The 55,091-nt window shown below is 72.4% G+C and carries 56 protein-coding genes (1 of these 56 running past the window's edge); 17 read left to right on the top strand and 39 right to left on the bottom strand.

Annotated features, from left to right (window positions below; genetic code table 11):
• Positions 1-1,061, top strand: the 3' portion of a protein-coding gene (locus ACIRD7_RS39960) for a cytochrome P450 (protein ID WP_403460970.1). It extends 127 nt beyond the left edge of the window; the window shows 1,061 of its 1,188 coding nt (coding positions 128-1,188); its start codon lies off the left edge, out of view; the stop codon is at positions 1,059-1,061.
• Positions 1,062-1,154: 93 nt separating this feature from the next.
• Here the strand turns inward: ACIRD7_RS39960 and ACIRD7_RS39955 are convergent, their stop codons facing one another.
• On the bottom strand, positions 1,155-1,571 hold the full coding sequence (locus ACIRD7_RS39955) for an SsgA family sporulation/cell division regulator (RefSeq protein ID WP_403460969.1): 417 nt from the start codon (positions 1,569-1,571) through the stop codon (positions 1,155-1,157).
• 181 nt (positions 1,572-1,752) lie between these two features.
• Here ACIRD7_RS39955 and ACIRD7_RS39950 point away from each other — a divergent pair, with 181 nt between their 5' ends.
• Positions 1,753-2,589, top strand: coding sequence for a PhzF family phenazine biosynthesis protein (locus tag ACIRD7_RS39950; RefSeq protein WP_403460968.1), 837 nt, complete (start codon positions 1,753-1,755; stop codon positions 2,587-2,589).
• Between the two features lie 7 nt (positions 2,590-2,596).
• On the opposite strand, the gene ACIRD7_RS39945 is transcribed toward ACIRD7_RS39950, so the two are convergent.
• From ACIRD7_RS39945 to ACIRD7_RS39935, 3 genes are all read right to left on the bottom strand, one after another.
• Positions 2,597-3,259, bottom strand: a complete 663-nt coding sequence (locus tag ACIRD7_RS39945) for a DUF5063 domain-containing protein (RefSeq protein ID WP_403460967.1) — start codon at positions 3,257-3,259, stop codon at positions 2,597-2,599.
• The gene (gene recR / locus ACIRD7_RS39940) at positions 3,252-3,851 is read right to left on the bottom strand and encodes a recombination mediator RecR (protein WP_403460965.1); all 600 of its coding nucleotides are present in this window, start codon (positions 3,849-3,851) and stop codon (positions 3,252-3,254) included. Before recR ends, ACIRD7_RS39945 begins: the two co-directional genes overlap by 8 nt.
• Before the next feature lie 92 nt (positions 3,852-3,943).
• A complete protein-coding gene (locus tag ACIRD7_RS39935; RefSeq protein WP_351190772.1) occupies positions 3,944-4,288 on the bottom strand; it encodes a YbaB/EbfC family nucleoid-associated protein in 345 nt (114 codons plus the stop codon).
• A 259-nt stretch (positions 4,289-4,547) separates the two neighbouring features.
• Between ACIRD7_RS39935 and ACIRD7_RS39930 the strand changes: the two genes are divergently transcribed.
• The gene (locus tag ACIRD7_RS39930) at positions 4,548-5,300 is read left to right on the top strand and encodes an SLATT domain-containing protein (protein ID WP_403460964.1); all 753 of its coding nucleotides are present in this window, start codon (positions 4,548-4,550) and stop codon (positions 5,298-5,300) included.
• 57 nt (positions 5,301-5,357) lie between these two features.
• On the opposite strand, the gene ACIRD7_RS39925 is transcribed toward ACIRD7_RS39930, so the two are convergent.
• From ACIRD7_RS39925 to ACIRD7_RS39910, 4 genes are all read right to left on the bottom strand, one after another.
• Complete coding sequence (locus tag ACIRD7_RS39925; RefSeq protein ID WP_403460993.1) at positions 5,358-6,908, bottom strand: PstS family phosphate ABC transporter substrate-binding protein; 1,551 nt, start codon at positions 6,906-6,908, stop codon at positions 5,358-5,360.
• Positions 6,909-7,042: 134 nt separating this feature from the next.
• Positions 7,043-9,061 (bottom strand): protein kinase, encoded by a 2,019-nt coding sequence (locus ACIRD7_RS39920; protein ID WP_403460963.1) that lies wholly within the window; start codon positions 9,059-9,061, stop codon positions 7,043-7,045.
• Between the two features lie 78 nt (positions 9,062-9,139).
• A complete protein-coding gene (locus ACIRD7_RS39915; RefSeq protein WP_403460962.1) occupies positions 9,140-9,598 on the bottom strand; it encodes a MarR family winged helix-turn-helix transcriptional regulator in 459 nt (152 codons plus the stop codon).
• Entirely contained in the window at positions 9,595-10,200 is a 606-nt protein-coding gene (locus ACIRD7_RS39910; RefSeq protein WP_403460960.1) for a type 1 glutamine amidotransferase family protein, read from the bottom strand. Before ACIRD7_RS39910 ends, ACIRD7_RS39915 begins: the two co-directional genes overlap by 4 nt.
• Positions 10,201-10,372: 172 nt before the next feature.
• Between ACIRD7_RS39910 and ACIRD7_RS39905 the strand changes: the two genes are divergently transcribed.
• The 4 genes from ACIRD7_RS39905 to ACIRD7_RS39890 all read left to right on the top strand — a co-directional run bounded on the left by ACIRD7_RS39905 (position 10,373) and on the right by ACIRD7_RS39890 (position 15,740).
• Positions 10,373-11,728, top strand: coding sequence for an aspartate aminotransferase family protein (locus tag ACIRD7_RS39905; RefSeq protein ID WP_403460959.1), 1,356 nt, complete (start codon positions 10,373-10,375; stop codon positions 11,726-11,728).
• A gap of 125 nt (positions 11,729-11,853) precedes the next feature.
• Positions 11,854-12,555, top strand: a complete 702-nt coding sequence (locus tag ACIRD7_RS39900; protein ID WP_403460957.1) for a GntR family transcriptional regulator — start codon at positions 11,854-11,856, stop codon at positions 12,553-12,555.
• Positions 12,552-15,053, top strand: coding sequence for a dolichyl-phosphate beta-glucosyltransferase (locus ACIRD7_RS39895; protein WP_403460956.1), 2,502 nt, complete (start codon positions 12,552-12,554; stop codon positions 15,051-15,053). Before ACIRD7_RS39900 ends, ACIRD7_RS39895 begins: the two co-directional genes overlap by 4 nt.
• A 36-nt stretch (positions 15,054-15,089) precedes the next feature.
• On the top strand, positions 15,090-15,740 hold the full coding sequence (locus tag ACIRD7_RS39890) for a hypothetical protein (RefSeq protein ID WP_403460992.1): 651 nt from the start codon (positions 15,090-15,092) through the stop codon (positions 15,738-15,740).
• A 15-nt stretch (positions 15,741-15,755) separates the two neighbouring features.
• Here ACIRD7_RS39890 and ACIRD7_RS39885 read toward each other — a convergent pair whose 3' ends face one another.
• The 5 genes from ACIRD7_RS39885 to ACIRD7_RS39865 form a co-directional block, all read right to left on the bottom strand.
• A complete protein-coding gene (locus tag ACIRD7_RS39885) occupies positions 15,756-16,046 on the bottom strand; it encodes a hypothetical protein (protein ID WP_403460953.1) in 291 nt (96 codons plus the stop codon).
• A 127-nt stretch (positions 16,047-16,173) separates the two neighbouring features.
• Complete coding sequence (locus ACIRD7_RS39880) at positions 16,174-16,587, bottom strand: hypothetical protein (RefSeq protein ID WP_403460952.1); 414 nt, start codon at positions 16,585-16,587, stop codon at positions 16,174-16,176.
• Complete coding sequence (locus ACIRD7_RS39875) at positions 16,584-16,847, bottom strand: hypothetical protein (RefSeq protein ID WP_229915042.1); 264 nt, start codon at positions 16,845-16,847, stop codon at positions 16,584-16,586. The genes ACIRD7_RS39880 and ACIRD7_RS39875 overlap by 4 nt, the downstream gene beginning before the upstream one ends.
• 37 nt (positions 16,848-16,884) lie before the next feature.
• Positions 16,885-17,169: a hypothetical protein gene (locus tag ACIRD7_RS39870; RefSeq protein WP_403460950.1), complete on the bottom strand. Its 285-nt coding sequence runs from the start codon at positions 17,167-17,169 to the stop codon at positions 16,885-16,887.
• 465 nt (positions 17,170-17,634) lie between these two features.
• The gene (locus tag ACIRD7_RS39865) at positions 17,635-18,030 is read right to left on the bottom strand and encodes a hypothetical protein (protein ID WP_403460948.1); all 396 of its coding nucleotides are present in this window, start codon (positions 18,028-18,030) and stop codon (positions 17,635-17,637) included.
• Positions 18,031-18,155: 125 nt separating this feature from the next.
• On the opposite strand from ACIRD7_RS39865, the gene ACIRD7_RS39860 reads away from it, so the two are divergent.
• Both ACIRD7_RS39860 and ACIRD7_RS39855 read left to right on the top strand, forming a co-directional pair.
• Positions 18,156-18,992: a Scr1 family TA system antitoxin-like transcriptional regulator gene (locus tag ACIRD7_RS39860; protein ID WP_403460947.1), complete on the top strand. Its 837-nt coding sequence runs from the start codon at positions 18,156-18,158 to the stop codon at positions 18,990-18,992.
• Positions 18,989-19,186, top strand: a complete 198-nt coding sequence (locus ACIRD7_RS39855; protein ID WP_403460946.1) for a DUF397 domain-containing protein — start codon at positions 18,989-18,991, stop codon at positions 19,184-19,186. The genes ACIRD7_RS39860 and ACIRD7_RS39855 overlap by 4 nt, the downstream gene beginning before the upstream one ends.
• On the opposite strand, the gene ACIRD7_RS39850 is transcribed toward ACIRD7_RS39855, so the two are convergent.
• Both ACIRD7_RS39850 and ACIRD7_RS39845 read right to left on the bottom strand, forming a co-directional pair.
• Positions 19,161-19,838: a response regulator gene (locus ACIRD7_RS39850; protein WP_403460944.1), complete on the bottom strand. Its 678-nt coding sequence runs from the start codon at positions 19,836-19,838 to the stop codon at positions 19,161-19,163. The genes ACIRD7_RS39855 and ACIRD7_RS39850 overlap by 26 nt on opposite strands.
• Positions 19,835-21,157: a sensor histidine kinase gene (locus ACIRD7_RS39845; RefSeq protein WP_403460943.1), complete on the bottom strand. Its 1,323-nt coding sequence runs from the start codon at positions 21,155-21,157 to the stop codon at positions 19,835-19,837. Before ACIRD7_RS39845 ends, ACIRD7_RS39850 begins: the two co-directional genes overlap by 4 nt.
• A gap of 214 nt (positions 21,158-21,371) precedes the next feature.
• Between ACIRD7_RS39845 and ACIRD7_RS39840 the strand changes: the two genes are divergently transcribed.
• Positions 21,372-22,088, top strand: a complete 717-nt coding sequence (locus ACIRD7_RS39840) for an ABC transporter ATP-binding protein (RefSeq protein WP_403460941.1) — start codon at positions 21,372-21,374, stop codon at positions 22,086-22,088.
• The gene (locus ACIRD7_RS39835) at positions 22,085-24,469 is read left to right on the top strand and encodes an FtsX-like permease family protein (protein ID WP_403460939.1); all 2,385 of its coding nucleotides are present in this window, start codon (positions 22,085-22,087) and stop codon (positions 24,467-24,469) included. Before ACIRD7_RS39840 ends, ACIRD7_RS39835 begins: the two co-directional genes overlap by 4 nt.
• A 62-nt stretch (positions 24,470-24,531) precedes the next feature.
• Here the strand turns inward: ACIRD7_RS39835 and ACIRD7_RS39830 are convergent, their stop codons facing one another.
• Positions 24,532-25,815, bottom strand: a complete 1,284-nt coding sequence (locus ACIRD7_RS39830; protein WP_403460937.1) for an adenylosuccinate synthase — start codon at positions 25,813-25,815, stop codon at positions 24,532-24,534.
• Between the two features lie 195 nt (positions 25,816-26,010).
• Between ACIRD7_RS39830 and ACIRD7_RS39825 the strand changes: the two genes are divergently transcribed.
• Complete coding sequence (locus ACIRD7_RS39825; RefSeq protein ID WP_403460936.1) at positions 26,011-26,871, top strand: diacylglycerol kinase family protein; 861 nt, start codon at positions 26,011-26,013, stop codon at positions 26,869-26,871.
• A 12-nt stretch (positions 26,872-26,883) separates the two neighbouring features.
• On the opposite strand, the gene ACIRD7_RS39820 is transcribed toward ACIRD7_RS39825, so the two are convergent.
• A complete protein-coding gene (locus ACIRD7_RS39820; protein WP_403460934.1) occupies positions 26,884-27,381 on the bottom strand; it encodes a GbsR/MarR family transcriptional regulator in 498 nt (165 codons plus the stop codon).
• Between the two features lie 74 nt (positions 27,382-27,455).
• Between ACIRD7_RS39820 and ACIRD7_RS39815 the strand changes: the two genes are divergently transcribed.
• Both ACIRD7_RS39815 and ACIRD7_RS39810 read left to right on the top strand, forming a co-directional pair.
• Entirely contained in the window at positions 27,456-28,370 is a 915-nt protein-coding gene (locus tag ACIRD7_RS39815; RefSeq protein WP_403460932.1) for an ATP-binding cassette domain-containing protein, read from the top strand.
• On the top strand, positions 28,367-29,971 hold the full coding sequence (locus ACIRD7_RS39810) for an ABC transporter permease (protein WP_403460931.1): 1,605 nt from the start codon (positions 28,367-28,369) through the stop codon (positions 29,969-29,971). Before ACIRD7_RS39815 ends, ACIRD7_RS39810 begins: the two co-directional genes overlap by 4 nt.
• A 6-nt stretch (positions 29,972-29,977) precedes the next feature.
• On the opposite strand, the gene ACIRD7_RS39805 is transcribed toward ACIRD7_RS39810, so the two are convergent.
• From ACIRD7_RS39805 to ACIRD7_RS39760, 10 genes are all read right to left on the bottom strand, one after another.
• Entirely contained in the window at positions 29,978-30,574 is a 597-nt protein-coding gene (locus tag ACIRD7_RS39805) for a Uma2 family endonuclease (RefSeq protein ID WP_403460930.1), read from the bottom strand.
• Between the two features lie 88 nt (positions 30,575-30,662).
• Entirely contained in the window at positions 30,663-31,883 is a 1,221-nt protein-coding gene (locus ACIRD7_RS39800; protein ID WP_403460928.1) for a cytochrome P450, read from the bottom strand.
• Between the two features lie 42 nt (positions 31,884-31,925).
• A complete protein-coding gene (locus tag ACIRD7_RS39795) occupies positions 31,926-32,360 on the bottom strand; it encodes a VOC family protein (RefSeq protein ID WP_403460927.1) in 435 nt (144 codons plus the stop codon).
• 22 nt (positions 32,361-32,382) lie between these two features.
• The gene (locus ACIRD7_RS39790) at positions 32,383-33,048 is read right to left on the bottom strand and encodes a response regulator (protein WP_403460925.1); all 666 of its coding nucleotides are present in this window, start codon (positions 33,046-33,048) and stop codon (positions 32,383-32,385) included.
• Positions 33,045-34,385 (bottom strand): sensor histidine kinase, encoded by a 1,341-nt coding sequence (locus ACIRD7_RS39785; protein ID WP_403460922.1) that lies wholly within the window; start codon positions 34,383-34,385, stop codon positions 33,045-33,047. Before ACIRD7_RS39785 ends, ACIRD7_RS39790 begins: the two co-directional genes overlap by 4 nt.
• A 115-nt stretch (positions 34,386-34,500) precedes the next feature.
• The gene (locus ACIRD7_RS39780) at positions 34,501-35,178 is read right to left on the bottom strand and encodes a response regulator (RefSeq protein ID WP_403460921.1); all 678 of its coding nucleotides are present in this window, start codon (positions 35,176-35,178) and stop codon (positions 34,501-34,503) included.
• A 16-nt stretch (positions 35,179-35,194) separates the two neighbouring features.
• Positions 35,195-36,586 (bottom strand): sensor histidine kinase, encoded by a 1,392-nt coding sequence (locus ACIRD7_RS39775; protein WP_403460919.1) that lies wholly within the window; start codon positions 36,584-36,586, stop codon positions 35,195-35,197.
• A complete protein-coding gene (locus ACIRD7_RS39770; protein WP_403460917.1) occupies positions 36,579-37,811 on the bottom strand; it encodes an acyltransferase in 1,233 nt (410 codons plus the stop codon). The genes ACIRD7_RS39775 and ACIRD7_RS39770 overlap by 8 nt, the downstream gene beginning before the upstream one ends.
• The gene (locus ACIRD7_RS39765) at positions 37,804-38,820 is read right to left on the bottom strand and encodes an alpha/beta hydrolase (RefSeq protein WP_403460915.1); all 1,017 of its coding nucleotides are present in this window, start codon (positions 38,818-38,820) and stop codon (positions 37,804-37,806) included. The genes ACIRD7_RS39770 and ACIRD7_RS39765 overlap by 8 nt, the downstream gene beginning before the upstream one ends.
• A gap of 180 nt (positions 38,821-39,000) precedes the next feature.
• Positions 39,001-39,906, bottom strand: a complete 906-nt coding sequence (locus ACIRD7_RS39760) for an alpha/beta hydrolase family protein (protein WP_403460914.1) — start codon at positions 39,904-39,906, stop codon at positions 39,001-39,003.
• 233 nt (positions 39,907-40,139) lie between these two features.
• Here ACIRD7_RS39760 and ACIRD7_RS39755 point away from each other — a divergent pair, with 233 nt between their 5' ends.
• Positions 40,140-40,748 (top strand): TetR/AcrR family transcriptional regulator, encoded by a 609-nt coding sequence (locus ACIRD7_RS39755; protein ID WP_403460912.1) that lies wholly within the window; start codon positions 40,140-40,142, stop codon positions 40,746-40,748.
• 16 nt (positions 40,749-40,764) lie between these two features.
• On the opposite strand, the gene kynU is transcribed toward ACIRD7_RS39755, so the two are convergent.
• The 11 genes from kynU to ACIRD7_RS39700 all read right to left on the bottom strand — a co-directional run bounded on the left by kynU (position 40,765) and on the right by ACIRD7_RS39700 (position 52,236).
• Complete coding sequence (kynU, locus tag ACIRD7_RS39750; RefSeq protein WP_403460911.1) at positions 40,765-41,961, bottom strand: kynureninase; 1,197 nt, start codon at positions 41,959-41,961, stop codon at positions 40,765-40,767.
• Complete coding sequence (locus ACIRD7_RS39745) at positions 41,954-42,802, bottom strand: tryptophan 2,3-dioxygenase family protein (protein WP_403460910.1); 849 nt, start codon at positions 42,800-42,802, stop codon at positions 41,954-41,956. Before ACIRD7_RS39745 ends, kynU begins: the two co-directional genes overlap by 8 nt.
• A gap of 151 nt (positions 42,803-42,953) precedes the next feature.
• The gene (locus ACIRD7_RS39740) at positions 42,954-43,367 is read right to left on the bottom strand and encodes a DUF3151 domain-containing protein (protein WP_403460908.1); all 414 of its coding nucleotides are present in this window, start codon (positions 43,365-43,367) and stop codon (positions 42,954-42,956) included.
• A gap of 120 nt (positions 43,368-43,487) precedes the next feature.
• Positions 43,488-44,981 (bottom strand): MFS transporter, encoded by a 1,494-nt coding sequence (locus ACIRD7_RS39735; protein WP_403460906.1) that lies wholly within the window; start codon positions 44,979-44,981, stop codon positions 43,488-43,490.
• A gap of 59 nt (positions 44,982-45,040) precedes the next feature.
• Entirely contained in the window at positions 45,041-46,063 is a 1,023-nt protein-coding gene (gene fbaA / locus ACIRD7_RS39730; protein WP_403460904.1) for a class II fructose-bisphosphate aldolase, read from the bottom strand.
• Between the two features lie 150 nt (positions 46,064-46,213).
• Positions 46,214-46,762: an orotate phosphoribosyltransferase gene (gene pyrE / locus ACIRD7_RS39725; protein ID WP_403460903.1), complete on the bottom strand. Its 549-nt coding sequence runs from the start codon at positions 46,760-46,762 to the stop codon at positions 46,214-46,216.
• A 10-nt stretch (positions 46,763-46,772) separates the two neighbouring features.
• On the bottom strand, positions 46,773-47,570 hold the full coding sequence (locus ACIRD7_RS39720) for an aldose 1-epimerase (protein ID WP_403460901.1): 798 nt from the start codon (positions 47,568-47,570) through the stop codon (positions 46,773-46,775).
• Positions 47,571-47,627: 57 nt separating this feature from the next.
• A complete protein-coding gene (locus tag ACIRD7_RS39715) occupies positions 47,628-48,449 on the bottom strand; it encodes an SRPBCC domain-containing protein (protein ID WP_403460899.1) in 822 nt (273 codons plus the stop codon).
• Between the two features lie 117 nt (positions 48,450-48,566).
• On the bottom strand, positions 48,567-50,204 hold the full coding sequence (locus ACIRD7_RS39710) for a polyamine aminopropyltransferase (RefSeq protein WP_403460898.1): 1,638 nt from the start codon (positions 50,202-50,204) through the stop codon (positions 48,567-48,569).
• A 109-nt stretch (positions 50,205-50,313) separates the two neighbouring features.
• Positions 50,314-50,871: a DUF2617 family protein gene (locus ACIRD7_RS39705; protein ID WP_403460895.1), complete on the bottom strand. Its 558-nt coding sequence runs from the start codon at positions 50,869-50,871 to the stop codon at positions 50,314-50,316.
• Between the two features lie 840 nt (positions 50,872-51,711).
• Entirely contained in the window at positions 51,712-52,236 is a 525-nt protein-coding gene (locus ACIRD7_RS39700) for a hypothetical protein (RefSeq protein WP_403460894.1), read from the bottom strand.
• Positions 52,237-52,464: 228 nt separating this feature from the next.
• On the opposite strand from ACIRD7_RS39700, the gene ACIRD7_RS39695 reads away from it, so the two are divergent.
• A complete protein-coding gene (locus tag ACIRD7_RS39695) occupies positions 52,465-53,664 on the top strand; it encodes a pyridoxal phosphate-dependent aminotransferase (protein ID WP_403460893.1) in 1,200 nt (399 codons plus the stop codon).
• 113 nt (positions 53,665-53,777) lie between these two features.
• Here the strand turns inward: ACIRD7_RS39695 and ACIRD7_RS39690 are convergent, their stop codons facing one another.
• Positions 53,778-54,305, bottom strand: a complete 528-nt coding sequence (locus tag ACIRD7_RS39690; protein ID WP_403460892.1) for a YbjN domain-containing protein — start codon at positions 54,303-54,305, stop codon at positions 53,778-53,780.
• Between the two features lie 136 nt (positions 54,306-54,441).
• Here ACIRD7_RS39690 and ACIRD7_RS39685 point away from each other — a divergent pair, with 136 nt between their 5' ends.
• Complete coding sequence (locus tag ACIRD7_RS39685; protein ID WP_403460891.1) at positions 54,442-54,939, top strand: hypothetical protein; 498 nt, start codon at positions 54,442-54,444, stop codon at positions 54,937-54,939.
• The last annotated feature ends 152 nt before the right edge of the window (positions 54,940-55,091 follow it).

Here is a 55,091-nt window from a genome sequence, read left to right as displayed (position 1 = left end):
GGCTGGTGTCGTCGTACGAGCTGTGCAAGCAGGTCCTCGAAGATCCCCGCTTCAGCCTGAAGGACACCTCCGCGCCCGGGGTGCCCCGCCAGTACGCGCTGACGATCCCGCCCGAGGTCGTCAACAACATGGGGAACATCACGGGTGCGGGACTGCGCAAGGCCGTGCTCAAGGCGCTCAACCCGAAAAGCCCCGGGCTGGCGCGGTGGATGCGGTCGTACGCCGCCGAGCTCGTCGACGGGCTGATCGCCGAGGGCGCGCCGGCGGAGCTGCGGGGCGGCTTCGCCGATCCGTACTCGGCCGGGATGCACTGCCGCATCCTCGGCATCCCGCTCACGGACGCGCCCCGGCTGATGCGGAGCCTGGACATCGCGTTCATGAACTCGGCCTGCCCCGTCGCGGGCGCCCGGCTCAACTGGGACCGGGACATCGCGTACATGGCCGAGCGGCTCGACGACCCGGCGACGACGGGTCTGATGGCCGAGCTCGCCGCGTTGCGCGCGGACCCCGAATACGGCCATCTCACCGACGAGATGCTCGCGACGGTCGGGGTGACGATGTTCGGCGCGGGCGTGATCTCCACCTCCGGCTTCCTGACCATGGCCCTGGTGTCGCTGATCCAGCACCCGGACCTGCAGGCCGAGCTGGTCGCGGACCCCGGAAGGATCCCGGCGGCCGTGGACGAGCTCCTGCGGATCAACCTGTCCATCGGTGACGGCCTGCCGAGACTGGCGACGGCGGACGTACGCCTCGGGGACGTGGAGGTCGGCGCGGGCGACCTCGTCCTGGTCCTCGTCGAGGGCGCGAACTTCGACCCGGCCGCCTTCCCCGACCCGCACACGGTCGACCTCGGCCGCGCGAACGCCGGCGCCCATCTCTCCTTCGGCGGCGGCCGCCACTACTGCCCCGCCACCGCCCTCGGCCGCAGGCACGCCGAGATCGCCCTGGAGACGCTGCTGGAGCGGATGCCCCGGCTGCGGCTCGCGGTGCCGATCGAGCAACTGGTGTGGCGCACGGGCTTCATGAAGCGGATCCCGGAGCGGCTGCCGACCATGTGGTAGCTGCCGTTCCGCCCGGTCATGGGCTCCGGGCTCGGCCTCGCCGTCGTCAAGCAGTTGGTGACGGACGGCGGCGGGGCCGTGGCCCGCGGGGACTCAGACCCGCCCGCCGAACAGCGTCACCAGGCCCTGGTCCAGCTCCGCCGCCAAGGTCTCCTCGCCGGGGGCGATCACGGTGTAGGTGCGGGCGAGGAAGCGGTACAGGTCCGAGGTGGCGAACCGGAGCATCGCCACGCCCACCGGCGCGTGGAACTCGACGTCCGTGTGGGACGCCCCGCGCGGCCGGACGCGCACGGTCCCGGGCCCGGCGGGCGCGCGCAGGCCCTCGCTCAGCAGCGCCCGGGCGAACGTCCAGGTCACCGCCTCGCCGTCGACGGTGACATGGGACGGGAAGTCGATGTGCACGGCCAGCGGATCGCCCGCGGTGTAGCGCAGCGTGGCCGGGATGGCGATCTCCTGACCCGCGCCGGTGACCAGACGGGCGCCGGTCGGCTGCTCCAGTGTGACGTGCATGGGCGGGCTCCGATTCGAGGGCGGGGGGGCACCGGCCGGGTGACCGTTGCGCCTGAGAGACCGCCACGGGGGCGGTGGCATTACGCCACTTCAGAAGCCCTCTTCTGTAACGCGCGTCACACCGGCACGGGGTCCGGGTAATCCCCTCGTCGAGTTCCCGGCGCGCGACTAGGGTCCACGGATGGAGATTTCGCGTTACGTGGCCTTCAGCAGTGATCCCGCCGGCGGCAATCCGGCAGGTGTGGTGCTCGACGCCACGGGGGTCGACGAGAAGACGATGCAGGCGGCGGCGGCCGAGATCGGCTACTCGGAGTCCGCCTTCGTGGTGCCGTCCGGTGACGGCGCCCTGGACGTCCGGTACTTCAGCCCGCTCGCCGAGGTGCCGTTCTGCGGCCACGCCACCATCGCGACGGCCGTCGCACACGCGGAACGCCACGGCGTCGGCCGCCTGCTGCTGCGCACCCAGGCGGGCCCGGTCACCGTGACCACCGACCGGGCGGCGGACGGCACCCTCGTGGCGACCCTGGTGAGCGTGGCGCCGCACACGGCACCGCTCGCGCAGGTCGATCTGGCCGAACTGCTGGCGATCCTGGGCTGGTCCGCCGCGGATCTGGACCCGGCGCTGCCGCCGCGCGTGGCGTTCGCCGGAGCCCGGCATCCGGTGATCGCCGCCGCGAGCCGGGAGCGGCTGGCCGACCTGGACTACGACATGGCGTCACTGGCCGCCCTCATGGCGCGCGAGGACTGGACGACCGTCGACCTGGTCTGGCGGGAGTCCCCCACCGTGTTCCACGCCCGCAATCCGTTCCCGCCCGGCGGTGTCGTCGAGGACCCGGCCACCGGCGCCGCCGCGGCCGCGTTCGGCGGCTATCTGCGCGAGCTCGAACTCGTGGCCACGCCCGGCACTCTGACGATCCATCAGGGCGTGGACATGGGCCGGCCGAGCACGCTCACGGTGACGGTGCCGGCCGAGCCGGGCACGGGCATCGGCGTGACCGGCACGGCCGTACGGATCTGAGCGGCCGCTACTTCGCCGACCGCAGCCCCAACTGGTCCCCGATCTCCTGCTGCATGACCTTGCCGGCCTCGAACTCGAGCGTCTCGTCGCCCATCACGCCCTGGTCCGTGTCCAGACCGTCCAGCTCCTCCAGGGGCTGGTCCAGGCGGACGTGGGCCAGGACGGAGTGCAGCGCGCGCAGCGTCGCGGACGCCGTCGAGCCCCAGTTGGAGAAGTAGGAGAACTGCCACCACCACAGGGCCTCGGTGGTGCGGCCGGCGCGGTAGTGGGCCATGCCGTGGCGCAGATCGGTGATGACGTCGGTCAGGTCGTCGGAGATCCGGGCCGGGACCGGGGCCTTGCGGGGCTCGTAGGGGTCGAAGACCTCGGAGTAGACGTCGACCGGGTCGAGGAGGCGGGCGAGGTTCTCACGGAGCTCGTCCACGTCCGCCTCGGGGCCGAGGTCGGGCTCGTAGCGCTCGTCGGGGACGATGTCCTCGTGGGCGCCGAGGCGGCCGCCGGCCAGCAGGAGCTGTGAGACCTCAAGGAGGAGGAAGGGCACGGTCGAGCCCGGCTCGTCGCCCTTCGCGACCTCCGTGACGGCGACCAGGAAGCTCTCGATCTGGTCCGCGATCTGGACCGCGAAGTCGTCCGGGTTCTGCTCGGTCGCGTGCAGCGTGGCGTCAGACATCTAGGAGTCGTCTCCCCTCGAAGGCGCGGCCGAGGGTCACCTCGTCCGCGTATTCCAGGTCGCCACCCACCGGGAGGCCGCTGGCCAGGCGGGTGACCTTCAGGCCCATGGGCTTGATCATGCGCGCGAGGTACGTGGCCGTGGCCTCGCCCTCGAGATTCGGATCGGTGGCCAGGATCAGCTCCGTGACCGTACCGTCGGCCAACCGCGCGAGAAGTTCTCGTATACGCAGGTCGTCCGGTCCGACACCCTCGATCGGGCTGATCGCGCCGCCGAGGACGTGGTAACGGCCGCGGAACTCACGGGTCCGCTCGATCGCCACGACGTCCTTCGGCTCCTCGACCACGCAGATCACCGCCGGGTCGCGGCGTGGGTCGCGGCAGATGTTGCACAGCTCCTCCTGCGCGACGTTCCCGCACGTCGCGCAGAATCGGACCTTCGCCTTGACCTCCATCAGGGCCTGCGCGAGGCGCCGTACGTCCGTCGGTTCCGCCTGGAGGATGTGGAAGGCGATCCGCTGGGCGCTCTTGGGCCCGACGCCGGGCAGCCGACCCAGCTCGTCGATGAGGTCCTGAACCACGCCTTCGTACAACGGACTGCCGTCCTTCCTGGGGTTCCTTACGGTACGTACGGTAGTTGGCGGCGCCCCCTCTTAGAAAGGTGAGACGGGGAACGGCCGCCGGGTCAGAACGGCAGGCCGGGGATGCCGCTGCCGCCGCCCAGGCCCTGGGCCAGCGGGCCGAGCTTCTGCTGCTGCAGGTTCTGCGCGTTCTCGTTGGCGGCCTGTACCGCCGCGATGACCAGGTCGGCGAGGGTCTCGGTGTCCTCCGGGTCCACCGCCTTCGGGTCGATCTTCAGCGCGCGGAGCTCGCCGGCACCGGTCACGGTGGCCTTCACCAGACCGCCGCCCGCCTGGCCCTCGACCTCGGTCTGCGCCAGTTCTTCCTGCGCCCGCTGCAGATCCTGCTGCATCTTCTGCGCCTGCTGGAGCAGCTGCTGCATGTTGGGCTGGCCACCACCGGGGATCACGATCAGCTCCTTGCGTTTCGTCCGGGCATTCCCGCTCGGCTTTTCCCGTTCAGCACGAGCCTACGTGGTCTGGGTGGGCGTCGCCCCAGCACTCTTTCGAGTGAGAGGAACTGGCGTCCTATACCTGATCAAGACCCACTTCCGGGCGGAAAAGAGGCGAAAGGCATCTCTTCGCCACCCATTGGGCGGTAGGAAGGGTCCGGCGCGTCAGCCTCAGGTGTTGCGTGGTGTCACGCACCGTGACAGTAGGGAGTGCCGGGTGGGTCAGCCGGAGATGCAGCCCGAGAGGTTCCCGCAGGACGGGCGGGGCGGCGAAGGGGCGGCCTGGCTGCGGCCGGGCGATCTGACCGGGCGGGCCTTTCCGCACGGGGACTGGGGTGAGCCGGCGGCCCGGCTGGACGAGCTGTACCGGTGGGTGGAGCGCGGGGCGCTGGACACGGCGGCGTGGTATCTCGCGGACCGGGTCTGGAAACGGAGAGGGGCCCGGGCGCTGCGGGGCGGGGCCGCGGCGGGGGCGGTCGTCGGCGGCGCGCTGCCGCTGCTGGATCTGACGGGGGTGGCGAGCGGGGTGGCCCCGTGGGGGTACCTGGCGCTCCTGATGGCCGTGGCGTCCATGGCGGTCGACCGCTTCTTCGGTGTCACCTCCGGGTGGATAAGGGACGTCGCCACGGCGCAGGCGGTGCAGCGGCGGCTTCAGGTGCTCCAGTTCGACTGGGCGACGGAGAGTGTGCGCGAGGTGCTGGGGCCCGCCGAGGGAACCGCGAGCGAGGCCGCGGAGCGGTGTCTGGGGGTGCTGCGGCGGTTCTCGGAGGATGTGACCGAGCTGGTGCGGGCGGAGACGGCCGACTGGATGGTGGAGTTCCGGACGGGTTCGGCGCCGATGGGGATTCAGTCGGCGCTGGCCGGGGGGACCCGGCAGGACGCGGGGGTGGGGCAGGGGCGCTTCACCGTGCCACCGCCTAACGGGGCCCGGCCGAACATGCCCCGGCAGCGGCCGCCCGAGCCGCGGTGACATGTATGCCGTGACCCGCATGCCGTGCGGGCCCCCCGGGCGGGGCCGGGCGGTCCCTCAGTCGCCCGTGCCCGAGCACAGCTTCAGCCCCACCGGCGTCCCGCACGGCAGGTGGCCCTGGGTGCGGATCACCCGTCGGCTGCTCTCCTTGTCCAGGTAGGCGAGGAACCCGGCCGTGAGGGTGTCGTCGGGAGCGGTGCCGTAGGTGTAGGCGTACTCGATGTCGCGGTACGGGTAGGCGCTGTCGCCGCGTTCGATCGCGTCCACGTCGGCGCGGTCGCCGTCCAGGGCCACCGTCCGCACGCCCTTGTGCCGGGCGGCGACACTCAGCTCGCTGTATCCGATGGCCCCGGGCTGCCCGGCGATCCTGTCCAGCACGTCCCCGGTGCCCGCGAGTTCGCACCGCGTCACGACGGTGACGGCGCCCTTCGGCGGGCGGCAGTCCAGCGACGTGCTCTGCGCCTGCTCCCAGCCGCCGAGCACCCGGTCCTGGAACACCTGCCTCGTCCCGGAGGTGTCACTGCGGCTGACGAGGACGACCGGCAGGTCGGCGACCGCCTTCGGGGCCCCCGGGATCACCTCGCCCCACCGCTTGTACCTGCCCTTGTAGAGGTCCCGCACCTGCCGCACGGTCAGCCCGTCCGGCCCGAGGTCGATCCCGTCGTTGACCGCGAGCGTGAAGACGGACAGGGCGACCTTCTTCCCCTTCAGGCCCAGCCGCTCGCCCAGCGGACCGTCGGAGAACGCGATCACCGACCGCGCCTCGCCCTTCGAACGGCCGCCCAGCGCGGCGAGTTCGGCCACCCCGGCCTCGCTCCCCCGCGTCTCGACGTCGATCTCCGCGTCCGGGCACTTGCGCTCGTAGCTCTCGGCCAGCGTCGAGATCACCGGCTCGAACGCCGTCGAGCCGATCACCGTCAGCTCGCCCTGCTCGCACTCGATCGGATTGCCGTCGCGGAAGACGACGATGCCCGCGAGCGCCAGGACGGAGAGCGTGAGCAGCCCGGTGAAGAGCCGGGCCGGCAGGCTGAACACCGGTGCCGTGTCGTCCGGCGTCGCACTGCGGTTGGGGTGCACCTCGCCGTCCCTGATGCCGCCGCGCAGCCGGATGTCACTGCCCACGTCACCGCCCGACAGCAGCACCAGCAGCTTGAAGTGGTCGCCGGGATTGAGCGGGACACGCGGGATGCGCAGCCGGTTGCCCTCGTAGCCGAAGCCCCGCTGCTCGGTGAAGTGCTCCATCAGATGGTCGATGTCGGTCGGCTGGGTGACCGAGACACCCCGGATGGTGCGGTCCGTGAACACCGCGGTGAGGCCGTGGGGGCTGGGGCCCGTGTAGTCGTCGCGGTCGATGCTCTGCGAGCCGTCGTTCTCGACCCGCAGGAGGACGAGGGTCGCGTCGTCCATGTCCGCGTCGAAGAGGCCGATCCGGACGTTCGCCCGGCCCGAACGCACGTCGTCGCCTATCGGGTTGTCCATCTGGACGCGGTAGCCGATCCGCTTCCTGCGCGGTACGCGCCGCTCGTACCAGACCATGACGCCCGAGGCGACCACACCGAGCACCGCGGTGCCGACGGCCACGACGTTCTCCGCGCTCAGCCACTCCACCGTGGTGCCCCCGCCGCTCACTCACCAGAGCCGTAGTGTGGGGTCACCGTACGTCCGTTCGGGGCCGCCGTCGGCACGTGGACGGGGATGTTCGCCGGACGTTCAACTACCGCACAGGAAGCGTGACTTCACCCTCACTGCCTGGTGTAGGTCAGCTTCTCCCCGCTGCTGGTGTTCACACGCTCCAGCCGGCCGTCCGGCAACAGCCTGATCTCGGTGGCCTCGCCCGGCGAGCAGGAGGTGGCCGGCTCCCCGGAGGTCACGGTGGACGGGCCGATCCGCAACGGGCCGTCGCCGCCCGGATCTCCGGTCAGCGCCGCCTCGAACTCGCAGTGGTAGGTGCCGGTTCCGGCCGGTCCGTCGGCGACGAGGGCGAGCACGGTGTCGCCCACCTCGCCCTGCCGGATGGTGAGCCGGCGGGTGTTCTCACCGGTGGCGTTGTCGATCGAGGCCGTCCAGGTGCCCAGGTAACGCGCCGGGATCACGCCGTCCGCGGGCGTGGAGCCGGTCGGGGCCGGGGAGGTGGCGGGGGCCGTCGGGTCGGAGGTGGCGGGGCCGGGCGTGGTGGCCGTGGCGGTCGGGCCGGGGCGGGCCTCGTCGTCACCGCCGCCGTTCATGAGGGCGTACACCGAACCACCGGCGGCGAGCGCGACGACCAGCGCGACCAGGACGAGCGCCACGGTCGAACGCCCGCTCCGGCCGGACGCCTCGGGCGGGGGCCCGGGGATGTACGGCACGGGCGGGTCGTAGGCCGGGTTCGGGCCGTACGACGGGTTCGGGCCGTAGGGCCCGTTGGGGCCGTACGGCGGAGTGGACCCGTACGAGGAGCCGGGGCCGTAGGAGGGGCCGGGGCCGTGGGTGGGGCCGAAGCCGTAGGGCGGGTTTTGGCCGGGCGGCGTCGAGGGGGGCGGATAGCCGTACGCCGGTTGCTGCGGGTGCTGTCGCGGGTGCTGCTGAGGGGAGCCGTACGCCGGGTGGGCCGGGGTGTCGCCGGGGGCCGCGGCATCTCCGAAGGCGCCGCCGGGCGGGGTGCCCGGGCCCGGCGGCGGAGTGGGGCCGGTCTTGGTCGCGGCCACGGTGGGGAGCCGGTCGGCGGGCGTCGCCGGCGCGGCCGGGGCGTGCTCGGGAGAGGCGGCGGGAGTCGGCTCCTGGGGACCCGGCCCCGCGGAACCCGCCCGCTCGAAGTCGCCGTCCCGCGCCGGGGTTTCCGGCCCGGCCGGGCCGGCCGGCCCCTCCGGATCCTCCGTGTCCAGCAACCGCACGGCGTGCCGCCCGAGTTGGGCCACCAGCGCGCTCGGCAGCCAGGGATCGCGGGAGCGTCCGTCCGAGACGGTGTCCTCGGCGCCCGTGCGCTCCAGGATCCGGCCCAGCGTCGGCCGGGCGCCGGGGTCCTTGCGCAGACACTCCCGCACCAGCTCGGCGATCCCCTCGGGCACGCCCTCCAGGTCGGGTTCCTCCTGGGCGATCCGGAACATCAGGGCGTGCGCCCCGCTGTCGACGGAGCCGAAGGGCAGCCTGCCGGTCGCGGCGTACGCGAGGACCGAGCCCAGGCAGAACACGTCGCACGCGGGCGTGATTCGGTCGCCGCGCACCTGCTCGGGCGCCATGAACCCCGGCGACCCGACGAGCGCGCCGGTGCGGGTGAGCCCGCTCTCGTCGACGGTCTCCAGCGCACGGGCGATGCCGAAGTCGATGACGCGGGGCCCGTCGATGGTGACCAGGACGTTGGAGGGCTTGAGGTCGCGGTGCACGATCCCGGCGGCGTGGATGTCCTTGAGCGCGTGCGCCAGCCCGGCCGCCAGGATCCGTACCGACCGCTCGGGCAGCGCCCCGTGGTCGTGCCCGACGACCTGCTGGAGGCTGGGCCCGGCGACGTACCCGGTGGCGACCCAGGGCACCTCGGCCTCGGTGTCCGCGTCGAGCACCGGCGCGGTCCAGAACCCGCCGACCTGCCGCGCGGCCTGCACCTCCTGGCGGAAGCGGGCGCGGAACTCCTCCTGCGCGGCCAGCTCCCGCCGTACGAGCTTCACGGCGACGGTACGGCCCCGGTCCGACCGGGCGAGATAGACGTCCCCCATGCCGCCCGCGCCCAGCCGCGCCAGCAGCCGGTACACACCGATGTGCTGCGGATCCCCCGGCCCCAGCTTCTCCATCGCACGCCCCCAACCAGCCCCCGCCTATGCGTCGGCCCCACGATAGTGCGGCATACATGGAGGTGAGCGGGGCGGTGCCTACGGTTCCGTAACAGGAACGGCGAGGTCGTCGAGCACCTTCGACAACCGTTCCAGAATCCGTACCGCCTCGGCGAGTTCGCTCTCCCCGACGGCCTCGGCCAGCCGGTCCGCGAAGGCGGCGTGACCGGGGTCGATGCGGGCTATGGCCGCGCGGCCGTCGTCCGTCGGCGCGAGGAGCTTCGCGCGGCGGTGGGCCGGGTTCGGCCGGTACTCCGCGAGCCCCTTGTCCACCAGCAGGTCGGCGATGCGCTGCACGCTCTGCCGGGTGATGCCCATGGCGCGGGCGATGCCGGAGACGGGGAGGGGTTCGCCGAGCACCGCGCCCAGCACCTGCCACCAGGCCGCCGTCAGCCCGGACGGCCGGGCCAGTTCCTCGGCGACCCCGAGGAACTGGCCGTTGAGCCGGAAGACACCGAGCGCGCTGCGGCTGAGCAGGTCCTGCCGCTCCCGGCTCACGCGGCTCCCGCCTTCTCCAGTACGGCGTACGCGGCCGCGTCGGAGTCGTGGAACAGCCGGTACCAGGCGTCCAGCACCTCGCCCTCGTACACCCCGAGCAGCCGGAAGATCTCCCGGGCGAAGGCGACCGGCTCGGTCGGGCCGGCGGTGACCAGCCCGCCGTCGGTGACGGCGTCGGCGTCGACGTACCGCTCGCCGCCGCCGTAGCCGGTGGCCGCGAGGTAGAAGGAGACGGCGCTGGTGTGGGCGCGGTCGTCGAGCAGTCCCTCGCGGGCGAGGCCCGCGGTGGCACCGCAGATCGCGGCGACGGGCACCCCGGCGTCGAGGAACTCGCGGGCCTTGCGGGCGAAGGGCGCCAGCTCGTCGCCCGTGTCCCACAGGTCGGCGCCCGGGAGGATCAGCAGGGAGCCGTCCTCGGGCCGCACCTCGTGCAGCGCGAGGTCGGGCTGGACGCGCAGTCCGCCGATGCTGCGCACGGGCCGCGTGGAGGGGCCGACGGTGCGGATGCCGTGGCCGGCGCGGGCGAGGTGGGCGGTGGTATGCCCCGTCTCCCAGTCGGCGAGAGTGTCGTAGACGGCGAGGTACACGGGCTTGCTGCTCATGGCTTCCCCCTGGAGGCTCCGACGATTCTTTCTAGATGACAGCATCCTGACATGACGACAGCCTGCTGTCAATGGTGGGCGCACCCGCGTCGACAACCTGTCGCGGAAAGCTCCCGACCGCAGACAGGACGCCGATACCTCGCCCACCCCGCGCACTCCTACGCTCACCCGCATGACCCCTCAGCCAGATCCCGAGGTCGGCGTCGCCGTGAAGGCCGCGGACCGTGCGCACGTGTTCCACTCCTGGTCCGCACAGGAACTCATCGACCCGCTCGCCGTCGCCGGTGCGGAGGGGTCGTACTTCTGGGACTACGACGGCCGCCGCTATCTCGACTTCACCAGCGGGCTCGTCTTCACCAACATCGGCTACCAGCACCCCAAGGTCGTCGCCGCGATCCAGGAGCAGGCCGCGCGGATGACGACCTTCGCGCCCGCCTTCGCGGTCGAGGCGCGCTCCGAGGCGGCGCGCCTGATCGCCGAGCGGACGCCGGGCGACCTGGACAAGATCTTCTTCACCAACGGCGGAGCGGACGCCGTCGAGCACGCGGTGCGGATGGCCCGGCTGCACACCGGGCGGCCGAAGGTGCTGTCGGCCTACCGCTCGTACCACGGCGGTACCCAGCAGGCCGTGAACATCACCGGCGACCCGCGCCGCTGGGCCTCCGACAGTGCCGCGGCCGGCGTGGTCCACTTCTGGGCGCCCTTCCTCTACCGCTCCCGTTTCTACGCGGAGACCGAGGAGCAGGAGTGCGCGCGGGCGCTGGAGCACCTGGAGACGACGATCGCCTTCGAGGGGCCCTCGACGATCGCCGCGATCATCCTGGAGACGGTCCCGGGGACCGCCGGGATCATGGTCCCGCCGCCCGGCTACCTCGCCGGCGTCCGTGAGCTGTGCGACAAGTACGGGATCGTCTTCGTCCTGGACGAGGTGATGGCCGGGTTCGGGCGGACCGGCGAGTGGTTCGCGGCGGACCTCTTCGGCGTGACCCCGGACCTGATGACCTTCGCCAAGGGCGTGAACTCCGGGTATGTGCCGCTGGGCGGCGTGGCCATCTCGGGGGCCGTCGCGGAGACGTTCGCGAAGCGGCCGTACCCGGGCGGTCTGACGTATTCGGGCCATCCGCTGGCCTGCGCGGCCGCCGTCGCGACGATCAACGTCATGGCCGAGGAGGGCGTCGTCGAGAACGTCGCCCGGCTGGGTGCCGACGTGGTGGGGCCGGGGCTGCGGGAGCTGGCCGAGCGGCACCCCTGCGTCGGCGAGGTGCGCGGCGTCGGGATGTTCTGGGCGCTCGAGCTGGTGCGGAACCGGGAGACCCGGGAGCCGCTGGTCCCCTACAACGCGGCAGGCGAGGCGAACGCCCCCATGGCCGCGTTCGGCTCCGCCGCGAAGGCCGGCGGGCTGTGGCCGTTCGTGAACATGAACCGCACGCATGTCGTCCCGCCGTGCAACGCGACCGAGGCGGAGCTGAAGGAGGGCCTGGCCGCGCTGGACGCCGCGCTGGCCGTGGCGGACGAGTACACGGCGTAGGCGCCGGGGGCGAGGGAAGTCGGCCATCGCGGAAACGTCCCCCTCGGGCCGAACGCGTAAGGTGGCGTGCTCGTAGACATAGACGAGCACGCCACCTCATCGCGACGACGGGAGACGCCCTGACCATGCCCGGCACCGGCGGCAACGGCTCCGTGACGCGAAGCACCCTGCGCCAGCAGATCGCCGACGCGCTGCGCGACGAGGTGCTGGCCGGGCGGCTCCAGGCGGGCCGGGAGTTCACCGTCAAGGAGATCGCCGAGCAGTACGGCGTCTCCGCGACCCCGGTCCGCGAGGCGCTCGTCGACCTCTCCGCCCAGGGCCTGCTGGAGGCCGACCAGCACCGCGGCTTCCGCGTCCACGAGTACTCCGTGGCCGACTACCGCGCCATCGTCGAGGCCCGCGGCCTCGTCACCGCCGGCATGTTCCAGGTCCTCGCCACCGACCGCTCCAGCCACCGCGACCCGGACAACCCGCGCGTCGCCGCCGTCGTCGCCGGGGTGCGCCGCCGCGCCGAGGAGGCCCAGCGCGCCGCGACCGCCGGCGACCTCACCGTCCTCATCGGCTATGACCTGCGCTTCTGGCGCGAGCTCGCCACCCTCTTCGGCAACCCCTACCTGGCCGACTTCCTGCACCGGCTGCGGCTGGAGTCCTGGGTCTGCGCCGTCCAGTACCTGCGCGGCCTCGACGATCTGCGCGGCCGGCTGTGGGCCCGGCACACCGACCTGGTCGACGCCCTGATGCGCCGCGACCTGCCCGCGGCCCGTTCGATCATCGCCGCCCACGACGCGGACTCCATCGCCCTGATCGAGCGACTGGCGGCCGGGTGACCGTCGACCGGGAGCCGACGAAGGCCCTCGACCCGCCCGACGAACCCGACCTCCCGGCCCTCCCCGGCCTCTCCGTCGTCGTCCCCGCGTACAACGAACGGCACCGCCTCACCCCCACCCTCGACGCCCTCGTCGACCACCTCGACGCCGCGGACTCCCCCTGGGGCAGCTGGGAGATCATCGTCGCCGACGACGGTTCGACCGACGGCACCGGCGACCTGGTCACCGCCCGCCGGGACCCCCGCGTCCAGCTGGTCACCGGCACCCGCAACCGCGGCAAGGGCCACGCCCTGCGGCTCGGCGTCGCCGCCTCGCGCGGGCGTCGGGTGCTGGTCACCGACGCGGATCTCGCGACGCCGGTCGAGGAGCTGGAGCGGCTCGACAAGGCGCTGGCCGAGGGCCACTCGGCGGCGATCGGCTCCCGCCGGACCCCGGGCGCCACGATCGGCGACCGTCAGCACCGGGTGCGCGAGCTGCTCGGCCGGGCCGGGAACCTGCTGATCCGCCGGACCGCCCTGCCCGGCGTCCACGACACCCAGTGCGGCTTCAAGCTCTACGACGGCGACCACGCCCGCGAGGCCTACGCAGCCTCCCGCGTCAACGGCTGGGGCATCGACGTCGAGGTGTTACGGCATCTACGCCGCGCCGGCCTGTCCATCGCCGAGGTCCCCGTCCGCTGGTCCCACCGGCCCGGCTCGAAGGTCGGCCCGCTCGACTACGCCCGCGCCTTCACGGAGATAGCGCGCATCGCCGCCCGCTCGCTGCGCCCGGCCGACCTCTTCGCCGCCCTCCTCTTCCTGCTGATGTCGGTGGCCCTCTACTCCGGCCGCTTCTTCGACCCGGCCCACCGCTACCTCCCGGACTCCCTGCGCGACCAGAACCAGTGGGAGTGGTTCTTCGCGGTCACCGCCGACAACGTCGCCCAGCTGCGCAACCCCCTGTTCACCGACCTCCAGGGCTTCCCCGACGGCGTCAACCTCATGGCGAACACGGTCATGCTCGGCCTGTCCGTCCCCCTCGCACCCCTCACCCTGACCGCCGGCCCCGCCGTCACCCTCAGCCTGGTCATGACGCTGGGTCTCGCCGCGACCGCGGCCGCCTGGTACTGGCTGATCGTCAAGCACGTCGTGCCGGGCCGGACGGCGGCCTTCCTGGGCGCTTCCCTGGCCGCCTTCGCGCCGCCGATGGTCAGCCACGCCCACGCCCACCCGAACTTCGTGGTCCTGTTCATGATCCCGCTGATCATCGACCGCGCCCTGCGGCTGTGCGCGGGCACCCGGGTCGTACGGAACGGGGTGGTGCTCGGCCTGATGGCGGCGTACCAGGTCTTCCTCGGCGAGGAGCCGCTGCTGCTCGCGGCCCTGGGCATGCTGCTGTTCGCCGCCGCCTACGCCGTCGTACGCCGGGACGCGGCCCGCGCGTCGTGGCGTCCGCTCCTGCGGGGCCTTTTCATCGGCGCCGCCGTCTGCCTCCCGCTGGTCGTGTATCCCCTGGTCTGGCAGTTCGCCGGTCCGCAGAGCTACACCGACATCGAGCACAACCCGCGCTCCTTCAACAGCCCCCTCGCCCTGCTCTCCTTCGCCGAGCGCTCCTGGCTCGCGGGCGACGCCGAGGCGGCGAACGCGCTCGCCTTCAACATCACCGAGCAGAACGCCTTCTACGGCTGGCCGCTGGTCCTGCTCGCCTTCGCGGTCCTCGTACGGCTGTGGGAGCGGGCCCTGGTCCGGGCGCTGGCGTGCACGGCGGTGGCCGCGGCCGTCCTGTCCCTGGGGCGGGAGTTCCGTGTCCCGCTCACCGGCCTCACCGTCCCCGGTCCCTGGGAACTCCTCGCCGGCCTGCCGCTGTTCGAGGCGGTCATCGAGAGCCGGGTCGCGATGATCTGCGCGCCGGTGCTGGGGATGCTGCTCGCCGTGGCCGTGCACCGACTGCTCGCGGTGCGCCCCCTGTCCACCCGGTACGTGGGCCTGCTGGGGGTCGCCCTCGCCCTGCTCCCGCTGATCCCGGCCCCGCTCAGGGCCGTGGAACGCGTCGACGTGCCCGCCTTCATCGCGGACGGCACCTGGAAGTCGTACGTCCGCGAGGGCGAGTCGCTCGTGCCGGTGCCGCTGCCCGACCCCGCCGACGCGGAGGCGCTGCACTGGCAGACCAAGGCCGGCCTCGGCTTCAGACTGCCCGGCGGCTACTTCAACGGCCCCTACGGCGAGGAACGGACCGGCATCTACGGCGCCGAGCCCCGCTTCACCTCCAACCTGCTGCGTGACGTCCGCGACTCGGGCGACGTGCCGCCCGTCAACGAGTCATGGCGGGCGCAGGCGCGGACGGACCTGGCCTACTGGAAGGCGGGCGTGCTGGTGCTGGCACCGCAGCCGAACGACGGTCCGCTGCGGGCGACCGTCGAGAAGCTGGTGGGCGCGCCGGGTAAGTGGGTCGGCGGAGTATGGGTATGGGACCTGCACGAGGGGGGCCGCTCCCGCGGTGCACCGATTAACCTGCCCTGACCAATGTGTGACGACTGCTGCATGAGGAGCCCTCTTTTGGCCTGTGACCTGTGGCTGGTACCGCTCGTCGACGTGTTGTGCCACACCCCCGACAACCCGTTCGCCGAAGAACTCGCGCAATACAACAAGGTGCTCGCCGAGGCCGGGCTGCCACCGGTGCCGGTGTACCAGTACATGCCGGGCCTCTCCGGCGACGTCGCGCCGGTCGCCGGCTTCGACTACGACGCGCTGCACTTCCTGCGCCGGGCCTATCTGCTCCAGGTCTGCGGGCTCGCGGTCACCCCGGTCGACGAGCTGGGCGGTGACTACGAGCAGCTGCTGGAGATGTTCGAGTCGACGGCCAAGCAGTCGCACCTGGTCTGGCACTACGACCACGCGGGCGCCTACGTCCCGGTCGACTTCGCCGGACCGCTCTCCAACGACGAACTCCTCGCGGGTGGCGGCCCCTTGGGCTCCTCCCAGGCGCTGCTGCGCGAGCTGGAGTTCGTGGCCCCTGTCATCGGCATCGACCCGGCCAACCCGCCGGCCGCCCCGCAGCCCCCGCTCGCGCCCACCGCGTTGGAGGAGCCGGCCGTCCCCGCCCCCTACGACCCGAGCCCGTTCGCCCGCGAACGGCATGTGTGGCTGGGGCTGCACGCGGCGGCGACGCGGAGTCTCGCGCAGGGGTCGATGATCGTCTTCAGCTGACCTGCTTCAGCCGGCCTACTTCAACTGGGCCAGCCCCTTCTGCAGGTCTTCCTGGTTCATCACCGGCGTGTAGTCCACGGTGGCACCGAACTTCTGGAAGAGCTGCTCGGTGATGGGCGGAATCTGGGAGGTGTCCTGCATGTCGAAGACGAGGAACATCGAGCGGACGCCGCCGTCGGGGCCGAAGTAGGCGGCCTCCGGCTTGAAGGCCCCCATGACCTCCTGCATCACCTGGGGCATCTTGCCGCTGCGGATGACTTCGTTCGTCTTCTCGGTGTCGAGATGGGCCTGGAGCAGCACACGCATGACGTTCACCTTCCTTCGGTCGCCCCCTGTGACCTCACGCTAGGGGCACGGCGCGTACGTCGCCCGCTCACTGCTCCATCGGACGGACCGGAACGGGGAGGGCACCCCCGGGTGCCCTCCCCCCGCGTTATAGCTGGCGCGGCAACCTGATGGTCCGTACCAGGGGCATCTCCGCGTACAGGTCGGGGTCGGTGGTCAGCACACGACGCCCGTCCGGCCAGTCCGGCGTCGGCCGGGAGAGATGGATCGCGTGGCCGAGCCGCCACTCCACCCCGTCGCGCAACAGCGCCCCCACGGTGGACGCCCCCGAGAAGTCCAACTCCACGATCTCAACGGCGGGCAGCGCTCCGACATGCTCGGCGAGCCCCTTGCGCATTCCGTCGGCAGCGGCCAGGCACAGCGCCGGTACGTACACGTGCCGCGTGGGCCCGTGCTCGGTGTTCGCGACGAACTGAGAGGCCAGTGAGTTCCCCGAGCCGAGCGCCAGCAGGGCCGACTCGTCGAATACGACGCCGGTCGACCCGGCCCCGGTGGCTCTCACAGACTGTCCACGGGCCGGCCGGCCTCAAGGTCCTGCCAGACCTTCTCCACCCTGTCGTGGTCCTCGTCCGTGAGTGTCACACCGAAGTGCGTCTCGCAGTACGCCTTGGTCGCCTCGTACCGCTTCCGCAGCTCTTCCTTGGTCGGGGTGGCCCCCGCCAGTTCGGCGATCAGGTCACGCATGGTCATCCCGCGCTCGCGGGCAAGGACCATGAGGCGGTCACGGACGGCGGGATCGACCTTGACGGTGGTGTCAGCCATAACCGCAGTATACCCGCGGTATACCACGTCGGGCCGCTCAAGACGGCACCCCACTTGGCGGCCCCGACGGACGCAGCCCACCCCGCAGCCGAGCCTCGATGTGACCGGAGGCTGACCGCACTCGCTCCGGCGCACCCCACGTCACCGCTGCCCGCACCTCGGCACTGCTCGCCCCGCGCCGCCACCACTCCTCCACCAGCGGCGCGAGCCGCAGCGCCTCGACGCCGTCGAGGGTGAGGCGCCGGTCGTAGTCCCCGAGGGTGAGCAGCAGACGCGCCGCCGCGGCGGCACCCACTCCCGACGACGCACGCCGACCCGCCACTTTTTCGGTTTCACCCGTTCGTGGCACGGCTTCGTACGGTGCGTCGAACACCTCGTAGGCAACGCGGAGTTGGCCCGCCGCTTCCCTCTCGCATGTCACTCGCCGCAGATACCGGAGTTCCTCCAGCTCACGCAGAGCGACAGCGATCCGCGACCGCCCTCCGGCACGCGCCCTGGCGAGCGCGCGAAGGGTGACACGGGCATGGTTCGGGAGGGCAAGCAAGTACGTCAGTACGCTCACCGCGCACCACGAGATGCTCCGGTCGCGGAGCAGGGCGGCCGACAGGCCTGAAAAGACGCGCGCAGGCGTCGTACGATGAGAACGCATCCGGAGGTACTGCTCCTGGTGTCGAGCCCCCGGGTGTTGGCGCACCGCGGGGGCATTCCTGTTGGCGTGACTCTAAGGCCACGCAGAGCGACGATTGCAAGTCGGAACATCCTTTTCCCAGACGGGAGTTCGCGTTCTTCACTCCTGCGAGTGAAGGGCGGTGCACAGCAGCAGTGCGTGGACGAGGCGGTCGGGCGCCGTGGGGCGGTAGCGCCAGCTCAAAGGCCAGGTGGAGCCGTTGAGAGCGGGCACCGGGATGTACGAGACATGTCCCGGGCCGGCGACGAAACGGGTCACTCCGTCGGGCCAGGCCCGGTGGGACGTACTGCCGACGGGCACGAGGAAGTACACCCCGCGGCGCCCCGTCGCCGACTCGACGATCGGCCCCGGATCACCGCCGGTCATGCGGGCGAGCCGGTCGGCGACGTCCCGCCCCTCCTCGCCGTCGACTCTGATCGCGTCGAACTGGACACCCGCCTTGCGGAGTTGAACACCGGTTGCAGGGAGCCAGGTCAGGTCACTTTGCGCATTCACGGGGTCAGCTTGCGGGTGCGGAGCTAGCTTGATCCATGACTCTGCGTCGTCGGTTGAACACGGTTGATTACCGGCATCCGCGAGTTGTGACCGGTTGAGTTCGGTTGAGTTCGGAGGTGACCGCAATGGCGCGGGCGGAGAACAAGACGGAGGCAGGCGGTACGGCCCATTTGGTCGCCGCCCTGGCGAAGGCGTTGCGGGAGCAACACGGACTGACCCAGCCACAGTTGGGCGACAAGCTCGGGTACACGGCGGCGGCGGTGAGCGCGATGGAGACGTGCGCGCAGCCCGCGAGCGATCAGATGCTGGTGAAGCTGGAGGCGGAGATCGGGGGTGGGCTGGGGGTCTTCGAGAAGGCCCGCAAATGGATACTGCTTGAGAAATACCCGGCCCGTTTCCGGGGGTTCTCGGAGCTGGAGGCCGGTGCCGTCACCATCTGTTCCTACGAGACGCTGGTGGTCGACGGGTTGTTCCAGACGGAGGATTACGCGCGGGCGTTGATCGGCGGTGGTTATCCGCCAGTGTCTGAGCAGAAGCGAGAGGAACTGGTCGAGGCGCGGGTGGCTCGCCGGGCTCTCTTCGACCGGGATCCCCCTCCGATGATCGAGCTGATCCTTGAAGAGAGCGTGCTGCGGCGGCCGTTCGGTAGCTGGGAGATTCTGCGCGAGCAACTACGCTCGCTCGCCGAGGACGCCCAGCGGGACAATGTCTGCGTGCAGGTGTTACCTCTGGAGCGGGGGCTTCGTGGAACGTACGCAGGCGCTCGCGGTCCCATGCACCTCGTGGAGACTGCGGACCACCAAGACGTCGTCTATCTGGAGATCGAGGACCAGGGGATTCTGGTCAGTGATCCCGCCGAGGTGTCCCAACTGGCGCACCGCTATGCAAAGATCCGCTCGCAGGCCCTTGGCCCCGACGAATCACTGAGTTTCATCGAACGGTTGGCGGGAGAGGAACGATGACTGGCACCGAAACCCTCCACTGGTTCAAGTCGAGCTACAGCGACGATGGCGGCGGCGCCTGCCTAGAAGTCGCCCCTTGCCCCAACGCCACCCCCACCCTCCACATACGCGACTCCAAGAACCCCGACGGCCCGAACCTCACCGTCTCCGGTCGGGCCTGGGCCGCCTTCACCTCGGGTCTCCCCCAGGGGTGACCAGCCCCGTCTCGTAGGCCACCACCACCGCCTGCGCGCGGTCCCGCAGGCGGAGCTTGGACAGGATGCGGGCCACGTGGGTCTTCACCGTGGCCTCGCTCAGGGTGAACCGGGAGGCGAGTTCGGCGTTGCTGAGGCCCGTGCCCAGTGACTGGAGGACCTGTCGTTCGCGGGGAGTCAGGACCGCCAGGTCCCGGTGCAGGGCGGCGGTCGCCGTGTCCTGGGTGACGAAGCGTTCGACCAGGCGGCGGGTGATGGCCGGGGCGAGCAGCGCGTCGCCGGAGCGGGCCAGCCGGACGGCGGCGACGAGGTGCTCCGGGGTGACGTCCTTCAGCAGGAAGCCGCTGGCGCCCGCCGTGAGGGCGGCGTAGACGTAGCGGTCGAGGTCGTAGGTGGTGAGGATCAGGACCCGGGGCGGGTCGGGGATCATGCCGGAGAGGATGCGCCGGGTGGCCTCAAGACCGTCGAGGCCCGGCATCCGGATGTCCATGAGGACGAGGTGGGGGCGGGTGCGCTCGACGGCCGCCACCGCCTGCTCGCCGTCTGCCGCCTCGGCCACCACGTCGATGCCGTCGGCGGTCAGGATCATGCTGAAGCCGGTGCGGACGAGGGCCTGGTCGTCAGCGATCACCACGCGGGGCGCGTCGGTCATGACGCCCCCTCGGTCGGGTGGTCCGCCTTCGTCTCCACGGGTACGACCGCGCGCACCCGGAAACCTCCCGTGGGCCGTGCGCCCGCCTCCAGCGTGCCGCCGTAGACGGCGAGTCGTTCGCGCAGGCCGAGCAGGCCCCGGCCGCCCCCGGGACCGGCCGGGGTCGCGGCCGTGCCGCCGGTGTCGGAGACCTCCACGTGCACGGCGTCGGGCATGTGGCCGACGGACACCCACACCCTCGCACCGGCGGCGTGCTTCACGACGTTCGTCAGCGCCTCCTGCACCACCCGGTACGCGGCCAGGTCGGCGCCGGCGACCAGCGGTGCCGGCGCGCCCGTGACGGTCAGCTCGACGGGGACGCCGGTGGCGCGGACCCGGTCCACGAGTACGGTCACCTGGGCGAGGCCCGGCTGCGGGGCGAGGTCGACGTCCGCGGCCGGGTCCGCGCCGGGGTCCCCGTCCATGGTCAACAGGCCCATCACATGGCGCAGTTCGGCCATCGCGGTGCGCCCGCCCGCCTCGACGGCCAGCAGCGCCTCGCGGGCCCGGTCGGGCGCGGCGTCCATCACCTTGCGGGCCGCGCCCGCCTGGATCACCATCACGCTCACATTGTGGGTGACGACGTCGTGCAACTCCCGGGCGATCCGGGCGCGTTCGCGCTCGACCGCGAGGCGGGTGGCGGTCTCCTGCCGTGCCTGGAGGTCGCGGACGCGCTGCTGCCAGGTGTGGATCGCGTTCGCCCCGAGGCCGACCCCGAGCAGTACCAGGAACGGCACGAAGCCCGGTGTGAAGTACGGGAAGTACTCCTCGTGGAACACCGCCATCAGCACCGCGCCGAGCAGCACGCCGACCAGCGCCGGAACGCGGCGCGGGCTGTGCACGGCGGCGCTGTAGGCGGCGACCACGCACGAAAGGAACGTGTACACGGTCGCGCCCGTCGCGCCGGAGCGCTGGCCGAACACCAGGGTCAGCCCGAGCACGGCCCAGAACGCGGCCAGCGGATACCGCCGGCGCACGATCAGGGGCAGCGCGGTCAACGCGGCGAGGACCAGCTCCCCGGGGTCGGCCGCGGGCCCCGCGAGTACGCCCGGCGGCCCGGGCGGCGGCGGGACCGGCTCCCCCACGCCGAACGGCGGCACGTTCATCGCGGCGTCCTGATCCAGCGAGGCGCTCACCGTGCTCACGGCAAGGACGAGGGCGAGGATCGCGTCGGCCGTCCACATCCACCGCGACGGCCGCGGCAGCGCCGTGACGACGGCCCTCCACCGCCGTACGCCTGCCCGCCCGACCACCCCGGCTGTACCGGCCGCCCCGCTCATGGGGCCAGTCTCGCAAGAGCCCCGCGCGGCCACATCCCTCCCGCCGTGGACCGCCGCGGACGGGCCGTACATCCTCCTCGTACATCTCAGGGATGACGTTCCCGCCATGTCGCCCCGGCACGGCAGTCGTTCTCGCCGCCGCGGGCGACGCCCCGGACCCGGCCCCGCCCCTAGCGTCGCGCCGAACCGTCAAACCAGCAGCCGGGGAGGGCCCATGACCACGACCGCACCGCCCGTGATCGACATCCGCGACGTGAGCAGGACGTACGGGGAAGGACCGCCGGCGCTGGCCGGCGTGAGCCTGAGCGTGCGGGCCGGGGAGGCGCTGGCCGTCCTCGGACCGTCGGGCAGCGGCAAGTCGACGCTGCTCAACCTGATCGCGGGCCTGGACCGGCCGAGCGGCGGAAGCGTCACCGTCGACGGGCTGCGGGTGGACCGGCTCGGCGAGGCCGCGTCGGCGAGGTACCGCAGGGCGCGGATCGGCATGGTCTTCCAGTTCTTCAACCTGCTGGAGGACCTGACGGTCGCCGACAACGTCCTGCTGCCGGCCCAGCTCGCCGGCACGCCCCGCGCCGAGGCCCGCCGCCGCGCCGCCGGTCTGCTGGCCCACCTCGGCATCGAGCGGCACGCGGACGCCCACCCCGGCAGACTGTCCGGCGGGGAACGGCAACGGGTGGCGGTCGCCCGCGCCCTGATGAACCGTCCGGCGCTGCTGCTGGCCGACGAGCCCACCGGCGCACTGGACACCGCCTCCGGCGAGGACGTACGGCAGCTGCTGGCCGCGCTCAACGCGGACGGGCAGACGATCGTGCTGGTCACCCATGACCTGGGGCTCGCCGAGTCCTGTGCGACCCGGACCATAGAGCTGGTCGACGGGCGGATCGTCCGGGACACCCAGGACGTCCGGAGCACACCGGCGGTGGCCGGGTGAGCGCCCTGAGCAAAGTGGTGCGCGCGGGCGTCGGGCGGCGCCGGATCCAGACCGCGGTGATGATCCTGACCACGCTCGTCGCGGTCACCGCGTCCGTAGTGGCCGCCGGGGTGCTCACGGCGTCCCGGGCGCCGTTCGAGCATGCGATGGCCGAGCAGCGGGGCGCCCAGCTTGCCGCGCAGTTCGACGGCGGCAAGGTCACCGAGCCGGAACTCGCAGCCACCGCACGCGCGTCCGGCGTGACGGCCGCGGCCGGGCCCTTCCGGACCCTTGAACTGCGCCCGCGCACGGTCTCGGCATCCGCCCCGATCCCGGCAGGAGTCACGCTGCCCGCGCTGACCGTGGCCGGACGCGCGGACCGGCAAGGGCCGGTGGACCGGCTGCGGCTCGTCGCGGGCGACTGGGCGACCCGGCCCGGCCAGATCGTGCTGGCGGAGGCCGAGTCACCACTGCGGCCGGGCGCCCGGCTGACCTTCCCCGACCTGCCGGGCAGCCCCACGCTGACCGTGGTCGGACTGGCCCGGTCGGTCACCGGCACCGCCGACGCGTGGGTGACCCCCGCCCAGGCCGAGGCGCTGACCGCGAAGTCCGGCGCCCCCACGTACGAGATGCTCTACCGCTTCCGGCACGCCGGCACCGACGCACAGATGGCCACGGCACGCGCCGCGATCGCCGCCGCCGTGCCCTCCGGTGCGCTGACCGCGACGCGGTCCCACCTCGTCGTCCAGCAGGAACAGCTCGCCAACGCGCTGGCGTTCGTGCCCTTCGTGGCCGCCTTCGGTGTGCTCGGGCTGGCCATGTCGGTGCTGATCATCGGCATCGTCGTCAGCGGCGCGGTGGGCGCCGCCACCCGGCGCATCGGCATCCTCAAGTCCCTCGGCCTCACCCCGGCCCAGGTGGTGTGGGCGTACGTCGCCCAGGCACTGGTCCCGGCCGCGCTCGGCTGCGCCCTGGGCGTGGCCCTCGGCAACGTGCTGGCGGGCCCGGTCCTGGGAGACGTCGAGGACGTCTACAGCGGCGCGCCCGCCTCGGTGCCCTGGTGGGTCGACGTGGCGGCACCCGCCGTCGCCCTCGCGCTGGTCGCCGTCGCCGCTCTCGTGCCCGCGCTGCGCGCCGGCCGGCTGCGCACCGTGGAGGCGATCTCCGTGGGGCGTGCGGCGGGCACCGCACGGGGGCGCTTGGCCCGCCGGCTCACCGGGCGGCTGCCGCTGCCGCGCCCGGTCGGCCTCGGTCTGGCGCACCCCTTCGCCCGCCCCGCCCGTTCGCTCACGACGGCGGCCGCGGTGGCCTTCGCCGCCGTCACCGTCACCTTCGCGGTCGGGCTGGCCCTGACGCTCGGCGCGGTGCAGTCGAACCGGATGCTCGACTCCGCCGCTCCGGTCGTCGTGGACACCGGTGGCGGGCAGGGTCCGCCCGGCGCCCAGGTCGTCCGCGCCCCCGGTCAGCCGGAGAAGCCGGCGGCCGACCCGGCCGAGGTCGCCGCCGCCCTGCGCGCGCAGGAGGGCACCCGGCGCTTCTACGGCACCGTCCAGGCCGAGGTCCGCGCGTCCGGCATCAGCGGCGGGACCACCGTGACCGCGTACGAGGGCGACACGTCCTGGGCCGCCCCGGAGGTGGTCTCGGGCACCTGGCTGACCGGCCCCGGCCAGGCGGTGGTCACGGAGCGCTTCCTGCATGCCGCCGGAATCGAGGTCGGCGACAGCCTGACCCTGACGGAGGTCGGCCGCCGCACCACCGTCCGTATCGTCGGCGAGGCGTTCTTCACCGAGGACGACGGCATGACCCTGCTGACCCCGGCCACCACCCTCACCGCCCTGGGCCTGGACGCCGAACCGACCCGGTTCCACGTCGACACGGACCCGGGAACCTCCGAGTCGGCCTACCTGACCTCACTGAACGAGACCCTGGACGCCCTCGGCGCGTACGCCCACCCGGGCGGCGACGACTCCTCCAGCGTGATCGCGGCCATGGACGCGCTGATCGGCATGCTGACCCTGCTGCTCGTCACGGTCGCGGGCCTGGGCGTCCTCAACACCGTCGTCCTCGACACCCGCGACCGCGTCCACGACCTCGGCGTCCACAAGTCCCTGGGCATGACACCCCGCCAGATCGTGGGCATGGTGCTCACGTCGGTCGCCGGCATCGGCCTGCTCGCCTCGGTCGTCGGGATTCCGCTCGGAGTGGCCCTGCACCACTACGTGACGCCGCTGATGGGCGACGCGGTGGGGATGAACCTGCCCGGCTCGTACATCGCCGTCTACGCCACGCCGGTGCTGGCCCTGCTCCTGCTGGGCGGCCTCACGATCGCGGTGGCGGGCGCCCTGCTCCCGGCGGGCTGGGCGGCCAGGACGGACCCGGCCAGGGCGCTGCGCACCGAGTGAGCCGGTCCCTGAACGCGTGAGCGCCCGGCCGGTTCCCCGGCCGGGCGCTCACCCTCGCGGTCCTACAGGAAGGAGTTGATCTCGATCGTCTCGTCCCGGCCCGGACCCACGCCGATCGCGGAGATCGGGGCGCCGGACATCTCCTCCAGCGCCTTGACGTAGTTCTGGGCGTTCTTCGGCAGGTCGGAGAAGGACTTGGCCGATGTGATGTCCTCGGACCAGCCCGGCAGCGTCTCGTAGACCGGCTTCGCGTGGTGGAAGTCCGACTGCGAGTACGGCAGCTCCTCGACCCGCTTGCCGTCGATCTCGTACGCCACGCAGACCGGGATCTGCTCCCAGCCGGTGAGGACGTCGAGCTTGGTGAGGAAGAAGTCGGTGAGGCCGTTCACGCGGGTCGCGTAGCGGGCGATCACCGCGTCGAACCACCCGCAGCGACGGTCACGGCCGGTCGTCACGCCCCGCTCGCCGCCGATCCGGCGCAGCGCCTCGCCGTCCTCGTCGAAGAGCTCGGTCGGGAAGGGACCGGAACCGACCCGGGTCGTGTACGCCTTGAGGATGCCGATGACGCGGCTGATCTTGGTCGGGCCGACGCCCGCGCCCGTGCACGCGCCGCCGGCGGTGGGGTTCGACGACGTGACGAAGGGATAGGTCCCGTGGTCGATGTCGAGGAGCGTGCCCTGGCCGCCCTCGAAGAGGACCACCTTGTCCTGCTCCAGGGCCTGGTTGAGCACCAGGACCGTGTCGGCGACGTACGGCGCGAGCTTGTCGGCGTAGCCCAGCAGCTCCTCGACCACCTGGTCGACGGCGATCGCGCGCCGGTTGTAGAGCTTGGTGAGGATCTGGTTCTTGACGTCGAGGGCCGCCTCGACCTTCTGGGTCAGGATCGACTCGTCGTAGAGGTCCTGGACCCGGATGCCGACGCGGTTGATCTTGTCCGCGTACGTCGGGCCGATGCCGCGGCCGGTCGTCCCGATCTTCCGCTTCCCGAGGAAGCGTTCCGTCACCTTGTCCACCGTCACGTTGTACGGCGTGATGATGTGAGCGTTACCGCTGATCAGGAGCTTCGACGTGTCGACGCCGCGCTCGTTCAGCCCGTTCAGCTCGGAGAACAGGACCGACGGGTCGACGACGACGCCGTTGCCGATGACCGGGGTGCATCCCGGCGAGAGGATGCCGGAGGGGAGAAGGTGGAGGGCATACTTCTGGTCGCCGACGACGACCGTGTGGCCGGCGTTGTTGCCGCCCTGGTAGCGGACCACGTAGTCGACGGATCCGCCGAGCAGGTCGGTGGCCTTCCCTTTACCCTCGTCACCCCACTGAGCACCGAGCAGCACAAGTGCGGGCACGCGCGTACACCCCTTCCGGGCGGGGCATGTCCAAGGTCGGGGGCGCACGCGTAGTGTTCCGCCGCGTGCACCACCACCGGACGCGACCGTCATTGGCCGCGAACCGTCGGACCGGATGGCCCCGGAATAGACGAAGCCCCTGGCGCAATAGCGCAAGGGGCTCTTGCACAAAGATGCTACCCGAGGAAGCGAGGCATGGCCGAGGTGGCGACTTTCGCGATGTCCGATCAGCTGCTGGTGGTGATCGATCCGATCGCCCGGAGGACGGACGGCGAGTCCGTCAGGATCGCGAAAGACGTGCTCAGCGCGGGTGCGGCCACGAAAGTCTGTCTACCGGAGGACCCGGACGAGTTCGCCCGTGCCCTGGCGAGGCGCGGGTCGCGCCGGCCGGTGGTCGTCGGCGACGACGGGGCGCTGCTGCGCACGGTGGCCCTGCTGCACCGGCAGCGGCAGCTGGCCGAATGCGTGCTGTCGGTGGTGCCGGTGGGGGGCGCGCTGTCGCTGGCCGGATCCCTGGGGGTGCCCACGGGGGCGGTCGCGGCGGCGCGGGCGGTGCTGGACGGCGCGGAGCGGCGGCTGGACCTGCTCGTGGACGACAGCGACGGCGTGGTCCTGGGCGGGCTGCGGATCCCGCCGATACGCGACCCCGCCGCGCCCGCCGGGGCGAGCGCGGTGGGGCCGGGTGCGGGGCGGCCGTGGCTGCGCACGTGCCAGTCGCTCGTACGGACACTGGTGCCGGCCCGGGGTGCGGCCCTACCGGGCTCGCCCGGCCCGGCGCGGCTGCGCGTCGAGGTCGACGGGTCCACGCTGGTGGACCTCGACCAGCCGGTGGAGGGCGTGTCGGTGACGCCGGGGGGCGCGGGGGTGGCCGCGGTGGAGGTGCGGCCGGCCTCGGTGGGGGCGGAGGCCTCGCCGCTGCTGGCCGAGGGGCGGACGGTGACCGTGTCGGGGGCGCATTTCCGGTACCGGGCCGACGTGGCGGTCTCCGGGCCGGTGCGCAGACGGACCTGGACGGTGGGGGAAGGCGCGCTGCGGCTGGTGCTGCCGGGGCGGTGAGCCCCGGGCGGGTCAGCCCTGCCCGAAGGTCTCGTCGCGGTACACCCGCCAGCGCTCCATCATGGCGACGACCTCACCGTCGACGAACTCGAAGAAGGCCAGCGTCTCGGCCAGGCGGCGCCCCGCCGGGGTCTCGGCGCCGAGGCTGGTGACGCCCTCGCGCAGGGACGACTGCCACCGCTTGAGGACGGCTTCGCGGTTGGTGAGGGCCTCGTACCACTGGTCGCCGTGCACCCGGTAGCGCTCCCGGCGCGACCCGGGCTCCCGCTCGCGCGACACCATGTGCGTCTGGGCGAGGTAGCGCACCGCTCCGGAGACGGCCGCCGGGCTGATGCGCAGCTGGTCGCTCAGTTCGGCGGAGGTCAGCACACCCTTGTCGGAGGCGAGCAGCGCGGCGAAGACCCGGGCGGCCATGCGCTGCATCCCCGCCTCGACCAGTTGCGCCGCGAAGGACTCCACGAACTTCGACACGGACTCCGCGTCCCGGTCGGCCCCGACTGACTCCGTCATCCGTCCATCCTATCCGGGCCTTTATACGCTTCCTTAACTTCACAAATTTCTGAAAGAAGCGTACGTTCAGCACCATGACGAAGGCAAACCCCGCCATTGAGGTATCCGGACTGCACAAGTCGTTCGGCAAGACGCACGCGCTCGACGGCCTCGACCTGGACGTCGAGACCGGTGAGGTCCACGGCTTCCTCGGCCCCAACGGCGCCGGCAAGTCCACCGCCATCCGCGTCCTGCTCGGCCTGCTGCGGGCCGACTCCGGCGGCGCCCGGGTGCTCGGCCGCGACCCCTGGAGGGACGCGGTGGAGGTGCACCGCCGGATCGCCTACGTGCCGGGGGACGTGACGCTGTGGCGGAACCTGTCGGGCGGCGAGGTCATCGACCTCTACGGCCGGCTGCGCGGCGGGCTGGACGCCCGGCGCCGCGCCGAGCTGATCGAGCGCTTCGAACTGGACCCGACGAAGAAGGGCCGCACCTACTCCAAGGGCAACCGGCAGAAGGTCGCCCTCGTCGCCGCGTTCGCCTCCGACGTCGACCTGCTGATCCTCGACGAGCCGACCTCGGGCCTGGACCCGCTGATGGAGGAGGTCTTCCAGCGCTGCGTGGAGGAGGAGCGCGACCGCGGCCGCACCGTCCTGCTGTCGTCGCACATCCTCAGCGAGGTCGAGGAGCTCTGCGACCGGGTCAGCATCATCCGCAAGGGCCGCACCGTCGAGAGCGGCTCGCTGGCCGACCTGCGCCACCTGACACGGACCAGCGTGAGCGCCGAACTGGCGGGGCCACCCAACGGGCTGTCCCGCCTTCCCGGGGTCCACGACCTCGACGTCCAGGGCCACCGCGTCCGCCTCCAGGTCGACACCGACAAGCTCGACGCCGTCCTGCGCTCGCTGAGCGAGTCCGGCGTGCGCTCGCTGACGTCGACGCCGCCGACCCTGGAGGAGCTGTTCCTGCGGCACTACCAGACCGACATGGACGAGGTGGCCGCCCGATGACCGCGAGCGCCTTCGAGGTACGGCCGTCGGGCCCGCGCCAGCTGGCGGGCACCGGCACCCTGCTGCGCTTCGCCCTGCGCCGCGACCGGGTGATGATCCCGGTCTGGGTGGCGGTGAACGCGCTGATGATCCTCTCCATGCCGAACACGCTGGAAAACCTCTACGGCACCCCGGCCGACCGCGCCAACCTCATCCAGGACACCTCGGCCAACGCCTCCTTCCGCGCGCTGATCGGCCCGGTCTTCGACGACTCGATCGGCGCCCTGACGGCCTGGCGGGTCGGCGTGTACGCGGGCGCGCTCGCGGCCGTGGTCAGCATGCTCCTCGTCGTACGGCACACCCGGGACGAGGAGGAGAGCGGCCGTCAGGAACTGCTGGCGTCCGGGATGGTGGGCCGCCGGGCCTCCCTGACGGCCGCGCTGCTGACCGCGGCGGTCGCCAACGCCGCGCTGGCACTGCTGGTGACCGCCGGACTGGCCGGCCAGGGCGCCACGGGGGCCCTGGCGTTCGGCCTCGGACTGGCCGGGGTCGGCATGGTCTTCGCCACGCTGGCGGCGATCGTCGCCCAGTTCACGGAGAGCGCGCGGCTCGCGCGCGGGCTGACGGCCGGACTGCTGGGCGCGGCGTTCGCCCTGCGCGCGGCGGGCGACTCGGCGTCGGACGACGGTTCGTCGGCGCTGACCTGGGCGTCGCCGCTGGGCTGGCTGGAGAACCTGCGGCCGTTCGCGAGCGAGCGCTGGTGGGTGCTGCTGCTGTTCGCGGGCGCCGCCCTGGTCCAGGGCGCGGTGGCGTACGAACTCGCCGGCCGCCGGGATGTGGGCATGAGCTTCCTGCCCACCCGTCCGGGCCCCGCCGACGGCCGTCTCGGCACGGCGGGCGCGCTGGCCTGGCGGCTCCAGCGCGGCGGCGTGCTCGGCTGGAGCATCGGCTTCTTCCTCGCCGGGGTCGTCTACGGCGGGCTGACCGACGGGGTGGCCGACCTGGTCGGCGACAACGACAAGGCGCGGGAGATCTTCGAGCGCATGGGCGGCCAGTCTGGCCTGACGGACGCCTTCCTGGCGTCGATGACCGGCATGCTGGGCCTGATCGCGGCCCTGTACGTGGTGGCTTCGGTGCTGCGCCTGCACGGCGAGGAGACCTCGATGCGGGCGGAGCCCATCCTGGCGAACGCGGTGGGCCGGCTGCGCTGGGCGGCGGGCCACCTGGTGATCGCCTTCGCGGGCTCGGCGCTGATCATGCTGCTGGCGGGGGCGGGCTTCGCGGTCGGCTACGGCAAGGAGACCGGCCCGATCCTCGGCGCCTGCCTCGTCCAGCTCCCGGCCGTCTGGGTCGTCGGCGGCCTGGCGGTCCTGCTGTACGGCCTCTTCCCCCGGGCGGCGACGGCGGCGTGGGCGGTGGCCGGGGCGGTCCTGCTGATCGGCTGGGTGGGCCCTGCGCTCGACGTCCCGCAGACGGTGCTGGACCTGTCCCCCTTCGGACACCTGCCGAAGCTGCCGGGCGGCGGGATGGAGTGGGGGCCGGTGCTGGTCCTGCTGGCGCTGGCGGCGGGACTGGTCGCCGCGGGGCTCGCGGGGCTGCGGCGCCGGGACATGACCATGTGAGGGCGATCAGTCGACGTACTGCTTGAGTTCCTCGGTGTCGAGTTCGATGCCTACGGGGACGGGGAGAGTGACCTTGCCCCCGAGCCGCACGGTGTGGATCTCACGGTAGCCGTCCTCCAGATCGGGCGCGGTGTGCACGAGGACCGAGAGATTGTCCCGGTCGATCAGCAAGTAGACGGGGATGCCGGCCTCGGCGTAGGCCCGGGGCTTCTCCACACGGTCGCGGTTGTGGGTGTCCGAGTCGTACGACGTGATCTCGACGGCCATCAACACGCCGTCGGGTTCGGCCCAGTCGCCCCGGCCATTGAAGTAACCCACCGGCGCGAGCAGGGCATCGGGCCGGGCCCGGCCCCTGCGGTACGCCTCGACCTTCAGCCCCTGGTTCGTCGTATAAAGGGTGAGGTCAGGTCGTGCCTGCTTGCACTTGAAGACCAACCACATCGCGATCTCGCCGTGGCTGCCGTTCGTCACTTTCCTGGCCCCGATCCGTCCGTCGATGAACTCGAAACTGACGGTCTCGTCCTCGCGAGCGGCGAATTCTGCGATCCGCTCGAACATGTCCACCGACAACTGAGACGACGCACGCTCTGCCATAACCGTCATGGTGCCTCCCTTCGTAGGCAGGCACCAGCTTGACGAGCCGCCGACGGTCCTCGATCGGGATTCGCTCAGCGATCAGCCGAACGAGTGATCACGCCATCTCGACGCTCAGCCCCTCCAAGCCCCGGATCACGAAGTTCGGCTTGCGCTCCGGCTCCGCCGCCAGTCGCAGCGTCGGCGCCTGCTCCAGCAACGCCGTCATCGACGCGGCCAGTTCGATGCGGGCCAGGGGGGCGCCGATGCAGTAGTGGATGCCGGCGCTGAAGGAGATGTGAGGGTTGTCCTGCCGGGTGAGGGCAAGGTTCTCCGGAGCCTCGAAGACCTCCGGGTCGTGGTTCGCGGAGCCGAACAGCATGGCGATCTCCGCGCCGCGCGGGATCGTCGTGCCGTCGATCTCGATGTCGTCCAGGACCCAGCGCTCGAAGAGCTGGAGCGGGGTGTCGTAGCGCATCAGCTCCTCGATCGCGGACGGGATCAGGGAGTGGTCGGCGCGCAGGGCGGCCAGCTGGCCGGGGTTGCGGAACAGGGCCCACCAGCCGTTGACCGTGGCGTTCACCGTGGCCTCGTGGCCGGCGTTGAGGAGCAGGACCGCCGTGGAGATCATCTCCTGCTCGGTGAGCCGGTCGCCCTCGTCGTGGGCCTCGATCAGGCCGGACATCAGGTCGTCCCCCGGCTCCTTGCGGCGGGCCGCGATCAGCTCCGTGAGGTAGTCCGAGAACTCGACCGACGCGCGAACCGCCCGCGTCGCCGTCTCCTCGGAGGGGTTCAGCTCGTACATCCCGCAGATGTCCGCCGACCAGGGCCGCAGCTGCCCGCGGTCCGCCTCGGGGATCCCCAGCATCTCGGCGATCACCGCGACCGGCAGCGGCTCGGCGACGTCCGCCAGCAGATCCCCGCCGCCCGCGGCGACCAGCCCGGACACCAGCTCGCCCGCCAGCTCCCGCACATACGGCCGCAGCCGCTCCACCGTGCGCGGCGTGAACGCCTTCGACACCAGCCGGCGGATCCGGGTGTGGTCCGGCGGCTCCAGGTCGAGCATCCCGTGGTCGTTGAGCACATGGAACGGCTCGTGCTCCGGCGGCGGCGCGGTGCGCCCGAAGTCCTCGTGCGTGAACCGGTGCTGGTACGTCCGCCCGAGCCGGCGGTCGCGCAGCAGCGCCGAGACATCCGCGTGGTGCGGCACCAGCCACTGCTTCGTGGGCTCGAACCAGTGCACGCGGCCCCTGGCCCGCAGCTCGGCGTAGGCGGGGTACGGGTCGGCGAGGAACGCCGGGTCCCAGGGGTCGAAAGCGAGGTCGGAAGGAGCTGCCATGCACGGACGTTAGACCGCCGTCCCCCTCTCTGACCAGGGGGGCTACTCGGCGCCGAAGTCCGGCAGGGTCACCGTGCCGTCCTCGGCGAGGGGGAACCCGGGGTTGTGGGCGACCTCCCAGGCGTGGCCGTCGGGGTCGGTGAACGCGCTGGAGTAGAAGCCGATCTCGTTGAGCGCCGCGGGCTTGGTGACCGTCCCGCCGGCCTGCTCGACGGCCGCGAGAAGGGCGTCGACCTCCGCCTCGGACCGGACGTTGTGCGCGAGGACGATCCCGCCGAAGAGTCCCGCCACCCCGGGGTCCAGCCCGCAGTCCCGGGCCAGCTTGCCCCGGTCCCACAGCACCAGCCCCAGGCCGCCCGCCTGGAAGAACACGGTCTCCTGGACCTCCTGTCCGCGCCAGCCCAGGGCCTCGTAGAAGGCCTTGGAACGGGCGAGGTCGGAGACTCCCAGCGTGATCAGAGTGATGCGCTGTTCCATGCCCTCACGGTAGCCCCGGCCCTCAGCCCGGCGTGACCAGCCGCGCCTCGTACGCGAACACCGCCGCCTGTGTGCGGTCCCGCAGCCCCAGCTTCACCAGGATCCGGCTGACGTGGGTCTTGATCGTCGACTCGGCGACCACCAGCCGCTCGGCTATCTCGGAGTTCGACAGGCCCTGGGCGATCAGCACCAGCACCTCCGTCTCCCGCTCCGTCAGATCCCCGTACGCCGCGTGCGCGGACGGCATCATCCGCGGGGAGTCGGACAGCTTCGAGAACTCCGTGATCAGCCGCTTGGTGATGGACGGGGCGAGCAGCGCCTCGCCGGCCGCCACCACCCTTACGCCGTCGGCGAGTTGGCGTGCGGAGGCGTCCTTCAGCAGAAACCCGGAGGCACCCGCGCGCAGCGCCTGGTACACGTACTCGTCGAGGTCGAAGGTGGTCAGCACCAGCACCTTGGCCGCGCCGTCCGCGGCGACGATCTCGCGGGTCGCCTCTATGCCGTTCAGCTCCGGCATGCGGATGTCCATCAGCACGACGTCCGGGGTGAGTTCGCGGACCCGGTGCACGGCCTCGCGTCCGTTGACCGCCTCGCCGACGACCTCGATGTCCGGCATCGCGTTCAGCAGGACCGAGAAGCCCTCGCGCACCATCATCTGGTCGTCCGCGATCAGCACGCGGATGGTCATGATCCGTCCTCTGTCGTCGTCGTGACCGGCAGGAACACCGTCACCTCGTAGCCGCCTTCGTCCGTCGGGCCCGCCGTCATCTCGCCGTTCAGCATGGTCACACGCTCGCGCATGCCGGTGATGCCGTGCCCGGCGCCCGGCGAGGGCTTCACCAGGGCCGGCGCGGGCGGCGGGCCGTTGACTATGCGCAGCCCCAGTCCGCCGAGGACGTACGCGACCTCCACGGCGGCGCTCGCTCCGGGGGCGTGCCGCAGGCTGTTGCTCAGAGCCTCCTGCACGATCCGGTACGCCGACAGCTCCACGCCCTGCGGAAGCGGGCGCACCGCTCCGGTCACCGTCTTGTCGACGCTCAGGCCCGTGTCCCGCACGTTGGCCAGCAGCCCGTCCAGATCGGTGAGGGTGGGCTGCGGGGTGTCCGGGGCCTCGTAGTCCTCGGCGCGGACGACACCCAGGACGCGGCGCAGTTCGGTGAGCGCCGCCACCGCGTTCTCCCGGATGGTGGCGAAGGCGCGCTCCAGCTCCGGCGGCGGATTCTCCACCCGGTAGGGGGCGGCCTCTGCCTGGATGGCGACGACCGACATGTGGTGGGCCACCACGTCGTGCAGCTCCCGGGCGATGTTCGTGCGCTCCTCCAGCAGGGTGCGCCGGGAACGCTCGTGCGCGGTCACCGTCTGCTGCGCGGTCACCTCCTGCCGGGCCTCCCTGCGGGTGTGCCAGACGGCGACGACCAGCAGGATCAGCGCGGAGACCACCATCATCGGCCCGGCGTTGCTGCCGTAGTAGGGGCCCCGGCCCAGCACCGCCTCCGCCAGGAACGCGTAGGCACCGGTGACGGCCCACATGTACGCCGCCGTGCGCGGCCTGGTGCGTATGGCGACCACCGTCAGCACCGTCAGATGGACGACGAAGGCCGCGGGCGGCCATGGCCAGTCACCCGTCGAGCCGCCGAAGAGCACACTGACCGGAGTGGCCGCCATGGACGCCCAGAACGCTCCCACCGGCCGGACCAGGGTCAGCAGGACCGGGATCGCGGTGATCGGACCGAGCACCACGACCAGGCGGTCGCTGACGGTCGCGGCGATGAGCACGGCGAACAGGGCGGCCGCGACGACCACCGCGTGCGGCAGCCAGGCCGCGTACTCCCTCAGGCGGCCCGGGAGCCGCCGGGTCACCGGGCCGTCGACGCTCCTGCGCGGCAGCGGGCGGTACGCGAACGCGTCGTGGAACAGGTCCTGCCGCAACCCCTGCAAGGAGTCCGCGGCCAGCCGGAACTCCGGGCTGCGCGGCTTGGCCGGGTCCCCCGTCGGCGGGGTCGGCATCTGAGTCGTCTCGGTCACGTACAGAAAGGTAGGCGCCAGGGGGTGTCGCGGTCGTCCCCAGTGAGAGGGGTTCCGGCGGATCCATCTCAGGTACTACTGGTATCCCCGCCGGCCGGGAACGCCCGGCCGGCCCTCAGTACCCGGCGGGCCGCACCACGCCCGACTCGTAGGCGAACACCGCCGCCTGCGTACGGTCCCGCAGCCCCAGCTTCACCAGGATCCGGCCCACATGGGTCTTCACCGTCTGCTCGGCCACGACGAGTCGCTCGGCGATCTCCGCGTTCGACAGGCCCTGCGCGATCAGGGCGAGGACCTCCGTCTCGCGTTCGGTCAGGGAGCCGACGCGATCCTTGAGCGGGGCGCGGGGACGCTTGTCGTTCATCCGTGAGAACTCGGCGATCAGCCGGCGGGTGACGCCCGGTGCGAGGAGGGCGTCGCCGGCCGCCACGATCCGCACCGCCTCGGCCAGCTGGTCGGCGGAGGCGTCCTTGAGCAGGAACCCCGAGGCGCCCGCGCACAGCGCCTCGTAGACGTACTCGTCGAGGTCGAACGTCGTCAGCACCAGCACCTTGATGTGCGGGGTCGCGGTGGTGATGCGGCGGGTGGCCTCGATGCCGCCCAGCTCGGGCATGCGGATGTCCATCAGGACGACGTCGGGCATGAGCTCGGCGACCTTCTCGATCGCGTCCAGGCCGTCGACCGCTTGCCCGATCACGTCGATGTCGGGCTTGGTGTTGAGCAGCACGGAGAATCCCTGCCGGACCATCTGCTGGTCGTCGGCGATGATCACGCGGATGGGGCCGCTCGTCATGGGGTCGGTACTCCTGTCACGGGTGGGGAGCGCGCGGGGTGTCGCCCCGCGGAAGGAAGGCCGAGACCGCGAATCCGCCGTGCTGGGTCGGGGCCGCGGTGAGATGGCCACCGAGCATCGCGGCACGCTCACGCATCCCGAGCAGGCCGTGTCCCGCGCCCGCGGAGGGCGGAACCGGTCGCCGCGGGCGGGAGTTGACGACACCCAGATGCAGTCCGTGGAAGTCGTGGGAGAGCTCGACGCGGACCGTGGAGCCCGGTGCGTGCCGCAGGGCGTTGCTGAGCGCTTCCTGGATGATCCGATACGCGGACAGCTCCACGCCCGTGGGATACGGGGGAGCCTCGCCGCTGATGTCGGTGACGACGTCCAGTCCGGCGGCCCGGGTGTTCTCGATGAGGGCGTCGAGCCGGTCGAGCACGGGCTGGGGAGCGTCGGGGGCGGCACCGGTGCCGGGTTCACCGAGCCAGTAGGCGCTGTCCATGCCGCCGGGGGCTTCGGAGCGCAGGACGCCCAGCACACGGCGCAGTTCGGTGAGGGCGTCCAGGGCGTTCTGCCGGATGCCGGAGAGGTTCTCCCTCAGCTCCTCTGAGGGGTTCTCCACCAGGTGCGGGGCGACCTGGGCCTGGATGGAGATGACGGACATGTGGTGGGCGACCACGTCGTGCAGTTCGCGTGCGATGCGGCTGCGCTCCTCCAGCACGGTGCGCCGGGCCCGCTCCTCCGCGGTGAGCGTCTCCTGCTCGACGAGTTGGGTACGGGCCTCCCTGCGGCCGCGAAGGGTGGTGCCGACGAGGACGGTGGCGGCGAAGACGGCGACCGCCGTCACTCCCGTCGACGAGTACTGCGCCCCGCCGATGATCCCCTGCACCACGAACGTCGCCACCGCGGTCGCCGCCAGAGCAGCGACCGCGATGCGCGTCGTCGGTCTCAGGGCGAGCAGGAAGAGGATGGCGGCATGGGCGAGGATCTCCGCGGTGCTCCAAGGCCAACTGGGGCCGGGTTGGAGGGTCGGAAGCATCCCGCGGACCGCCAGGGCCGTGACGACCGCGCCGCCCAGTGACAGAGCCCAGGCCCGACCCGGCCAGCGCAGGGCGAGGACGACCGCCACGCCCTGGACGCCGCCGGCCAACAGGCCCTGAGCGACGCCGAGTCCGTAGGCGTCGGTCATGTGGGCGCCGCCGGCCAGGAAGACGCCGAGAGCGATCCAGCAGGTCACCAGGACGGTCAGCCAGCGCAGCCAGCGGTACCTGGACAGGTGCGGGAACGTGGGGGACGGGGAGGCGCCGAGGGCCTTGACGAGACGGCTGCGGGGCTGGGACGCGGGTCCCTCGCCGAGTGCGGGAACAATGCGCCTCTCCTCGGACCCGGGGCCGGACTCCTCGCCGTTCACGCGGTCAACCCTAGACATGGTGCTGCGCCTTCGCTTCCGTACCGTGAACGGCCTGGCGGGAACGGATCACTCGGGATGCACGGCCCCTCGGGCGGCGCGGTTCCTGTTCATACCCACGGAACGCCGTCCAGCACAGCGCCAGGGCCAGGGTGAACACCGGGAGCCAGAGCACGCGGGCCGCCACCCAGACGAGGTCGTCGGGGACGGTGTGCAGGCCGGGGAGGTGACCTGCCGTCAGGGACGTGGCCGTGGTGGCCATCATGGCCGTCTGGTGCCACAGGAAGATCGTCATCGCGGAGAGGTTGAGCAGGGCCACCGCGGCCCACAGCAGCGGGCGGCGCAGCGCGCGGCGCAGTGGCTCGCGCAGCAGCAGGGCCAGGCCGCACTGGGCCAGGCCGAAGGTGACGGCGGCCAGCGTCGGCGGGTTGAGGTTCGAGACCCCGGCGCCGGGGACGCCGACCATGGACGCCGGGTAGCCCGCCCAGGCGATGAGCGCGGCCGTCGCCGCCGTGCCGCCCGTCAGCAGGATCCAGCCCGCGCGCCGGCGCTCCAGCTCGCCCCTGGTCCAGGCCGCGCCCAGGGTGAACGGCACGAGCCAGCCCGCCGCGAGGTTCACCCAGCCCAGCCGGTCCTGGCCGCCCAGGCCGAAGCGGAGGAGGTCCACATGGAGGACGACGGCCAGCGGCCACAGCGGGTGCAGGCGCAGCAGGAGCGGAGTCGCCGCAGTCAGCGCGGCGAAGACCAGGAGGAACCACAGCGGGGACAGGGCCAGTTTGAGCAGCGTGTGGACGGTGCCGGGGTCGGTGCCCGAGAGGAGCAGCAGGCCTGACGCCACCGTCCACAGGGTGAGGACGGCCACCACCGGTTTGAACAGCCGGGACAGCCGCGAGCGCAGCCACTGTCCGTAGGTCGCGCCGCGCCGCCGGGCCGAGAGGTAGCCACGGGTGGCCACATGGCCGCCGACCAGGAAGAACACGGCGAGGGTCTGGAACACCCAGGAGATCGGCGCCAGCCAGGGCAGGTGCCGGAGCGGGCTCGCGGTGCGCAGGCCCGTGCCGCCGTCGTCCGCCACCAGGGCCGTGACCAGCCAGTGGCCGAGGACGACGCCGAGGATCGCGAGGGCTCGCAGGGCGTCCACGGCCCGGTCGCGATCGGCGGGGGTGGCGGCGTCCACCTGGGCGGCGCCCCGGCGTATGCCCTTCCATACGCCGGTCCGGCGCCCTGGGTTCGTCGATTCAGCCATGGGTCACCTCCGAGGTCTCGCCCAGGACGATGCGGGTCAGGTTCGCCAGGGACGTCGACCCCGGCCTGAAGTAGTCGCTGTGGCCGCCGTCGCCCGCCGCGAAGACGCGGGCGCCGAAGGACGGGGAGACCGGGTCGGTGCCGAAGCCGACGGTCGTGCCGAGCAGGTCGAACCTGACGTGCGGCACCTCCCCCACCCAGTCGTCGGCGCCGCGCGCCGCCCAGACGCGGGCCCGGGTGCGCAGACCGGCGGCGGTGTCGACGCCGGTGCCGGGGCTGCCGATCAGGGCGATGTCGTCGACGTCCAGGTGGGAGGCCGCGCGACCGCAGACCACGGAGCCGTAGGAGTGGCAGAGCAGGGAGAGGTGGGCGTCGCGGCCGGCGACGGCGCGCAGCTCCCGCACGAACTCCCTCAGCTTCGGCGCCGCGTCCTCGGCTCTTCCCGTCGTCGCCACGGTGGTGCTGACCGTGCCCGGTGTCTCGTAGCCGAGCCAGGCCAGCACGGCCGTGCGCGTGCCCTGCGGGGCCTGGCGGGTGAGCCGTTCGTGGAGGGCACGGGCGGTGGCGCGGAAACGGTCGTAGGTGTCGATGGACGTGTCGGAGCCCGGGACCAGGACCGCGACGCGGTCGGCGTGGGCCAGGTCGCCGAAGACCTCCGTCGCGAGGCCGGCGCCACGGCCGTCGAAGGTGAGGAACCGGCGCGACGGGTCGGCCATCTTCCCGTCCTCGACGGCGCGTTCCCGGTCGCCGTGGGCCGCCGCCATGCGGGACGCCTCGGCGGCGTTGGCGCGGTTGGCCTCGTAGGTCTCGTCGAGCGTCGCCGCCGTCACCGGCGCGAGGGCGGCGGGCGCGGGGGCGGGGATCTCGGGGCGGGCGGCACCGGACAGCGGGGCTACCACGGCACCGGTGATCAGCGCGGCGAGCAGAGCCCGGCGCAGGCGGCCGGTGCGGCGGGTCTTCCTGCGCTCGCGCGTCCCCCGCGTCCCGGCGGCCCCCGTCGTACGCCCCATGGTCGTCGCCCCTCCCCGTCCGCCCGGCCATCGGGCTTGCCTGGAAGGGAAGTTACGGATCCCGGCTCGTCGTCCGCGTCACGCCAGGGAGCTCGCCTGCGACATAGCTCTCAGGTACTACGGGTATGAGGGGATCGGCTCCTGAGGGGGAGCAGCCATGGCGTCACATGGACGGTGCGCTCACCACGCCAACTGCGCGATCTCCTCCACCACCACCGCGCACGCGTCGGCGGCCGGATCGATCAGCGGAAAGTGGCCGACGTCCTCCAGCAGCGTCAGACCGACCACCTCCCCCGCCTTCGCCGCCGCGTCCGCGTACGACTCCGCGACCGCCGAGGGGACCACGAGGTCCGAGCGGCCCTGGACGAGCGTCGTCGCGATGCCCGTCGGGAGCAGGAGAGCGGGATCGGCGTACGGCTGCCGTTCGGCGAACTCCGCGCCTCCGCCCAGGAGTTGGCTCGCCGCACCCCCGCAGACGTCCAGCTTGTCGGCGACCGCGAGGTCGGCGATCGGGGCGAGTGCGACCACCCCCCGCAGGGGCGTGGGCCGTTCGGTGTGCCAGGGGGCGTCCGCCGGGAGGACGTGGCGGGCCGCAGCCCACAGGGCGAGGTGGCCGCCGGCGGAGTGGCCGGTGAGCACGGTCCGGCGCGCGTCGGCCTGCGGGAGCGCCTCCCGCGCGATCGCGGGCAGCGCGTCCAGCGCGGCGGCGACGTCGTCGAAGGTGTCCGGCCAGCGCCCGGCAGCCGGGGCGGTGGGCGGACCGGCGCCCCCGGACTCCGCCGCTCCCGCCGGCTCCGCTCCCCGCCGGTACTCCACGTTGGCCACGGCGAACCCCCGCCGCGCCAGAAAGCCCGCGAACGGCGTGACATGGCGTCGGTCGTAGCGGGCCCGCCAGGCACCGCCGTGCAGCACGACGACCAGCGGGGCCGGGCCGCCCGCGGCGATCTCGCCGCGCGGGGCGTAGAAGTCGATCACCTGGTCGGGGTGGTCGCCGTAGGACGCGATGGCGTCGGGGTCGACGGGCGGGTGCGAGAAGGCGGACTCCTCCTCGGCGGCGTCCCGGGCAGCGGCGGCGTCCTCCGGCATGCTCCAACCTCTCAGCGGGGTAACGGACTTGGACGAATGCGGGGTGATGGGCGGGAAAAGAAAGGGGGTGGCGGACCAGGTGGGATTCCGGCCGTTGGCGGGGACGGTATCAGGCGGGTGACGTGCGCGGACACGCGCATGTCACGCTCGGTGAGGGTTAAACGGTTCTGCTGTTTCGTTACGCTGTCAGCGCGGCGCACACCACGGCCCGCACCTGCACCAAGGAGGCCGATATGTCCGCCGAACCCGGCACCGTACGTCCCGGAGGGCGCACCGCGCGTGTCCGTGCGGCCGTGCTGCGGGCAGCCGGAGATGTGCTGGCGGAGCAGGGTTTCGACGGCCTCGACCTCGCCGACGTCGCCCGCCGGGCGGAGGTCGGCAAGACGACCGTGTACCGGCGCTGGGGCTCGGTGACGGGACTCGTGGCCGATCTGCTCGCCGACATGGCCGAGCAGTCGCTGCCGCGCGCGGAGACCGGGTCGGCGCTGGGTGACCTGCGGGCGAACGCGGCGCTGGTCCGGCGGACGCTGGCCGACCCCCGGCAGGGGGCGCTCTTCCGTGCCGTGATCGCCGCGGCGGCCTGCGACGAGCGTACGGCGCAGGCGCTGCGGCGGTTCTACGAGGTGCGCGTGGCGGAGTGGGCGCCCTGCGTGGAACAGGGCGTCGCCAGAGGGGAGTTGCCCGCCGGGACGGACGCCGAGGCGGTCGTACGGGCGGTGTCGGCACCCCTCTACTACCAGTTGCTGACGACCGGGCTGGTGCCGGACGCCCCCGCCGCGGAGCGTGCGGCGCGCGCGGCGCACGCCGCTGCCGTGGCGGGGGTGTACATCACCGGGAAGTGAGCGGGAGGCGGCGGGGTCAGCCCTGCGCCTCGGCCAGCACCTGCCCCAGCACCCGGGCCGCGCGCTCCACGTCCGCGAACCCGACATACAGCGGCGTGAATCCGAACCGCAGCACGTCGGGATGCCGGAAGTCACCCACGACCCCTCGCTCGATCAGCCGCTTCATGACCTCCCCGGCGCCGTCGCACCGCAGCGCCACCTGGCTGCCCCGCTCCCCGTGGGCCACCGGAGTCACCGACTCCACGCGCCCCTCGGGCACATACGCCCCGACGCACTCCAGGAAGAAGTCCGTCAGCGCGAGCGACTTGGCCCGTACCGCCTCGATCGAGACGCCGTCCCAGACCTCCAGGGCCGCCTCCAGGGCGAGCATGGAGAGGATGTCGGGGGTGCCGACGCGACCGCGCAGGGCGCCGTCGGCCGGTTCGTAGGCGGGCCGCATGCCGAAGGGCTCGGTGTGCGAGTTCCAGCCGGGCAGCGGGGAGTCGAACTGGTCCTGGAGGTCCCGCCGGACGTACAGGTACGCCGGTGAACCCGGGCCGCCGTTCAGGTACTTGTAGGTGCAGCCGACGGCCAGGTCCACCCCGTGCTCGTCGAGCCCGACCGGCAGCGCGCCCGCGCTGTGGCACAGGTCCCAGACGGCGAGCGCGCCCGCCGCGTGCGCGGCGGCGGTGAGGGACGGCAGGTCGTGCAGCCGGCCGGTGCGGTAGTCGACGTGGTTCAGCAGCACCGCGGCGGTACGGCCGGACAGTGCCGCGGGCACCTCCGCGGGGGTCACCGGACGCAGGGTCCGGCCGGTCATCCGGGCCGCCGACTCGGCGATGTACCCGTCGGTGGGGAAGGTGGTCGCGTCGACGAGGATCTCGTCGCGGTCGTCCGCCGCCATCCGCACCGCGGCCACCAGTGCCTTGAAGACATTGACACTGGTCGAGTCGCCGACCACGATCTGCCCGGCCGCCGCGCCGACCAGCGGGGCGATCCGGTCGCCGATCCGCTCCGGCGCGGTCCACCAGCCGCTCTCGTCCCAGGAACGGATCCGCAGCTCACCCCACTGCCTGCGCACGACGTCCTCGACCCGGCCGGGGACGTTCGCGGGCAGGGCGCCCAGGGAGTTGCCGTCGAGGTACACAACGTCGTCGAGGACGAACTGCTTGCGGACGCCGGACAGCTCGTCGGCGGCGTCCAGCGTCACCGCCCTCGCCATGAGCTCAGACATGGGACCTCGCCGTCCACAGCTCGGGGAAGACGTTCTTCTGCGCGCGCTTCTCCAGCCAGGCCACACCGGCCGAGCCGCCCGTGCCCGCCTTGGCGCCCATCGCGCGCCGGGTGGCGACCAGGTGGTCGTTGCGCCAGCGCCACACGAGTTCGGCGACGTCGGTCAACGCCTCGCCGAGGCGGGTGAGTTCGGAGTTCTGGTCACCGGAGTAGATCGCGGTCCAGGCCGCCTCGACGGCCGGGGACGGCTCGTACTTCTGCGACACGTCGCGGTTCAGCACCGCCTGCGGGATCGCGCAGCCGCGCCGGGCGAGGAAGCGCAGCACCTCGTCGTACAGGCTCGGCTCGTGCAGCGCCTTCTCCAGTTCCGCGTGGACGCGCGGGGCGCCGCGGTGCGGGACCAGCATCGACGCGGACTTCTCGGCGAGCAGGAACTCCATCCGGCGGTACATGGCCGACTGAAAGCCGGAGCCCTCGCCGAGGGCGCTGCGGTAGGCGTTGAACTGGGCCGGGGTGAGCTGGCCCAGCGGCTTCCAGGAGGCGTTCAGGGCGTCCAGTTCCCGGACCGAACGCTTCAGGGCGTCGATCGCCACACCCGGCCGGTCCTCGCGCAGGGCGCGGGCGGCGGTCTCCCACTCGTGGACGATGACCGTGAACCACAGCTCCATGACCTGGGTCGTGACCAGGAAGACCATCTCTCCGGGGTCGTCGGAGAGGGTGTGCTGGAGGTGGGTGAGCACGTCCGCCTTGACGTAGTCCTCGTACGGCGTCGTGCCCGCGAAGTCGAGATTCGGGGTCTCGGGCTCCTGAGTCTCCGCGGACCTGTGAGCCTGCTGGGACATTGCTGTCTCCTGTGTAACTCCGGGTAGCGGTCCGCCCTGCCGTTATCGGCAAAGGGGCCCCGGTCCCCACCCGGCATCCTCAGGTATCGCCCCGGGTGGCGCAAGGCCCGCCTGGTCACATCGGCGGGCCTCACGCGGGGAGCCGCGAGGGCTAGCCCAGGGTCTGGGCCGCCGTGGGCGAGGAGTCCTTCAGGAACTGCGAGCAGCGCTCGTACTCCTCCTGCTCGCCGATCGAGCCGGCGGCGCGGGCGAGGGCGTGCAGGGCGCGCAGGAAGCCGCGGTTCGGCTCGTGCTCCCACGGGACCGGGCCGTGGCCCTTCCAGCCGTTGCGGCGCAGGGCGTCCAGGCCGCGGTGGTAGCCCGTACGGGCATAGGCGTACGACTCCACGACGCTGCCCCGCTCGAATGCCTCGTCGGCCAGCTGGGCCCAGGCCAGCGAGGAGGTCGGGTACTTCGCGGCGACGTCCGCGGGGGCGGTGCCGCCCGCGAGCAGCTCGCGCGGCTCGGGATCGTCGGGGAGGTGGGTCGGGGGCGGGCCCCCGAGAAGGTTTTCGTGAATGGACATGGGATCCAGTCTGGCCCATGGGAGGAGTACGGCAGCTCGGGGCGCCCTTGTGCGACGGCCGGGTCCCTTCACCCCCGCCGCCCCTACCCGTCCCACGGGCTGATGGACACCGCCCGGCTCTCAGCCTCCCCCGTCCCCCTTGCCCTCCGCCTCCAGCCGCCCCCGGCTGCGCACCCCCTCCAGCGGCGGTGCCGTCACGCTGCTGTGGTGCAGGCACTCCGGCTTGCGGCAGTCCGGCGGCAGCGGCCGTACGGTCGCGAAGGCGATCAGCGCGCCCAGGACCAGCACGCCGGCACAGATCGGCATCGCCCGGTCGAACGCGGCGTCGAAGGCGTCGGCCGAGCGGTAGGCCTCCTCGCTCATCCCGGCGAGCAGCGGCAGCGCGGCCACCGCGATCAGGCCCGCCGCCCGGGCCGCCGCGTTGTTGATGCCGCTGGCCAGGCCGGCGCGGGCCACGTCCACGGAGGCGAGGACGGTGGCCGTCAGTGGAGCGACCAGGATGACCAGGCCGACGCCGAAGACGAAGACGGCGGGCAGTACGTCGGCGACGTACGAGGCGTCCGGGCCGACGCGCAGCATCAGCAGCAGGCCGGCCGCACTCACCAGTGGCCCGACGGTGAGCGGGATGCGCGGCCCGATCTTGTCGGCCAGGGCGCCGGACCTGGCGGAGAACAGCAGCATCAGCACGGTCGTCGGCAGCAGTGCCGTACCGGCTTGCAGGGCCGTGTAGCCGGAGACGACCTGGAGCTGGAGCGCGGCCAGGAAGAAGAACCCGCCCAGGGCCGCGTACACGCACACGGTGACCAGGTTGACCGCGGTGAACTGACGGGACGCGAAGATGTCGAGCGGCATCATCGGGTCGGGCCGCCGTTTCTCGACATACACGAAGGCGATCCCGGCGGCGACGCCCGCGACCGCGGTGACGGCGATGATCAGGGACCCTCCGCGGGCCTCGATCAGGGCGTACGTCACCAGTGCGAGGGCCAGGGCTCCGAGGGCCGCGCCGAGCACGTCGAAGCGGCCGTGCTTGGACCCGTCGCCGGATTCGGGTACATGGCGCAGGGCGACGGGGACGCAGAGCAGCGCCAGCGGGACGTTGAGCAGGAAGACCCAGCGCCAGCCGGGACCGTCGACGAGCCAGCCGCCCAGGAACGGGCCGATGGCCGCGCCGATACCGCCGAAACCGGACCACAGGCCCACCGCCCGGGCCCGGTCGTCGGGGTGGAAGGACGCCTGGATCAGTGCGAGGGAGCCGGGTGTGAGAAGCGCGCCGCCGATTCCCTGGAGGGTCCGCGCGGCGATGAGGAAACCGGTGTTCGGGGCGAGCCCGCACAGCAGCGAGGCCGCGGCGAACCAGACGACGCCGATGACGAAGATCTTGCGGCGGCCGTAGCGGTCGCCCAGGGAGCCGCCTAGGAGGATCAGACCGGCGAGGGCGAGGGTGTACGCGTTGACCGTCCACTGGAGGGCGGACAGGTTGGCGTCCAGGTCCTCGCCGATCCGGGGGAGGGCGACGTTGACGACGGTCGAGTCCAGCATCGCCATGCTGGAGCCGAGGACGGTGGTGAGCAGGATCCACTTGCCTTGCGGGGAGGCCATCCGGACGTCGGGCATGACCCCAGGTATACAGCGAGCCCGGTGCCGTAGCACCGGGCTCGCTGCATGCGCGACGGCTACTTGATCTTCGTGCCGGTGGAGCGCAGGTTGCCGCAGGCCTCCGTCACCCGGGCGGCCATGGACGCCTCGGCGAGCTTGCCCCAGGTGCGCGGGTCGTAGGTCTTCTTGTTGCCGACCTCGCCGTCGACCTTCAGGACGCCGTCGTAGTTCTTGAACATGTGGGCCGCCACCGGACGCGTGAAGGCGTACTGCGTGTCGGTGTCGATGTTCATCTTGACGACGCCGTTCTCCAGCGCGGTCGCGATCTCCTGCTCGGTGGAGCCGGAGCCGCCGTGGAAGACGAAGTCGAACGGGGCCGGCTTGCCGTACTTGGCGGCGACGCCCTCGTTCAGCTCCTTCAGCAGCTCGGGACGGAGCACGACGTTGCCCGGCTTGTAGACGCCGTGGACGTTGCCGAAGGACGCGGCGAGCAGGTAGCGCCCCTTCTCGCCCAGGCCGAGGGCCTCGACGGTGCGGATGGCGTCGTCGACGGTCGTGTACAGCGAGTCGTTGATCTCGTGCGAGACGCCGTCCTCCTCGCCGCCGGTCGGGGTGATCTCGACCTCGAGGATGATCTTCGCGGCGCGGGCGCGCTCCAGCAGTTCCTGCGCGATGGAGAGGTTGTCGGCGAGGGTCTCGGCCGAGCCGTCCCACATGTGCGACTGGAACAGCGGGTTCTCACCGCGCGCGACCCGCTCCTCGGAGACGGCGAGCAGCGGACGTACGTACCCGTCGAGCTTGTCCTTCGGGCAGTGGTCGGTGTGCAGGGCGACGGTGATGTCGTACTTCTTGGCGACGATGTGCGCGAACTCGGCCAGGGCGACGGCGCCGGTGACCATGTCCTTGTTGTGCTGGCCGCCGAGGAACTCCGCACCACCCGTGGAGATCTGGATGATGCCGTCGCTCTCCGCCTCCGCGAAGCCGCGCAGGGCCGCGTGCAGGGTCTGGGAGGAGGTCACGTTGATGGCCGGGTAGGCGAACTTGCCTGCCTTCGCCCGGTCGAGCATCTCGTTGTAGACCTCGGGGGTTGCGATGGGCATCTGTCCGCTCCTTGGAGTGTGCGGGTTGACGTACTGCGTACGGCGTTCTGCTTACGGCCCTGACCTAGACCTTGGGGGGGTGTGACGTCATCGTCGGCCCCATCTTTCCAGACGAACCGGGATGGTCCGAGCGCCCGTCGGCCCTGTCCGTCAGTCGAGACCGAGCTCGTCCTTGGAGTAGGCGAAGAGGTAAGGCACTTGGGCCCCCTGCTCGATCTTCTCGGCGGCGCCGGTGGCCCGGTCGACGATGGTCGCGACGGCGACGACCTCGGCGCCGGCCTCGCGCACGGCCTCGACGGCGGCGAGCGGCGAGCCGCCGGTGGTGGAGGTGTCCTCGACGACGAGCACGCGCCGCCCGGAGATGTCCGGCCCCTCGACCCGGCGCTGCAGGCCGTGCGCCTTGGCGGCCTTGCGTACGACGAAGGCGTCCAGCCGCTTCCCGCGCGCGGCGGCGGCGTGCAGCATGGCCCCGGCGACGGGGTCGGCGCCCATGGTCAGGCCGCCCACCGCGTCGAACTCCAGCTCCGCGGTCAGATCGAGCAGCACCTGCCCGACCAGCGGGGCGGCCTCCCCGTCGAGGGTGATGCGGCGCAGGTCGACGTAGTAGTCGGCTTCCAGCCCCGACGACAGGGTCACCTTGCCGTGCACCACGGCCTTGTCCTTGATCTGGTTCAGCAGCTCGCCACGTACGTCAGTCATGCCGCCCAGCTTAGAGGCGCCGCCAGCTCCAGACGGTCGTGGCCTCCAGCGGCTCCAGGGGCGTGACCAGCCGGGGCAGGGTGTTCAGCCCGTTGGGCGGCCCGGTCTGCGGCTCGACGCAGACGGCGGCCTCCTGCTCGTCGTAGACGACGACCCACTCCTCGCGGCTGCTCACCTTCAGCTCCAGCTGCCCCGGCCAGGTGAGGGTGACGTCGACGCCGTCGGGCATCCCGAAGCAGTCGTCCCACGGCCCCGGCAGCGGCTCGATGCGGTTCCCGGTGGGCAGGTGGTCGTCCCCGCGCTCCTCCTGCCAGGCGGGGGTGAAGTCCAGCCGGACGTCCTCGGCACCCTCGCCGCCCAGGTTCCGGTTGAACCAGGGGTGCCAGCCGATCTGCGCCGGGAACGAGTCCTCGTACGTCTCGACGGACATGGTCAGGCTGAGGCTGTCCGGGGTGAGCGCGACGACGTGCGTGACACGGCCGGGGTAGGGCCACGGCTCGACCAGGTCGTAGGTGATGACGGCCTCGCCGTCGGCCACCCGGGCCACCTTCCAGGCGCCGTCGCGGGCGGTGCCGTGGATGGCGTGCGGCGGGGCGTTGAGCGGCATCTGCCGCACCCGGGCGCCGTCGAGGAACCGGCCGTCCCTGATCCGCCCGCACCAGGGAACCATCGGGAAACACCCGAACCGCTCCCCCTGCCGCAGCAACTCGGTGCCCCCGACGCGCAGCCCCCCGACCCGCCCGCCGTTCCCCGGCAGCACGTCCACCTCCGCGTCACCCGCGGTCAGCGTGATGTGTTCGCTACTCACGGAAGCGACCCTACTGGGGGCCGGGACCCCTCAGCCCGCCCGGCTCGGCCCGTCCCCTCACCGGCGGCGCCGCAGCATCCGCCCCACCACGATCGCCGAGGCCACGACCAACGCCGCGGCCGGCGCGGCCCACCGCAGCGTGGAGTTGGGCACGACGGTCTGCGGCGCGGGAACGGGCGCGTACCGCCCTCGCGGCGGCGCGTGATCGACCTCCTCCGCGCTGCGCCCGATCATCGTCCGCCGGGCATGCGCGGCCTCCGCGACGGGCGGCTGCTCCTCACCGCTTCCCGCCCCCGCCCCGGTTGCCGGAGCCGGTGCGTCATCCGCATCGGGAGTCGTCTCGAAGTCGCTGGTCACGCGCGTCTCGAACTCCCCGGGGGCCAATGACTCCTCGACACCCTCGACGTCCTCGACGCCCTTCTCGCTCCCCTCGGCCTCCGGCTCGGGCGGCGCCTCGCCGGCCACGACACCCAACTGCTCCGCGAACCGATTCAGCAGCCGGGTGACGGCCGACTCCACCGCGTCGCCGGAGAACTCGGCGATCCGCCCGTCCGCCGACGCGCCGCCCTCGAACCGCAGCGTGGTCCCGCCCTCGGCGTCCGCCACCGCCACGGTGAGCGCCAGCTTCACGGACCCGCTCCCGCGCGCCTCGGTCGCGTCGCCCTCGACGGCGTACGAACCGTCCTCGCGCGCGGCCACCCGCACGGCACCCCGGTAGGTGATGGTGTGACCGCCGACGCGCACTTTCAGCCGCCCGGTGACGGGCTCGGCCCCCGCGTCCTGCTGGAGCCCGGGAACCGCCCGGGCGACCCGTACGGGATCGGCCAGCACCTGCCTCAGCCGCTCGGCCGCAACCGGAACGAACACCTCATGCTCCATGCCGATCGAGCCTACCCAGCATGGCGTGAACCGCACCCGAACATCCCGGGATTCTCACCCCACGCCCGCCCGCCGGGCGTACCCTCCCCACCCGGCACGCCCATCGGCCGCGCAACCTCAGTAGCGCGGATGCACGAGCGTCGACGCCTCCAGCCCCGCGAGCCGCGTCCCCTCCACCGCCCGCGCGCCCGCCATCAGCCCCGCCTGTGTCAGGGTCCCCGGCCGCGGCTCCCCCGTCCGCAGCCGCAGCGACGGCCGCTCCCCCCGCCCCGCCAGCAGGAACCCCCAGTCGTGCGGTGCGCGGGCCGGGCCGGCCGAGCGGTCGGGGCCCGCCGTGAAGCCCTGGTCATGCCCCCGGGCCCGGTAGGGAGCCGTGCGCAGGCCCGCCGAGCGCAGGGTGGTGTCGACCGTCCAGAACAGGCGCGGACGCGAGGAGACCGGCCCGGCGTGCACCGCGAGCCGGCCGTGCGGGGTGAGCGCGCGGCCGGCGAGGCCGTAGAACTCCTGCGAGTACAGCTTCGTGCTGGCGGTGATGCCGGGGTCGGGCAGGTCGGAGATGACGACGTCGTACGTCGCCGGCGGCGCCGCCCGCAGCCAGTCGAAGGCGTCGCCCGTCATGACGTGGACGCGGTCGTCGTCGTACGCGTGTCCGTTGAGCCGGGACAGCGGAGGGTCCTCGCGTGCGAGCCGCACGACGCCGGGGTCGACCTCGACGACGTCGACGCGGTGCACCCCGGGGTGGCGCAGCACTTCGCGCACCGCGAGCCCGTCACCGCCGCCGAGGACGAGCACGCGCGTGTGCTCGCCGCTCATCGCGGGGTGCACCAGCGCCTCGTGGTACCGGCGCTCGTCCCGCCCGCTGACCCGCAGCCGTCCGTCGAGGAAGAGGTCGAGGGGGCGGCCCCGGGTGCCGCCGGTGATGACGACCTCCTGGATCCCGGTCCTGAGCGCGACGCGTACGTCCTGCCCGTACACCTCGTGCCGTGCCGCCCGCTCGAAGTCGTCGACGAGTACGGCGGCGGAGGCGAGGATCCCGAGCACGGTGACGTTGGCGATCACCAGCAGCCGGCGGGCCCGGCGGGTGAGGTCCCCGCGGAAGACCCCGAGGACGAGCGCGCCGCCGACGAGGGTGTTGACGGCGCCGGTGATCAGGGCCGAGGTCAACTGACCCAGCAGGGGCAGCAGCAGGAAGGGGAAGGCGAGCCCGCCGACCAGGGCACCGACGTAGTCCGCGGCGAACAGGTCGGCCACCGCGCCGCCCGCGTCCTGGCGCCGGATGCGCTGGATGAGCTCCATCAGCAACGGCACCTCGGCGCCGATGAGCACGCCGATGGTGAGGGAGAAGGCGACGAGGATCGCCCTGGAACCGCCCGCTCCGGTCCCGCCCCAGCCGCCGGTCCAGGCGAACGCGGCGTACAGGGCGAGCGCGCTGCACCCGCCGACCAGGGCGAGGACGGCCTCGACGGCGCCGAACCCGGCGGCGGCGTGCGGGCGCAGGCGCTTGGCGGCGAGGGAGCCGATGCCCATCGCGAACACCATGACGGACAGGACGACGGAGGCCTGGGTGACCGAGTCGCCGATCAGGTACGAGGCGAGGGCGACGAGTTCGAGTTCGTACACGAGGCCGCAGGCCGCGCAGACGAAGACGCACGCGAGGACCAGGAACCGCCCGGTGCCGGGCCGCACCGGCAGCCGCGTCCGGCCGGACCAGGAGGGCGGGGCGCCGGGTGGTGCGGGTGCGTGCGGGTCGATCACGTTGCCGACGGTACGTTACGCCTCGGGCACGCTTCGTCACCCACACGTGTGGTGTTGAGGCGCGGCGCGTTTGCCTTGCCGCCGGCCTCAGACGCCGGAGCCGCTGGCCTCAGACGCCGGACGCACTGAGCCTGCCCGGCCTGCGTCGGGCGGCACCCTTGGTCGCCCGCACCCCCACCCTCGTCCGGGTCGCCACCAACTGCCCGTCCTGCGGGTACGCGTGCCAGGTGCGCCAGTGCACCTGCCCCTCGTGGTGCTGGGCCAGCATCGCGGTGAAGGCGTGCGGGCTGCCCGGGAAGACCCCGGCGAGGCCTTGCGGATGGTCCGCGACCAGGGCCAGCAACTCCTGGGCGCGGCCCGCGAACTGACCCGGTGACAGGACCTCCACCCGGGCCGCGAACTCGTACTCCCAGTCCCCCGCCCGCTTGGCCACGCCGAGCGGCAGAGGGGTGCTGCTGCCGGGCATGCAGGCCACGGTCTCCGAGCAGTTGCCCCGCTCCTCCTCCAGGAGCACCTGGTGGGACGCGCCGAGCAGTCTCAACTGGAGCTTCGCGTTGGCGAGTTCGAGATCGAGCATGGCCAGCGCGGGAAGCGGCTCGCGCCCCAGTGCCCAGGCGAGATCGGCCGCACTCGTGTCGGAATAGGCGGTATTCAGGGTCGTGAGCATGGATCGGCTCCGCAAGCACACAAGGAAAGGAGGGAGGTATCGGACTCCGGCGCCCCCGTCCGACACCGGGAGGCCGACCCGGTCAGCCCAGTCGGCCGGTCAGAAGAGGTGTCCGCGGGACGTCCGAGGGGCTGCGTCGGTGAAATTAACTGAATCATGAACTGTGGGGCCGCCACAGGGTTTTTACCCAAGTTCGTAGGGTTTCCATCCCTCAGAGGGCTTATCAGCTCAACTGTTCAACTCCGGCGTGCGCCGATACCGGCGGAGCGTGCGCCGGGGTGCGCGAAAGCGGGGCCGGTCCCAGGCACCGACCCCGCTCTCTCCGGATGCGATTCCCCCTGCTCGGGGAGCTCAGCTGCCCCGTGTCAGCTGCCTCCGCCACCGCATCCGCCCCCGCCTCCTCCGCAGGACGACGACCCGCCTCCGCAGGACGAGCCACCGCCACAGGAGGAGGAGCCACCCCCGCAGGACGATCCACTGCCTCCGCCGCCGGCCCACCAGCTGCCGCTGTGCCCCCGCCGGCTGTGGCCGCGGCGCGCCGACCGTCCGCTGCGCGCCGCCGAGACGACGATCCCCACGCAGACCACTGCGACCAGCGCCACGATGATGCCGATGCCCATGGCGTCAGCCCCCTTCCGTTCCCCCGAGGCGGTCCGGGGCGTCCCCCCGTGGGCGCCTCCCGCTCGGTGCGTGCGAGTGAGATGCCCCTGGGTGTCACGGCCCAAAGCAGAGTTGAGGAAGTTCAGAGGGTTCGAACAGAGGAACGGCCCCTGACCTGCACAGAAGCGCAGTTCAGGGGCCGTCCGGGGGTCACTGGGCCGTGATCTCGCCCAACGTCGTTCAGGCTCCGAGGTGGCCCCCGTCGCCGGTGCCGAGGAGGGGGACCATCAGCCGGCGTTCGACGGCGGTGGGCAGCGACCACAGCTCGGCCCGCCGCCTTTCGTCCTCCGAGCCCTGGCGGGCGGCGCGGCGGATACCGGGCACGGCCAGCGTCAGGGCGGCCAGGGACACGGCGAGCCCGGTCCCGAGGAGTACGCCGGCCAGTGCGGCGCCGTCCGCCAGGGCGAACGGGAGCGCGCATCCGAGGCCGAGCGTGCCGAGGCCGCCGAGGACGGCGACCATCCACCACAGGGGCGTGAGCGGGTGCTCGTTGCGCAGGTGGTTGACCAGCTGCCGGTCGGTGGGCCGCCGCCGCGGGTGCTCTTTCGCGGCGCCGAACAGCTCGGCCCGCCCGCGCAACGCCCATACGGCGTGCACCGCCACCCATACGACGGGCAGCACGAACAGCGTCACCAGCACCAGACCCGCCTGGATCGTCCGCGACACCGACACCCACCCGCAGGCGTCGGCCACCACGGATGCCACGTCGGCTCCCACGAGTACGGCACCCGCCACGCTCGTGGCCACGAGCCATCGCCGGGCCCCACGAACCCGGGCGCTGAGAGGGAACTCGACCGCGTCCAACGTCTTCTCCAATCGATGACCGCGGGTACTCTACGCAGCCCTCCCCCTGCTCGCAGAGGGCTGCGACGGGACCGGCGCAGGTGCTCGTAGCCGCACGTGAGTTGAGGAACCCCGGAGCTTGCGCGCAGGATGGCCGGCATGACCTCCACCACCCGCCCGCTGCTCAACCGCCGGCTCGCCGAGTTCGGGACGACGATCTTCGCCGAGATGTCCGCGCTGGCCCTGAGCACCGGTTCGATCAACCTCGGCCAGGGTTTCCCCGACACCGACGGCCCGGAAGAGGTCCGCGAGGCGGCCGTGCGGGCGCTGCGGGACGGGCGCGGCAACCAGTACCCGCCGGGCCCCGGCGTCCCCGAGCTGCGCACCGCGATCGCCGCGCACCAGGAGCGCCGCTACGGGCTGTCGTACGACCCCGACACCGAGGTGCTGGTCACCGCGGGCGCCACGGAGGCCATCGCGGCGGCGCTGCTGGCGCTGGTGGAGCCCGGCGACGAGGTCATCGCCCTGGAGCCGTACTACGACTCCTACGCGGCCTGTATCGCCATGGCGGGCGGCACCCGGGTGCCGGTCACGCTGCGCCCGCACTCCGGCGAGGGCGCGAGCTTCCGGCTCGACCTCGACGAGCTGCGGGCCGCCGTCACCGACCGCACCCGGCTGCTGCTGATCAACACCCCGCACAACCCCACCGGCACGGTGCTGACCCGCGCGGAGCTGGCCGCGATCGCCGAGCTGGCCGTCGAGCGGGACCTGCTGGTGGTGACCGACGAGGTCTACGAGCACCTGGTCTTCGACGACGCCGAGCACCTGCCGCTCGCGACCTTCCCGGGCATGCGGGAGCGGACGGTGACACTGGGGTCCGCCGGCAAGAGCTTTTCGTTCACCGGCTGGAAGGTCGGCTGGGTTACGTCCACGTCCGCCCTGGTCACGGCCGTGCGCTCGGCGAAGCAGTTCCTGACGTACGTCGCGTCGGGGCCGTTCCAGTACGCGGTCGCCGAGGCGCTCGCCCTGCCCGAGAGCTACTTCACGGCCTTCCGCGAGGACATGCTGGCCAAGCGGGACCTGCTGGGGGCGGGGCTGGCGGAGGCCGGGTTCGAGGTGTTCAAGCCGGCGGGCACGTACTTCATCACCACCGACATCCGGCCGCTCGGCGAGAGCGACGGCTTCGCCTTCTGCCGTGCGCTGCCGGAGCGGGCCGGGGTGGTCGCCATCCCGAACGCGGTCTTCTACGACCACCGGGAGGAGGGGGCGCCGTTCGTGCGGTTCGCGTTCTGCAAGCGGACGGAGGTGCTGGAGGAAGCGGTGAAGCGGCTCAAGTCCCTGGCTGGCTGAGACCTCCGGTCGTCCACAGGCTGTGGACGGGCCCGGACAGCACAAACCCGGCCCGGCACGCGGCCATGCTGGCCGGTGTGCCCTGGCCGGGCTCTGCCGATCCGGGCCGAGGACTACTCCTCGTCGTCCTCGGGCTTCTCCGCGTCGTTGATCTCCTGCTCCAGGCCGAGCTGCTCGACGAGCCACTTGTCGAACTCGATGGCGGCCCGCACCCAGCTGACCGTCGACGAGACGAAGTGCTCCAGGCTGACGCCCGTGCCGATCAGCATCTGCGCCTCGCCGATCAGGCGGACGGTGCCGTCGTCGTGCGTGTGGCTGTAGACCTTCGGCCACAGCGTCCGGCGGTTCCAGTCGTCGATCGACTCGAGCAGCAGCGGCTTCTCGTCGATCTTGTGGGGCCGGTCGTAGAACGTCCGCACCGAGAAGACCTGCTGGTCACCCTCGCCGCGGAACATGAAGTACGTACGGAACTGCTCCCACGGCGCCGCGAGGTCACCCTCGTCGTCGACGACGTACTTCAGCTCCATCTGGTCGAGGAGCTGCTTCACGAGGTCCTGATCCGGGATTACGGGGCCGGGCGGAGGCCCGGGCTGCGGCTGCTGGCCCCCGAAGTTCGGAATCGAGGACGGGTCGATGCTCACCGTGATTTTCCCTTCGTACGGATCCCGCCATCCTCCCTCATGCGGGGAGGGGGGTGGCAACCCCGGACGGGGCCTGTCAGCCCTCGGCTGACATGATCCGGCCTGTCGTGACGGTCCGTACGAAGGGGTGGGGGGGATGTCCGGAACACAGGGCGGGGCGGCGGTGCCCCGCGGGCGTACCCGGTGGGGGCTGCTCGCCGCGATCATGGCGGTGCCGGGGCTGGTCCTGGTGGGGCTCGTGGCCCTGGTGGCGGTGTGGGTGACGACCGACGACGAGCTGATCCGCTCCGGTCCCGAGAAGGTCCCGTGCGCGGACGCCCTGCGCTTCGGCGGGGCCGCCCTGCCGGAGGGTGCCCAGGTGGTCGGCGTGTGCGAGGTGCAGGGCTTCCAGGACATCCACTACCGCGCGGCCTTCCGGATGCCGCGCGCCGAGGTCCGGGAATGGCTCGCGGCCACCTATCCGGACGCTCCGGCGCCCGGCACCGAGCTCTGCGTCGGCCAGGAGACGGACCTCTGTCTCGACGTGGACCTCACCGCGGACAAGCCCGGCGCGGGCGCGCACGCCGTGCAGGTCGGCGTCGAGTACGAGGACGCCGACACGGCGCTCGTGCGCTTCGCCGCGTTCACCTTCTGACCGACGGCGGCCCGCCCCCCCCGGGGGGGGGGGGGGCGCCCGGGCCGGGTTTAACCGGCGTTGCGGGGGCCGGGGCCCCCCACAACCCCGCGCCCTGAGCGGGCACCCCGGCCCGGTGGGCGTGCCGTGTCGGCCCCGCCAGGATAAACCTT

It is taken from the genome of Streptomyces sp. NPDC093568, assembly GCF_044764945.1.
In the GTDB taxonomy this organism is placed as follows: domain Bacteria; phylum Actinomycetota; class Actinomycetes; order Streptomycetales; family Streptomycetaceae; genus Streptomyces.
Note: the sequence above shows the minus strand (reverse complement) of the source record. Positions and strands in the feature narration are given on the sequence as shown.

Coding starts and splice junctions, on each gene's coding strand:
- ACIRD7_RS39955 (WP_403460969.1), bottom strand. CDS start 1,571: ATGCACGTCACACTGGAGCAGCCGACCGGCGCCCGTCTGGTCACCGGC.
- ACIRD7_RS39950 (WP_403460968.1), top strand. CDS start 1,753: ATGGAGATTTCGCGTTACGTGGCCTTCAGCAGTGATCCCGCCGGCGGC.
- ACIRD7_RS39945 (WP_403460967.1), bottom strand. CDS start 3,259: ATGTCTGACGCCACGCTGCACGCGACCGAGCAGAACCCGGACGACTTC.
- ACIRD7_RS39920 (WP_403460963.1), bottom strand. CDS start 9,061: ATGGAGAAGCTGGGGCCGGGGGATCCGCAGCACATCGGTGTGTACCGG.
- ACIRD7_RS39910 (WP_403460960.1), bottom strand. CDS start 10,200: ATGAGCAGCAAGCCCGTGTACCTCGCCGTCTACGACACTCTCGCCGAC.
- ACIRD7_RS39905 (WP_403460959.1), top strand. CDS start 10,373: ATGACCCCTCAGCCAGATCCCGAGGTCGGCGTCGCCGTGAAGGCCGCG.
- ACIRD7_RS39900 (WP_403460957.1), top strand. CDS start 11,854: ATGCCCGGCACCGGCGGCAACGGCTCCGTGACGCGAAGCACCCTGCGC.
- ACIRD7_RS39885 (WP_403460953.1), bottom strand. CDS start 16,046: ATGCGTGTGCTGCTCCAGGCCCATCTCGACACCGAGAAGACGAACGAA.
- ACIRD7_RS39875 (WP_229915042.1), bottom strand. CDS start 16,847: ATGGCTGACACCACCGTCAAGGTCGATCCCGCCGTCCGTGACCGCCTC.
- ACIRD7_RS39860 (WP_403460947.1), top strand. CDS start 18,156: ATGGCGCGGGCGGAGAACAAGACGGAGGCAGGCGGTACGGCCCATTTG.
- ACIRD7_RS39855 (WP_403460946.1), top strand. CDS start 18,989: ATGACTGGCACCGAAACCCTCCACTGGTTCAAGTCGAGCTACAGCGAC.
- ACIRD7_RS39850 (WP_403460944.1), bottom strand. CDS start 19,838: ATGACCGACGCGCCCCGCGTGGTGATCGCTGACGACCAGGCCCTCGTC.
- ACIRD7_RS39845 (WP_403460943.1), bottom strand. CDS start 21,157: ATGAGCGGGGCGGCCGGTACAGCCGGGGTGGTCGGGCGGGCAGGCGTA.
- ACIRD7_RS39840 (WP_403460941.1), top strand. CDS start 21,372: ATGACCACGACCGCACCGCCCGTGATCGACATCCGCGACGTGAGCAGG.
- ACIRD7_RS39825 (WP_403460936.1), top strand. CDS start 26,011: ATGGCCGAGGTGGCGACTTTCGCGATGTCCGATCAGCTGCTGGTGGTG.
- ACIRD7_RS39820 (WP_403460934.1), bottom strand. CDS start 27,381: ATGACGGAGTCAGTCGGGGCCGACCGGGACGCGGAGTCCGTGTCGAAG.
- ACIRD7_RS39815 (WP_403460932.1), top strand. CDS start 27,456: ATGACGAAGGCAAACCCCGCCATTGAGGTATCCGGACTGCACAAGTCG.
- ACIRD7_RS39810 (WP_403460931.1), top strand. CDS start 28,367: ATGACCGCGAGCGCCTTCGAGGTACGGCCGTCGGGCCCGCGCCAGCTG.
- ACIRD7_RS39805 (WP_403460930.1), bottom strand. CDS start 30,574: ATGACGGTTATGGCAGAGCGTGCGTCGTCTCAGTTGTCGGTGGACATG.
- ACIRD7_RS39800 (WP_403460928.1), bottom strand. CDS start 31,883: ATGGCAGCTCCTTCCGACCTCGCTTTCGACCCCTGGGACCCGGCGTTC.
- ACIRD7_RS39795 (WP_403460927.1), bottom strand. CDS start 32,360: ATGGAACAGCGCATCACTCTGATCACGCTGGGAGTCTCCGACCTCGCC.
- ACIRD7_RS39790 (WP_403460925.1), bottom strand. CDS start 33,048: ATGACCATCCGCGTGCTGATCGCGGACGACCAGATGATGGTGCGCGAG.
- ACIRD7_RS39780 (WP_403460921.1), bottom strand. CDS start 35,178: ATGACGAGCGGCCCCATCCGCGTGATCATCGCCGACGACCAGCAGATG.
- ACIRD7_RS39775 (WP_403460919.1), bottom strand. CDS start 36,586: ATGTCTAGGGTTGACCGCGTGAACGGCGAGGAGTCCGGCCCCGGGTCC.
- ACIRD7_RS39770 (WP_403460917.1), bottom strand. CDS start 37,811: ATGGCTGAATCGACGAACCCAGGGCGCCGGACCGGCGTATGGAAGGGC.
- ACIRD7_RS39765 (WP_403460915.1), bottom strand. CDS start 38,820: ATGGGGCGTACGACGGGGGCCGCCGGGACGCGGGGGACGCGCGAGCGC.
- ACIRD7_RS39760 (WP_403460914.1), bottom strand. CDS start 39,906: ATGCCGGAGGACGCCGCCGCTGCCCGGGACGCCGCCGAGGAGGAGTCC.
- ACIRD7_RS39755 (WP_403460912.1), top strand. CDS start 40,140: ATGTCCGCCGAACCCGGCACCGTACGTCCCGGAGGGCGCACCGCGCGT.
- kynU (WP_403460911.1), bottom strand. CDS start 41,961: ATGTCTGAGCTCATGGCGAGGGCGGTGACGCTGGACGCCGCCGACGAG.
- ACIRD7_RS39745 (WP_403460910.1), bottom strand. CDS start 42,802: ATGTCCCAGCAGGCTCACAGGTCCGCGGAGACTCAGGAGCCCGAGACC.
- ACIRD7_RS39740 (WP_403460908.1), bottom strand. CDS start 43,367: ATGTCCATTCACGAAAACCTTCTCGGGGGCCCGCCCCCGACCCACCTC.
- ACIRD7_RS39735 (WP_403460906.1), bottom strand. CDS start 44,981: ATGCCCGACGTCCGGATGGCCTCCCCGCAAGGCAAGTGGATCCTGCTC.
- fbaA (WP_403460904.1), bottom strand. CDS start 46,063: ATGCCCATCGCAACCCCCGAGGTCTACAACGAGATGCTCGACCGGGCG.
- pyrE (WP_403460903.1), bottom strand. CDS start 46,762: ATGACTGACGTACGTGGCGAGCTGCTGAACCAGATCAAGGACAAGGCC.
- ACIRD7_RS39715 (WP_403460899.1), bottom strand. CDS start 48,449: ATGGAGCATGAGGTGTTCGTTCCGGTTGCGGCCGAGCGGCTGAGGCAG.
- ACIRD7_RS39705 (WP_403460895.1), bottom strand. CDS start 50,871: ATGCTCACGACCCTGAATACCGCCTATTCCGACACGAGTGCGGCCGAT.
- ACIRD7_RS39695 (WP_403460893.1), top strand. CDS start 52,465: ATGGCCGGCATGACCTCCACCACCCGCCCGCTGCTCAACCGCCGGCTC.
- ACIRD7_RS39685 (WP_403460891.1), top strand. CDS start 54,442: ATGTCCGGAACACAGGGCGGGGCGGCGGTGCCCCGCGGGCGTACCCGG.